At 68.5% G+C, this 54,446-nt stretch carries 62 protein-coding genes and 4 tRNA genes (2 of these 66 cut by a window edge); 60 read left to right on the top strand and 6 right to left on the bottom strand.

Going from position 1 to position 54,446, the window contains the following annotated elements; all coding sequences use genetic code 11:
• From AF335_RS35180 to AF335_RS22585, 9 genes are all read left to right on the top strand, one after another.
• Positions 1-308 carry the final stretch of a complex I subunit 1/NuoH family protein gene (locus tag AF335_RS35180; RefSeq protein ID WP_146045611.1) on the top strand. It extends 658 nt beyond the left edge of the window, so 308 of the gene's 966 nt are visible here — the last part of the coding sequence; its start codon lies off the left edge, out of view; it ends in the stop codon at positions 306-308.
• The gene (locus tag AF335_RS22550; protein ID WP_102920284.1) at positions 308-868 is read left to right on the top strand and encodes a NuoI/complex I 23 kDa subunit family protein; all 561 of its coding nucleotides are present in this window, start codon (positions 308-310) and stop codon (positions 866-868) included. The genes AF335_RS35180 and AF335_RS22550 overlap by 1 nt, the downstream gene beginning before the upstream one ends.
• Positions 865-1,470 (top strand): NADH-quinone oxidoreductase subunit J family protein, encoded by a 606-nt coding sequence (locus AF335_RS22555; protein ID WP_102920285.1) that lies wholly within the window; start codon positions 865-867, stop codon positions 1,468-1,470. Before AF335_RS22550 ends, AF335_RS22555 begins: the two co-directional genes overlap by 4 nt.
• On the top strand, positions 1,470-1,829 hold the full coding sequence (nuoK, locus tag AF335_RS22560; RefSeq protein ID WP_102920286.1) for an NADH-quinone oxidoreductase subunit NuoK: 360 nt from the start codon (positions 1,470-1,472) through the stop codon (positions 1,827-1,829). Before AF335_RS22555 ends, nuoK begins: the two co-directional genes overlap by 1 nt.
• A complete protein-coding gene (locus AF335_RS22565) occupies positions 1,826-3,826 on the top strand; it encodes an NADH-quinone oxidoreductase subunit 5 family protein (protein WP_102920287.1) in 2,001 nt (666 codons plus the stop codon). The genes nuoK and AF335_RS22565 overlap by 4 nt, the downstream gene beginning before the upstream one ends.
• Positions 3,827-3,843: 17 nt before the next feature.
• A complete protein-coding gene (locus tag AF335_RS22570) occupies positions 3,844-5,409 on the top strand; it encodes a complex I subunit 4 family protein (protein ID WP_102920498.1) in 1,566 nt (521 codons plus the stop codon).
• Positions 5,409-6,929, top strand: coding sequence for an NADH-quinone oxidoreductase subunit N (locus AF335_RS22575; protein ID WP_102920288.1), 1,521 nt, complete (start codon positions 5,409-5,411; stop codon positions 6,927-6,929). The genes AF335_RS22570 and AF335_RS22575 overlap by 1 nt, the downstream gene beginning before the upstream one ends.
• 150 nt (positions 6,930-7,079) lie before the next feature.
• Positions 7,080-7,943, top strand: a complete 864-nt coding sequence (gene htpX, locus AF335_RS22580; protein ID WP_102920289.1) for a zinc metalloprotease HtpX — start codon at positions 7,080-7,082, stop codon at positions 7,941-7,943.
• Between the two features lie 108 nt (positions 7,944-8,051).
• The gene (locus AF335_RS22585; RefSeq protein WP_102920290.1) at positions 8,052-8,444 is read left to right on the top strand and encodes a YccF domain-containing protein; all 393 of its coding nucleotides are present in this window, start codon (positions 8,052-8,054) and stop codon (positions 8,442-8,444) included.
• Positions 8,445-8,552: 108 nt separating this feature from the next.
• On the opposite strand, the gene AF335_RS22590 is transcribed toward AF335_RS22585, so the two are convergent.
• On the bottom strand, positions 8,553-9,041 hold the full coding sequence (locus AF335_RS22590; RefSeq protein WP_087927543.1) for a YajQ family cyclic di-GMP-binding protein: 489 nt from the start codon (positions 9,039-9,041) through the stop codon (positions 8,553-8,555).
• Between the two features lie 187 nt (positions 9,042-9,228).
• On the opposite strand from AF335_RS22590, the gene AF335_RS22595 reads away from it, so the two are divergent.
• A tRNA-Tyr gene (locus AF335_RS22595) sits at positions 9,229-9,310 on the top strand.
• 127 nt (positions 9,311-9,437) lie between these two features.
• Here AF335_RS22595 and AF335_RS22600 read toward each other — a convergent pair.
• Both AF335_RS22600 and AF335_RS22605 read right to left on the bottom strand, forming a co-directional pair.
• The gene (locus AF335_RS22600) at positions 9,438-10,094 is read right to left on the bottom strand and encodes an NAD(P)H-binding protein (RefSeq protein ID WP_102920499.1); all 657 of its coding nucleotides are present in this window, start codon (positions 10,092-10,094) and stop codon (positions 9,438-9,440) included.
• A 47-nt stretch (positions 10,095-10,141) separates the two neighbouring features.
• Positions 10,142-11,413 carry an amidohydrolase family protein gene (locus AF335_RS22605; RefSeq protein ID WP_102920291.1) on the bottom strand — a complete coding sequence of 424 codons (1,272 nt, stop codon included), beginning with the start codon at positions 11,411-11,413 and terminating at the stop codon, positions 10,142-10,144.
• Between the two features lie 194 nt (positions 11,414-11,607).
• Here AF335_RS22605 and AF335_RS22610 point away from each other — a divergent pair.
• The 6 genes from AF335_RS22610 (at position 11,608) to AF335_RS22635 (ending at position 14,378) form a co-directional block, all read left to right on the top strand.
• A tRNA-Thr gene (locus AF335_RS22610) sits at positions 11,608-11,680 on the top strand.
• 50 nt (positions 11,681-11,730) lie between these two features.
• Positions 11,731-11,803: transfer RNA gene (locus tag AF335_RS22615), tRNA-Met, on the top strand.
• An 84-nt stretch (positions 11,804-11,887) separates the two neighbouring features.
• Positions 11,888-12,052 carry a 50S ribosomal protein L33 gene (gene rpmG / locus AF335_RS22620; protein WP_087927546.1) on the top strand — a complete coding sequence of 55 codons (165 nt, stop codon included), beginning with the start codon at positions 11,888-11,890 and terminating at the stop codon, positions 12,050-12,052.
• Between the two features lie 99 nt (positions 12,053-12,151).
• A complete protein-coding gene (locus AF335_RS22625; RefSeq protein WP_102920292.1) occupies positions 12,152-12,604 on the top strand; it encodes a MaoC family dehydratase N-terminal domain-containing protein in 453 nt (150 codons plus the stop codon).
• Positions 12,604-13,035 (top strand): MaoC family dehydratase, encoded by a 432-nt coding sequence (locus AF335_RS22630; RefSeq protein WP_102920293.1) that lies wholly within the window; start codon positions 12,604-12,606, stop codon positions 13,033-13,035. The genes AF335_RS22625 and AF335_RS22630 overlap by 1 nt, the downstream gene beginning before the upstream one ends.
• Positions 13,036-13,322: 287 nt before the next feature.
• Entirely contained in the window at positions 13,323-14,378 is a 1,056-nt protein-coding gene (locus AF335_RS22635; protein ID WP_102920500.1) for a UDP-N-acetylmuramate dehydrogenase, read from the top strand.
• A 93-nt stretch (positions 14,379-14,471) separates the two neighbouring features.
• On the opposite strand, the gene AF335_RS22640 is transcribed toward AF335_RS22635, so the two are convergent.
• Together AF335_RS22640 and AF335_RS22645 are read right to left on the bottom strand one after the other, a co-directional pair.
• Positions 14,472-15,515, bottom strand: a complete 1,044-nt coding sequence (locus tag AF335_RS22640; protein WP_102920294.1) for an adenosine deaminase — start codon at positions 15,513-15,515, stop codon at positions 14,472-14,474.
• 135 nt (positions 15,516-15,650) lie between these two features.
• Entirely contained in the window at positions 15,651-16,898 is a 1,248-nt protein-coding gene (locus AF335_RS22645; protein WP_102920295.1) for a pyridoxal phosphate-dependent aminotransferase, read from the bottom strand.
• A gap of 195 nt (positions 16,899-17,093) precedes the next feature.
• Here AF335_RS22645 and AF335_RS22650 point away from each other — a divergent pair.
• The 13 genes from AF335_RS22650 (at position 17,094) to tuf (ending at position 34,647) form a co-directional block, all read left to right on the top strand.
• Positions 17,094-17,166: transfer RNA gene (locus AF335_RS22650), tRNA-Trp, on the top strand.
• 109 nt (positions 17,167-17,275) lie between these two features.
• The gene (gene secE, locus AF335_RS22655) at positions 17,276-17,566 is read left to right on the top strand and encodes a preprotein translocase subunit SecE (RefSeq protein WP_087927551.1); all 291 of its coding nucleotides are present in this window, start codon (positions 17,276-17,278) and stop codon (positions 17,564-17,566) included.
• 80 nt (positions 17,567-17,646) lie between these two features.
• Positions 17,647-18,528, top strand: coding sequence for a transcription termination/antitermination protein NusG (nusG, locus tag AF335_RS22660; protein ID WP_102920296.1), 882 nt, complete (start codon positions 17,647-17,649; stop codon positions 18,526-18,528).
• A gap of 161 nt (positions 18,529-18,689) precedes the next feature.
• Positions 18,690-19,124 (top strand): 50S ribosomal protein L11, encoded by a 435-nt coding sequence (rplK, locus tag AF335_RS22665; protein WP_087927553.1) that lies wholly within the window; start codon positions 18,690-18,692, stop codon positions 19,122-19,124.
• 77 nt (positions 19,125-19,201) lie between these two features.
• Positions 19,202-19,918, top strand: a complete 717-nt coding sequence (gene rplA, locus AF335_RS22670; protein WP_102920297.1) for a 50S ribosomal protein L1 — start codon at positions 19,202-19,204, stop codon at positions 19,916-19,918.
• 556 nt (positions 19,919-20,474) lie between these two features.
• Entirely contained in the window at positions 20,475-21,035 is a 561-nt protein-coding gene (rplJ, locus tag AF335_RS22675; RefSeq protein WP_102920298.1) for a 50S ribosomal protein L10, read from the top strand.
• A 111-nt stretch (positions 21,036-21,146) separates the two neighbouring features.
• Complete coding sequence (rplL, locus tag AF335_RS22680; RefSeq protein WP_102920299.1) at positions 21,147-21,530, top strand: 50S ribosomal protein L7/L12; 384 nt, start codon at positions 21,147-21,149, stop codon at positions 21,528-21,530.
• Between the two features lie 540 nt (positions 21,531-22,070).
• Positions 22,071-25,553 (top strand): DNA-directed RNA polymerase subunit beta, encoded by a 3,483-nt coding sequence (rpoB, locus tag AF335_RS22690; RefSeq protein ID WP_102920300.1) that lies wholly within the window; start codon positions 22,071-22,073, stop codon positions 25,551-25,553.
• A gap of 121 nt (positions 25,554-25,674) precedes the next feature.
• Positions 25,675-29,574, top strand: a complete 3,900-nt coding sequence (locus AF335_RS22695) for a DNA-directed RNA polymerase subunit beta' (RefSeq protein ID WP_102920301.1) — start codon at positions 25,675-25,677, stop codon at positions 29,572-29,574.
• Between the two features lie 699 nt (positions 29,575-30,273).
• Entirely contained in the window at positions 30,274-30,645 is a 372-nt protein-coding gene (gene rpsL, locus AF335_RS22700) for a 30S ribosomal protein S12 (RefSeq protein ID WP_003948652.1), read from the top strand.
• Positions 30,646-30,647: 2 nt separating this feature from the next.
• Positions 30,648-31,118 carry a 30S ribosomal protein S7 gene (gene rpsG / locus AF335_RS22705; RefSeq protein WP_030368420.1) on the top strand — a complete coding sequence of 157 codons (471 nt, stop codon included), beginning with the start codon at positions 30,648-30,650 and terminating at the stop codon, positions 31,116-31,118.
• Between the two features lie 39 nt (positions 31,119-31,157).
• The gene (fusA, locus tag AF335_RS22710) at positions 31,158-33,281 is read left to right on the top strand and encodes an elongation factor G (protein WP_102920302.1); all 2,124 of its coding nucleotides are present in this window, start codon (positions 31,158-31,160) and stop codon (positions 33,279-33,281) included.
• A 172-nt stretch (positions 33,282-33,453) separates the two neighbouring features.
• Positions 33,454-34,647 carry an elongation factor Tu gene (gene tuf / locus AF335_RS22715; RefSeq protein WP_087927560.1) on the top strand — a complete coding sequence of 398 codons (1,194 nt, stop codon included), beginning with the start codon at positions 33,454-33,456 and terminating at the stop codon, positions 34,645-34,647.
• An 89-nt stretch (positions 34,648-34,736) separates the two neighbouring features.
• Here tuf and AF335_RS22720 read toward each other — a convergent pair whose 3' ends face one another.
• On the bottom strand, positions 34,737-36,839 hold the full coding sequence (locus AF335_RS22720; RefSeq protein ID WP_102920303.1) for a PIG-L family deacetylase: 2,103 nt from the start codon (positions 36,837-36,839) through the stop codon (positions 34,737-34,739).
• 691 nt (positions 36,840-37,530) lie between these two features.
• Here AF335_RS22720 and rpsJ point away from each other — a divergent pair.
• The 31 genes from rpsJ to truA all read left to right on the top strand — a co-directional run.
• Positions 37,531-37,839 carry a 30S ribosomal protein S10 gene (rpsJ, locus tag AF335_RS22725; protein WP_003948644.1) on the top strand — a complete coding sequence of 103 codons (309 nt, stop codon included), beginning with the start codon at positions 37,531-37,533 and terminating at the stop codon, positions 37,837-37,839.
• A gap of 13 nt (positions 37,840-37,852) precedes the next feature.
• Positions 37,853-38,497, top strand: coding sequence for a 50S ribosomal protein L3 (gene rplC, locus AF335_RS22730; RefSeq protein ID WP_087930601.1), 645 nt, complete (start codon positions 37,853-37,855; stop codon positions 38,495-38,497).
• Between the two features lie 7 nt (positions 38,498-38,504).
• The gene (rplD, locus tag AF335_RS22735; RefSeq protein WP_102920304.1) at positions 38,505-39,155 is read left to right on the top strand and encodes a 50S ribosomal protein L4; all 651 of its coding nucleotides are present in this window, start codon (positions 38,505-38,507) and stop codon (positions 39,153-39,155) included.
• On the top strand, positions 39,155-39,478 hold the full coding sequence (gene rplW, locus AF335_RS22740) for a 50S ribosomal protein L23 (protein WP_058046827.1): 324 nt from the start codon (positions 39,155-39,157) through the stop codon (positions 39,476-39,478). Before rplD ends, rplW begins: the two co-directional genes overlap by 1 nt.
• A gap of 39 nt (positions 39,479-39,517) precedes the next feature.
• Complete coding sequence (rplB, locus tag AF335_RS22745) at positions 39,518-40,354, top strand: 50S ribosomal protein L2 (RefSeq protein WP_102920305.1); 837 nt, start codon at positions 39,518-39,520, stop codon at positions 40,352-40,354.
• Positions 40,355-40,366: 12 nt separating this feature from the next.
• On the top strand, positions 40,367-40,648 hold the full coding sequence (gene rpsS, locus AF335_RS22750) for a 30S ribosomal protein S19 (RefSeq protein WP_030368412.1): 282 nt from the start codon (positions 40,367-40,369) through the stop codon (positions 40,646-40,648).
• A 42-nt stretch (positions 40,649-40,690) separates the two neighbouring features.
• Positions 40,691-41,038, top strand: coding sequence for a 50S ribosomal protein L22 (rplV, locus tag AF335_RS22755; protein WP_009997296.1), 348 nt, complete (start codon positions 40,691-40,693; stop codon positions 41,036-41,038).
• A complete protein-coding gene (gene rpsC / locus AF335_RS22760) occupies positions 41,038-41,868 on the top strand; it encodes a 30S ribosomal protein S3 (RefSeq protein ID WP_095580665.1) in 831 nt (276 codons plus the stop codon). Before rplV ends, rpsC begins: the two co-directional genes overlap by 1 nt.
• 5 nt (positions 41,869-41,873) lie before the next feature.
• Complete coding sequence (gene rplP, locus AF335_RS22765; protein ID WP_087927565.1) at positions 41,874-42,293, top strand: 50S ribosomal protein L16; 420 nt, start codon at positions 41,874-41,876, stop codon at positions 42,291-42,293.
• Positions 42,293-42,517 carry a 50S ribosomal protein L29 gene (gene rpmC, locus AF335_RS22770; protein WP_030368408.1) on the top strand — a complete coding sequence of 75 codons (225 nt, stop codon included), beginning with the start codon at positions 42,293-42,295 and terminating at the stop codon, positions 42,515-42,517. The genes rplP and rpmC overlap by 1 nt, the downstream gene beginning before the upstream one ends.
• Entirely contained in the window at positions 42,517-42,798 is a 282-nt protein-coding gene (gene rpsQ, locus AF335_RS22775) for a 30S ribosomal protein S17 (protein WP_087927566.1), read from the top strand. The genes rpmC and rpsQ overlap by 1 nt, the downstream gene beginning before the upstream one ends.
• A gap of 103 nt (positions 42,799-42,901) precedes the next feature.
• Entirely contained in the window at positions 42,902-43,270 is a 369-nt protein-coding gene (rplN, locus tag AF335_RS22780; RefSeq protein ID WP_087927567.1) for a 50S ribosomal protein L14, read from the top strand.
• 3 nt (positions 43,271-43,273) lie between these two features.
• The gene (gene rplX, locus AF335_RS22785; RefSeq protein WP_095580667.1) at positions 43,274-43,597 is read left to right on the top strand and encodes a 50S ribosomal protein L24; all 324 of its coding nucleotides are present in this window, start codon (positions 43,274-43,276) and stop codon (positions 43,595-43,597) included.
• A complete protein-coding gene (rplE, locus tag AF335_RS22790) occupies positions 43,597-44,157 on the top strand; it encodes a 50S ribosomal protein L5 (protein ID WP_087927569.1) in 561 nt (186 codons plus the stop codon). The genes rplX and rplE overlap by 1 nt, the downstream gene beginning before the upstream one ends.
• A 5-nt stretch (positions 44,158-44,162) precedes the next feature.
• Positions 44,163-44,348 carry a type Z 30S ribosomal protein S14 gene (locus tag AF335_RS22795; protein ID WP_030368403.1) on the top strand — a complete coding sequence of 62 codons (186 nt, stop codon included), beginning with the start codon at positions 44,163-44,165 and terminating at the stop codon, positions 44,346-44,348.
• Between the two features lie 230 nt (positions 44,349-44,578).
• Positions 44,579-44,977, top strand: coding sequence for a 30S ribosomal protein S8 (gene rpsH, locus AF335_RS22805; protein ID WP_087927570.1), 399 nt, complete (start codon positions 44,579-44,581; stop codon positions 44,975-44,977).
• A 22-nt stretch (positions 44,978-44,999) separates the two neighbouring features.
• Complete coding sequence (gene rplF / locus AF335_RS22810; protein ID WP_095580669.1) at positions 45,000-45,539, top strand: 50S ribosomal protein L6; 540 nt, start codon at positions 45,000-45,002, stop codon at positions 45,537-45,539.
• 3 nt (positions 45,540-45,542) lie between these two features.
• Complete coding sequence (gene rplR, locus AF335_RS22815) at positions 45,543-45,926, top strand: 50S ribosomal protein L18 (RefSeq protein WP_087927572.1); 384 nt, start codon at positions 45,543-45,545, stop codon at positions 45,924-45,926.
• A 45-nt stretch (positions 45,927-45,971) separates the two neighbouring features.
• The gene (rpsE, locus tag AF335_RS22820; RefSeq protein ID WP_095580673.1) at positions 45,972-46,574 is read left to right on the top strand and encodes a 30S ribosomal protein S5; all 603 of its coding nucleotides are present in this window, start codon (positions 45,972-45,974) and stop codon (positions 46,572-46,574) included.
• On the top strand, positions 46,574-46,756 hold the full coding sequence (gene rpmD / locus AF335_RS22825) for a 50S ribosomal protein L30 (protein ID WP_087927574.1): 183 nt from the start codon (positions 46,574-46,576) through the stop codon (positions 46,754-46,756). Before rpsE ends, rpmD begins: the two co-directional genes overlap by 1 nt.
• Before the next feature lies 1 nt (position 46,757).
• Positions 46,758-47,213 carry a 50S ribosomal protein L15 gene (gene rplO, locus AF335_RS22830; protein ID WP_102920306.1) on the top strand — a complete coding sequence of 152 codons (456 nt, stop codon included), beginning with the start codon at positions 46,758-46,760 and terminating at the stop codon, positions 47,211-47,213.
• Between the two features lie 202 nt (positions 47,214-47,415).
• On the top strand, positions 47,416-48,729 hold the full coding sequence (gene secY / locus AF335_RS22835; protein WP_087927576.1) for a preprotein translocase subunit SecY: 1,314 nt from the start codon (positions 47,416-47,418) through the stop codon (positions 48,727-48,729).
• On the top strand, positions 48,729-49,388 hold the full coding sequence (locus tag AF335_RS22840; RefSeq protein ID WP_102920307.1) for an adenylate kinase: 660 nt from the start codon (positions 48,729-48,731) through the stop codon (positions 49,386-49,388). Before secY ends, AF335_RS22840 begins: the two co-directional genes overlap by 1 nt.
• A gap of 220 nt (positions 49,389-49,608) precedes the next feature.
• Positions 49,609-50,445, top strand: coding sequence for a type I methionyl aminopeptidase (gene map / locus AF335_RS22845; protein ID WP_102920308.1), 837 nt, complete (start codon positions 49,609-49,611; stop codon positions 50,443-50,445).
• A gap of 319 nt (positions 50,446-50,764) precedes the next feature.
• The gene (gene infA / locus AF335_RS22850) at positions 50,765-50,986 is read left to right on the top strand and encodes a translation initiation factor IF-1 (RefSeq protein WP_003956442.1); all 222 of its coding nucleotides are present in this window, start codon (positions 50,765-50,767) and stop codon (positions 50,984-50,986) included.
• 62 nt (positions 50,987-51,048) lie between these two features.
• Positions 51,049-51,162, top strand: a complete 114-nt coding sequence (rpmJ, locus tag AF335_RS22855) for a 50S ribosomal protein L36 (RefSeq protein WP_003956441.1) — start codon at positions 51,049-51,051, stop codon at positions 51,160-51,162.
• 174 nt (positions 51,163-51,336) lie between these two features.
• The gene (rpsM, locus tag AF335_RS22860; RefSeq protein ID WP_030368393.1) at positions 51,337-51,717 is read left to right on the top strand and encodes a 30S ribosomal protein S13; all 381 of its coding nucleotides are present in this window, start codon (positions 51,337-51,339) and stop codon (positions 51,715-51,717) included.
• 103 nt (positions 51,718-51,820) lie between these two features.
• Positions 51,821-52,225 carry a 30S ribosomal protein S11 gene (rpsK, locus tag AF335_RS22865; protein ID WP_003956432.1) on the top strand — a complete coding sequence of 135 codons (405 nt, stop codon included), beginning with the start codon at positions 51,821-51,823 and terminating at the stop codon, positions 52,223-52,225.
• 147 nt (positions 52,226-52,372) lie between these two features.
• On the top strand, positions 52,373-53,395 hold the full coding sequence (locus AF335_RS22870; RefSeq protein ID WP_004946635.1) for a DNA-directed RNA polymerase subunit alpha: 1,023 nt from the start codon (positions 52,373-52,375) through the stop codon (positions 53,393-53,395).
• Between the two features lie 164 nt (positions 53,396-53,559).
• Entirely contained in the window at positions 53,560-54,024 is a 465-nt protein-coding gene (rplQ, locus tag AF335_RS22875; RefSeq protein ID WP_030368392.1) for a 50S ribosomal protein L17, read from the top strand.
• 85 nt (positions 54,025-54,109) lie between these two features.
• On the top strand, positions 54,110-54,446 hold the beginning of the coding sequence (truA, locus tag AF335_RS22880; protein WP_102920309.1) for a tRNA pseudouridine(38-40) synthase TruA. It continues 518 nt past the right edge of the window; the window shows 337 of its 855 coding nt (coding positions 1-337); the start codon lies at positions 54,110-54,112; the stop codon falls past the right edge of the window.

Genomic DNA, 54,446 nt, shown 5'->3' on the forward strand with positions numbered 1-54,446 from the left:
ACACCGAGTACACCGGCCTCCGCTTCGCCCTCTTCCTGCTCTCCGAGTACGCGGGCATCGTCGTCCTGTGCGGCCTGACCACGGTCCTCTTCCTCGGCGGCTGGCACGGCCCGTTCGGCGCCGACGGCCTCGGCTGGCTGTGGACGCTGCTCAAGGCCGCCCTGCTCGCGTTCGTCGTCATCTGGCTCCGCGTGACCTATCCGCGGCTCCGCGAGGACCAGCTCCAGAAGCTGGCGTGGACCGTCCTCATCCCGCTCGCCCTCGCGCAGATCGCGCTCACCGGCGTCGTCAAGGTGGTGATCCAGTAGTGTCCCCGTTCCCCGGCTCCGGCCTGGCCAAGGGCCTCGCCGTCACCCTCCGGACGATGACGAGGCGCACGGTCACGGCCCAGTACCCGGACGTCCAGCCCGAGCTCCCGCCCCGCACCCGCGGCGTCATCGGCCTGTTCGAGGAGAACTGCACGGTCTGCATGCTGTGCGCCCGTGAGTGCCCCGACTGGTGCATCTACATCGACTCCCACAAGGAGACCGTGCCCCCGGCCGCCCCCGGCGGCCGCGAGCGCAGCCGGAACGTACTCGACCGCTTCGCGATCGACTTCTCGCTCTGCATGTACTGCGGCATCTGCATCGAGGTCTGCCCCTTCGACGCGCTCTTCTGGTCCCCCGAGTTCGAGTACGCCGAGACGGACATCCACGACCTCACCCACGAGCGCGACAAGCTCCGCGAGTGGATGTGGACGGTCCCGGAGCCGCCCGCGCTCGACCCCGCGGCCGAGGAGCCCAAGGAGATCGCCGCGGCCCGCAAGACCGCCGAGAAGCTGGCGGCCCAGGAAGCGGCCGCCGCCCAGGAGAAGGAGGGAGAAGCATGACCGGCACGGGCCTCACCGCGCTCGCCGCCCAGGCACCCGGCACCACCGCGCTCGCCGCGAAGGCGCACGGCTTCCTCTCCCCGGCCGGCGTCGAGATCGCCTTCCTCCTCGTCGGCCTCGTCACCCTCGGCGCCGCCCTCGTCACCGTCACCACCAAGCAGCTCGTGCACGCCGCCCTGTGGCTGGTCGTCACCCTCGGCGGCCTCGCCGTCGAGTACCTCCTGCTCACCGCCGAGTTCATCGCCTGGGTACAGGTGCTGATCTACGTCGGCTCCGTCGTCGTCCTGCTGCTCTTCGGACTGATGCTCACCAAGGCCCCCATCGGCCGCTCCCCGGACGCCGACTCCGGCAACCGATGGCCCGCCCTCGGCGTCGCCGTCGCCGCGGCCGCCGCCCTCGTCTGGGTGGTGACCGACGCCTTCCGCGCGACGTGGATCGACCTGGAGGGCGCCGCGGCCGCGGGGGAGGGCTCGACCAAGGTCACCGGAGAGTTCCTCTTCCGGCACTGGGTGCTGCCCTTCGAGGCGCTGTCCGTGCTGCTGCTGGCCGCGCTCGTCGGCGCGATCGTCCTCTCCCGCCGCAAGACCGGGGAGCAGCGCTGATGCATCTCGTCTACCCCGCCGTCCTCGCCGCGCTCCTCTTCTGCACCGGCCTCTACGGCGTCCTCGCCCGGCGCAACGCCATCCTGGTCCTGATGTCCGTCGAGCTGATGCTCAACGCCGTCAACCTCAACCTCGTCGCCTTCGACGTCTGGCTGCGCGATGAGCTCCACGCCGGACAGGCGCTCACCCTCTTCACCATCGCCATCGCCGCCGCCGAGATCGGCATCGGCCTGGCGATCGTGCTGCTCGTGTACCGCAACCGCGGCACCGCCGACGTCGACCGGCTCCGCGACCTCGCGGAGGACGGGCAGCACACCGAACCCGCCGACCGCGAGCACCAGGCGGAGGCCGCCGCATGACGACCACGACCACCGCCGTCCTCGTCCCGCTGCTGCCGTTCCTCGGCGCCGTCGCGGGGCTCCTGCTTGGCCGCCGCGCCCCCGGCTTCGTACGGCCCCTCGCCGTGCTGCCCACCGTCGCCGCGGCCGTCCTGGCCGTCGTCGTCGCCTGGCGGCAGGGCGGCGGCACCGGCCAGGAGGCGATCGACGCCGCCGTCGAACTCACCCCGACCGGCTCCGTCCCGATCGACCTCGCCCTGCACCTCGACGGGTTCGCCGTCCTCGTCGCCGTCCTCGTCGGCGTCGTCGCGTCCTGCGTCCAGCTGTACTCGACCGCCTATCTGCGCGACGACCCCCGCTACCCCTCCTACGCCGCCCTCGTCTCCCTCTTCACCTCCGCCATGCTCCTCGTCGTCTACTCCGGCGACCTGATGGTGCTGCTGGTCGGCTGGGAGATCATGGGCATCTGCTCGTACTTCCTGGTCGGCCACTACTGGGAGACCGAGGCCGCCCGCGCCGCCTCCCTCAAGGCGTTCCTGGTCACCAAGCTCGGCGACGTCCCCTTCCTGATCGGCATCCTCGCGCTGGCCGCCGACGCCGGAACGTTCCGGATCAACGGCATCCTCACCGCCGCCGTTTCAGGCGACCTCGCCCACCCCACGCTGATCGCGCTGCTGCTCCTCGCCGGCGTCGCGGGCAAGTCCGCGCAGTTCCCGCTGCACACCTGGCTGCCCGACGCGATGGCCGGCCCCACGCCCGTCTCCGCGCTGATCCACGCCGCGACGATGGTCGCCGCCGGCGTCTACTTCATCGCCCGGCTGCTGCCCGTCTTCGCCGCCTCCGCCGCGGCCCTGGTCGTGCTCGCCGTGATGGCCGCCGTCACCATGGTCGGCTCGGGCCTCGCCGCACTGGCCCAGGACGACATCAAGCGCGTCCTCGCCTACTCGACCGTCGGCCAGCTCGGCTATATGACCGGCGCCCTCGCCGTGGGCAACCGCGACGCGGCCGTCTTCCACCTCATCACCCACGGCGCGTTCAAGGCCCTCCTCTTCCTCGGGGCAGGCGTGATCATCCACGCGGCGGGGACGAACTCGCTGGCCGCGATGGCCCGGACCGGCGGGCTCGCCAAGCGCATCCCCGACGCCTGCTGGACGATGACCGTCGCCCTCCTCGCGCTCGCCGCGATCCCGCCCTTCAGCGGCTTCTTCTCCAAGGAGGCCGTCCTCGGCGCCGCCGAGCACGCGGCCGCCGGCGACGCCCACGGCATCCCGGGCGCGGCCGGCTGGACCGTCCTCGCCGCCGGGCTGCTCACCGCCCTCCTCACCGCGGCCTACGCCATGCGCCTGTGGCTGCTCGCCTTCCGCGGCAAGGGCCCCGAGGCCGCCGACCACGGCCGCGAACCGGCCGCCATGAACGCCGTCCTCTGGGTGCTGTGCGTCCCCGCCCTCGGGCTCGGCCTCGCCGCCTGGAAGCTCCCCGACTGGTTCGACGGGCGCTCCCTCACCCCGACCCTCACCACCTCCGTGCTCGGCACCGGTGCCGCCCTCGTCGGCGGCCTGCTCTCCTACGCGGCCTGGCGGCGCACCGCGGCACTCGCCGCCCGCACCCCCATGGGCGCCGTCGCCGCCGACCCCGGCGCCTCCCCGGCCGTCTCCGAGGAGGAGGCCATCGCCACCCACGAGGCCGTCTACGGCAGCATCGCCTCCGCGAAGGACCCGGCCGACCCCGGCCGTCTCCTCCTCGGCCCCCTGCACCGCCACGCCGCGGCGGGCTTCCACCTCGACGCCGTGTACGACGCCCTGTTCGTCCGGCCCGTGCGCGGTGCCGCCCGGCTCGCGCACTTCCTCGACCGCGAGGTCGTCGACGCCTACGTCCGTGGCGCGAGCACCGCCCCCGGCCTGCTCGGCGCGGCCGTCCGCAAGGCCCAGACCGGCAATGTGCAGACCTATCTGAGCGCCCTGCTCGCCGGCTCCGTGGTGCTGGCCGTCGCCGCCGTGCTCGTAGCCACCGGAGCCTGAACATGAGTCACACCGTCATGCAGTACCTCCTCGCCGCTACCCTCGTCCTCCCCCTGCTGGGCGCCGTCGGCGCCCTGCTCCCGGCCCCGCCCGGCCTCAAGGGCCGCAGCCCGGAGCAGGCCGTGCTGCGGCACGGCGTCACCGTCACAGGCGCCGTGCTCGCCCTCACCGTGGCGCTGGCCGCCGGCTTCGACCACGACCGCCCGGCCCGGATGCAGGGCACCACGGACCTCAGCTGGATCCCCGCCCTCGGCATCCGGATCCACCTCGGCGTGGACGGCGTCTCGCTCCCCCTCCTCGTCCTGACCGCGCTGCTGACCTTCCTCTGCGCGCTGTACAGCTATTTCAAAATGCCCGCGGGCCCGTCTCCCAAGGCATTCGTCGCGCTGATCCTCGTGCTGGAGTCCGGCACCCTCGCGAGCTTCGCCGTCCTCGACCTGATGCTGTTCTTCCTGGCGTTCGAGATGGTGCTCATCCCGATGTACTTCCTCATCGCCCGCTGGGGCGGTGACGGCCGTGAGCGCGCGGCCTGGCGGTTCATCCTCTACACCCTGCTCGGCTCCGTCGTGATGCTGCTCGGCCTCCTCCTCATCGGCATCAAGGGCGGCACATTCGACATGGTGGCACTGGCCACTGACAACGGCTCGAAGCTGAGCCGCACCACCCAGCTGATCGCCGTCCTCGCGATCGGCATCGGACTGGCCGTCAAGGCCCCCATGTGGCCCCTGCACAGCTGGCTGCCCGACGCCCACACCGCGGCCCCCACCGTCGGCTCGGTGCTCCTCGCGGGCGTCCTGCTGAAGATGGGCACCTACGGATTCGTCCGCATCGTGCTGCCCATCGCCCCGGACGGCGCCCACACCTTCGCGCCGTACCTCGCCGCCTTCGCGGTCGTCGGCATCCTCTACGGCTCCCTGGTCTGCCTGTCCCTGGCCCGCACCGGAGCCAAGGGCGACCTCAAGCGCCTCGTCGCCTACTCCTCCGTCGGCCACATGGGCTTCGTGCTGCTCGGCATCGCCACCATGACCCCGACCGGCGTCAACGGCGCGCTGTTCGCCAACATCGCCCACGGCCTCATCACCGGCCTGCTGTTCTTCCTCGTCGGCGCCGTCAAGGACCGCTACGGCACCAGCGACCTCGACGCCCTCTCCGGAGCCACCGGCGCCGCGCTCTACGGCAAGGCCCCGCGCCTGGGCGGGCTGCTCGCCTTCGGCGCCGTCGCCTCGCTCGGACTGCCCGGCCTGGCCGGCTTCTGGGGCGAGATGCTCGCGATGTTCGGCTCCTTCCGCCCCGCGGACGGCCTCAGCCGCCCCGCCTTCCTCACCTTTATGGCCCTGGCCGGCTTCGGCACCCTGCTCACCGCCGCGTACATGCTGATCGTCGTGCGCCGGGTGTGCATGGGCGGCGACGGCGAGGGCGGGCCCGCGCACGAGCTTGTGCCCGCGCCCGCCGACGTCCGGACGTACGAGTTCGCCGCCTGGACCCCCCTCGTCGTCCTCACCGTCCTCGCCGGACTCTGGCCCGCGGCCCTCCTCGGCCTCACCGACCCGGCCGTGTCGCAGCTCCTCCGAGGAGGCAACTGATGGGCTCCCTGGTCCAGTCCGTCGACTGGCTCGCCATCGCCCCGCCCACCATCACCGCGGTGGTGGCGCTCGTCGTCCTGGTCGCCGACCTCTTCCTGCCCGAAGGGAAGAAGCCCCTCCTGGGCGGCATCGCCCTCGCCGGCCTGGTGCTGGCCGGGCTCTCCCTGCTGCCGCTCCTCGACGGCGACCGCTCCACCTTCTGCCTGACGTCGTCCGGCACCCGGGCGTGCAGCTACACGGCGGACCACTTCACGCTCGTCATCCAGTTCCTGGTGCTGGGCGGCGCCCTGCTGACGGCCCTGCTGTCCGTCAGCGACCTGGTGGACTTCTCGCTCCCCTCGGGCGAGTACTGGTTCCTGCTGCTGTCCTCCGCCGCGGGCGCCGCGCTGCTGCCCGCCTCCCGGGACCTCGCGACCCTCGTCGTGGCCCTGGAAGTGGCCTCGCTGCCCGCCTTCGCCCTCGTCGGCATGCGCCGCGACGACCGCAAGTCGTCCGAGGCGGCCCTGAAGTTCTTCCTGTCGTCGGTCACCGCGACCGCCGTCATGCTGCTCGGCGTCAGCTTCGTCTACGCCGCCACCGGCAGCCTCCACCTCACCGAGGTCGCCGGGGGCCTCCCCGGGGAAGGCACCCGGCTCGGCGTCCTCGCCCAGACGGGCGTGGCCCTCACCCTCGTCGGCTTCGCCTTCAAGACGGCGGCCGTGCCCTTCCACTTCTGGGTGCCCGACACCTACGTGGGCGCACCGCTGCCCGTCGCGGCCTACCTCTCCGTCGTCGGCAAGGCCGTCGGCTTCACCGGCCTGATCCTGGTGACCGTCGTCGCCTTCCCGTCCTACGCCGACGTGTGGGGCCCGGCCCTCGCCGTGCTCGCCGCCCTCACCATGACCGCGGGCAACGTCGCCGCCCTGCGCCAGCGCGCCGACCGCGCGCACAGCGCCGTACGCCTGCTCGCCTGGTCCTCCGTCGGCCAGGCCGGCTATCTGCTGGTGCCCATCGCGGCCGCCGGATACACCGGCGACCCGGCGCACGCCATCGGCTCCACCGTCGCGTACGCCCTGATGTACGCGGCCGTGAACCTCGGCGCGTTCGCCGTCGCCGCGCTCGTCGCCCGGACCAGCCCGGCGCACCGCCTCGCCGACTACCGCGGCCTCTACGCCCGCCGCCCGCTCGCCGCCCTCGCCCTCGGCTTCTTCCTGCTCTGCCTGGCCGGGCTGCCGCCGGGCGTCATCGGGCTGTTCGCCAAGGTCACGGTCTTCTCGGCGGCCGTCGACGCGGGCCTGGGCTGGCTGGCGGTCGTCATGGCGGTGAACGTCGTGATCGCCCTGTACTACTACCTCCAGTGGACGGCGCTCCTCTTCCGCCCGGCGGCCGCGGAGCCCGCGGCGGCGGGGGAGGAGGAGCCGGCCCCCGCGCGCGTCCCGCTGCCCCTGGCGGCCGCGATGGCCCTCGCCGCGGCCCTCGGCATCGTCCTGTCGGGCGCCCCGCAGCTCGTGCTCCGCTTCGCCTCGGGGGCGCTGCTGTAGCCGGCGCCACCCTTACGGCCCAGCGCGCCCGCCCGTGCGCGAGGGAACCAGCCGTGCTCATCTGGCGTTGACCGATCGAGAAGGTTCCACTGGAAGGTGGAAGCGCCACAGCAAAAGGGTTCCCCTGCCGCACCATTTGGAGGGCGTACCGTGCACCGCCGGCACAACGGGCTCAGGACCGCAGTCCTCCTCGGGGGGCTGTCCGCGCTCATCATCGTCATCGGCAGCCTGTTCGGGCGTACGGGCCTGGTCGTCGCCGTCCTGGTGGCCCTCGGCACCAACGCCTACGCCTACTGGAACAGCGACAAGCTGGCCCTGCGGGCGATGCGCGCCCGGCCGGTCAGCGAGTTCGAGGCGCCCGCGCTCTACCGCATGGTGCGCGAGCTCTCCACGGCCGCGCGCCAGCCGATGCCCCGGCTGTACATCTCCCCGACCGAGGCGCCCAACGCCTTCGCCACCGGCCGCAATCCGCGCAACGCCGCGGTCTGCTGCACCGACGGCATCCTGCGCCTGCTCGACGAGCGGGAGCTGCGCGGTGTCATCGGCCACGAGCTCAGCCATGTCCACAACCGGGACATCCTCATCTCCTCGATCGCGGGCGCGCTCGCCTCGGTGGTGATGTTCCTGGTCAACTTCGCCTGGCTGATCCCCTTCGGCAGATCCGACGACGACGAGGGCCCCGGCATCCTCGGCATGATCATGATCATGCTGCTGGGCCCGGTCGCGGCCTCCCTCATCCAGCTCGCCGTCAGCCGCTCCCGGGAGTACGAGGCGGACGCCTCCGGCGCCCGCCTCACCGGCGACCCCCTGGCCCTGGCCTCGGCCCTGCGCAAGCTGGAGACGGGCACCCAGCGGCTCCCGCTGCCCCCCGAGCCCCGCCTGGAGACCGCGAGCCACATGATGATCGCGAACCCGTTCCGCACGGGCGAGGGCATGACCAAGCTCTTCTCGACCCACCCCCCGATGGCCGAGCGGGTCCGCCGCCTCGAAAGCATGGCGGGCCACCGCCCCTGAGGGCGGTGGCGTGCCCCTTCCGCAGGTCAGCCGAGGTCCCGGGAAACCACGGCGCCACCCCCGGTCGTCCCCCTCGCTAGGAGTTGTCTCGCGTGGGAGGCTGTTTTCATGAGGTTCATCCTTAACGTCGTCTGGCTGGTCCTCTGCGGCCTCTGGATGGCGCTCGGCTACGTCGTGGCCGGATTGATCTGCTGCGTTCTGATCATCACCATTCCGTTCGGCATCGCGTCCTTCCGCATCGCGGGCTTCGCCCTCTGGCCCTTCGGGCGGACGACGGTGGAGCGGCGGGACGCGGGTGCCGGGTCGCTGATCGGCAATGTCATCTGGTTCGTGTTCGCGGGCTGGTGGCTGGCGCTCGGGCACATCTTCACGGGCATCGCGCTGTGCCTGACGATCATCGGCATCCCGCTGGGCATCGCGAACTTCAAGCTGATCCCGATCTCCCTGATGCCGTTGGGCCGCGAGATCGTGCCGACGGACCGCCCCTTCGCCACCCGCTGACAACGGGGGCCGCGCGAGGGCCCCTTGAACGCCGCGAGGGCGCTCCGCCGGGCAACTGCCCGGTGAAACGCCCTCACTGCGCGCCTGGCCGCCTCGCGGCGCGGCGGACTAGCGGTAGTTGACGAACTGGATCGCGAAGTCCAGGTCCTTGCCCTTGAGGAGGGCCTGGACCGCCTGGAGGTCGTCACGGCTCTTGGAGCTGACGCGCAGCTCGTCGCCCTGGACCTGCGCCTTGACGCCCTTCGGGCCCTCATCGCGAATGATCTTGGCGACCTTCTTCGCGTTCTCCTGCGAGATCCCCTCCTCGATCGAGGCGAAGATCTTGTACTCCTTGCCGGAGGGCTGCGGCTCGCCGGCGTCCAGGGACTTCAGCGAGATGCCGCGCTTGACCAGCTTGGTCTCGAAGATGTCGAGAACGGCCTTCACGCGCTCCTCGGCGTTGGCCCGCATCTCGATCTTCTCGCCGGACCATGCGATCGAGGCGCCGACGCCCTTGAAGTCGTAGCGCTGCGAGATTTCCTTGGCGGCCTGGTTGAGGGCGTTGTCGACCTCCTGCCGCTCGACCTTCGAGACGATGTCGAAACTGGAGTCGGCCATATTGAGTTGGCTCCTCGTACGTAGATCCATCAGGGGTGCGGCCGGGGTGCCGCCCCGCCAGCCTAGCCACCCGGGGGGCCGGTGAGCGGTGAGGAATCGAGTGGCGGACCACCCCAGGTCATCGGGTATGGTTTACGTCGTTGCCACGGAGCACCACCGCAAGGCGGAATCCGGGGCGGCAACCCTTGGCGGTGTGCCCGAGTGGCCAAAGGGAGCAGACTGTAAATCTGCCGGCTCAGCCTACCCAGGTTCGAACCCTGGCGCCGCCACATGTGAAGGCCCTCTCCTTACGGAGAGGGCCTTCTGTGTTGTCCGGGGAGCCCCGGCTTCGAAGGATCATGTGATCTGCGGCACGCGCGGGCGGATCAAGCCACCGGATCCCGCGCCCGCCCGGCCCTACGTCAGCGACTTCACGGCTTCCGCCACCGGCGTGTCGCCCCCGATCAGCTCCAGGGTCCGCCCCGCGGTGCCCGGCTCGGCCAGCAGCGCCGCCAGGACGGCCGCGACGTCGTCACGGGTCACGTCGCCCCGGCCCGTGGACTCCGCCAGCCGCACCAGGCCCGTCCCGGGCCCGTCCGTGAGCCGGCCGGGCCGCAGGATCGTCCAGTCCAGACCGGCCCGGGAGCGTACGTCCGCGTCCGCGGCGCCCTTGGCCCGCAGATACGCGGCAAAGACCGGATCCGTACCCTCCGGAGGCTCGCGGTCGGCGCCCATGGACGAGACGACGACGAAGCGCCGGACCCCGGCCGCCTCCGCCGCGTCCGCGAAGAGCGCCGCCGCGCCCCGGTCCACGGAGTCCTTGCGGGCGACCCCGCTGCCCGGCCCGGCACCGGCCGCGAAGACGGCCGCGTCCGCGGACTCCAGGTGCCGTACGAGGTCGCCGACCGACGCCGACTCCAGGTCGCACACCACCGGTTCGGCACCCGCGGCGAGCACGTCGCCCGCCTGTGCGGCCCGGCGGACGACCCCCGCGACCTCGTCCCCGCGCCCGGCGAGCAACCGCTCCAGCCGCAGCGCGATCCGACCATGTCCACCCGCGATGACAATGCGCATGATCCGACCGTACGCGCTGTACCGCACACCGCCAGAGGGCCGCGCCCTCAGGACGGCTCGCCGCCGCGCGACGACTGCCGGGGCAGCTCCAGGGCCGCCGCGACCGAGGTGTCGCAGTACTCGCGCACCGCGCTCGTCCGGGCCACCACCCGCCCCCGGTGCACCACCAGCCGGCTGTACGCCAGCGAGAGCACCCCCTCGATCCGCTCGCCGCGCACGGCCAGCAGCTCCGCCGGGAAGCCCGCCTCCACCCGCACTTCCGGCAGCCCCATCGCCGCCCGGGCCCGCCCGCTCACCGCCTCGTACGCCTCGTCCGGGCGCAGCTCGCCGCGCGAGGCCAGCAGGAACGCGGCCTCCAGCGGGTCGCCCCGGCCCACGGGATTCGCCGCGTCGCGCAGCGCGCCGCTGCCCGCCGTCACCCGCACCCCGGCGGCGCGCAGCAGCCGTACCGGCGCGCAGGTGGACACCCGCGCTCCCCGCTGTTCGAGCGTGCCGCAGTCACCCTGCGGCAGGCAGGACACCGTCACCCCGGCGGCCGCGAGCCGCTCGGCGGCCCGCGCGGCCGGCTCGTACGGCATCCGGCCGAGGCCGCCGCAGGGGCCGAGGGTGACCCCGGGGCGCAGGCCGCCCGCCATCGCGGCGAGCCGGGCGAGCCGGGCCGGGTCGTCGGCGTCCGTGTGCAGGTCGACGGGGCAGCCGTGCTCGGCGGCCAGCCCGAGCGCGGCCTCGGCGTAGCCGATCGGGTCCGGGTCGAGGTCGGGGCAGCCGCCCACGGCCGCGCCCATCTTCACGGCGTCCCGCAGCATGGCCAGGCCGTCGGCCCCGGCGACGCCGGTCAGCAGCCTCGGCACGGCGACCGTGCCGAGGTCCGTGAGGCCGCGCAGCGCCCGCCGGGCCTGGAGCACGGCCTCCAGCGAGCGCAGGCCCTGGACGTCGCCGATCCGGACGTGCGCGCGCAGCGCCGTGGCGCCGTGGCCGAGCTGGAGCAGGGCGGCCTCGGTGGCCCGGCGCTGGACGTCCTGGGCGGCGTACGGGACGGGGCCGTCGGCGTCCGCGGTGAGCGCGGTGTCGGGGTGGGCGTGCGGCTCGGCGGGCGCGGGCAGCAGCAGATAGCCGCCGAGGTCCACCCGGGGGCCGGGGGCGAGGCTGCCCGCGGTGCCGACCGCCTCGATGCGCCCGTCGCTGAGGCGGACGTCCACGGTGCGGCCGTCGGCGAGCCGGGCGCCGCACAGCAGCAGGACGCCGTCGCCGGGCGGCGCGGCGGGCGGAGTGGCGTCTCCCCCGGGGTTTTTCGGGGGCTGCGGCTGGCTGTCGGGCATCGCGCTCCTCCGGGGGCCGGGGCGTGCATGATCACGCAGCGTGTTCCGAGCGTAGGGCGCGTTCGGATCGGCTTCGAGCAGGCGACGAATAGTCGTACCGGTGTGGTGCCGAAGGGCCGGGAAGGGGCCCGTGGGGCGGCCTCCGGATACGGATTTCACCTTCGGCGGCCAACCGTGTAATGTCTTCCTCGCTCGCCCCAATAGCTCAGTCGGCAGAGCGTCTCCATGGTAAGGAGAAGGTCTACGGTTCGATTCCGTATTGGGGCTCTGGTGTGTGGGTGTTCCTCATCTTCGGATGAGGAGCCCTCCCGCATCACAGCGGTGTAGCTCAGTCGGTAGAGCAAGCGGCTCATAATCGCTGTGTCACCGGTTCAAGTCCGGTCACCGCTACATGTAGTAGCCGATTGTGGGGTCGGTCCTCCGATCGGCTACTCTTGTCTGCGTTCATCCGTCCATCCGTCAAGGAGCACTCACGTGGCTGCCACCGACGTCCGCCCGAAGATCACGCTGGCCTGCGTGGAGTGCAAGGAGCGGAACTACATCACCAAGAAGAACCGGCGTAATGACCCGGACCGTCTTGAGATGAAGAAGCACTGCCCTCGCTGCAAGGCTCACACCGCGCACCGCGAGACGCGATAAAGACAGGCTAGCTCGTGAGGCCGTCCCCATCCTTGGGGGCGGCCTCGCGGCATATCTCCATCCTTTTCCACGCAAGTCCAGCCAGGAGGTAGCGAGCCCATGGCGCTCGACCAGTCCTTCGTCGGACGGACCTACCCGGCCACCGATCCGTACGAGGTCGGCCGGGAGAAGATCCGTGAATTCGCCGAGGCCGTGGGCGACGCCCACCCGGCGTACACCGACCCCGAGGCGGCCAAGGCGCTCGGTCACCCCGATGTGATCGCCCCGCCCACCTTTGTGTTCGCTATCACGTTCCGGGCCGCCGAGCGCGTCGTCCAGGACCCGCAGCTGGGCCTGGACTACAGCCGCGTGGTGCACGGCGACCAGAAGTTCGCCTACACCCGCCCGGTCCGCGCGGGCGACCGCCTGTCGGTCACCTCGACGATCGAGTCGATCAAGTCCATGGCGGGCAACGACCTGGTGTCGGTCCGCGGTGACGTCCACGACGAGCACGGCGAGCACGTCGTGACCGCGTACACGATGCTGGTGGCCCGCGCGGCCGAGGAGGCGTGATGGCTGCCCGGATTTCCTTCGACGACGTCGAGGTCGGCCAGGAGCTGCCGGCGCAGACCTTCCCGGTGACGCGCGCGGACCTCGTGCGCTACGCGGGCGCCTCCGGCGACTTCAACCCGATCCACTGGAACGAGAAGTTCGCCAAGGAGGTCGGGCTGCCGGACGTGATCGCGCACGGCATGTTCACCATGGCCGAGGCCGTCCGCGTGGCGACCGACTGGGCCGGTGACCCGGGCGCCCTGGTCGAGTACGGGGTGCGCTTCACCAAGCCGGTCGTCGTGCCGAACGACGACGAGGGCGCGGTCATCGAGGTCAGCGCCAAGATCGGCGCGAAGGACGACGAGGCCCGCACGGTCCGCGTCGACCTCCTGGCCAAGAGCGCAGGCCAGAAGGTACTGGGCATGTCCCGCGCAGTGGTCCGCCTGGCCTGATACCGGCCGACAAGCAAGCCGCCGTAAGGGGCGCCCGCAACGGCGGGCGCCCCTTACGCATGCCAGGACACCCGCCGCGGGCCCGGACGACGACGGAGGGTGACGGGGCCGCAGGGGGTGCCCCGGAATGCTGCCGGATATTTGCGGGCGGCGACGGTTCGGGGCACGCGTGACAGGAACGGCTCCCGCCCGTAAATATCCGATTCCGGGGCACCCCCGGAGGCCCCGGCGCCCGGCCCGCACCACGGCCCCGAACCCCCGCGGAGCGCCCCCGTACCCTTGTGCGCGTGCAGGAACTCCACGATGCCCCCCTCGCCCCCCTGACCACCTTCCGGCTCGGCGGCCCCGCCACCCGGCTCGTCACCGCGGTCACCGACGACGAGGTCGTCGCCGCTGTCCGCGAGGCCGACACGACCGGGACGCCGTTGCTGATCATCGGCGGCGGCAGCAACCTCGTCATCGCCGACAAGGGCTTCGACGGCACCGCCCTGCACATCGCCACCAGCGGCTTCACCCTCGACGGCACCGACCTCGAGCTCGCCGCCGGCGAGAACTGGTCCGACGCCGTGGCCCGCACCGTCGAGGCCGGCCTCGCGGGCATCGAGTGCCTCGCCGGCATCCCCGGCTCCGCGGGCGCCACGCCCGTCCAGAACGTCGGCGCGTACGGCCAGGAGGTCTCCCAGACCATCACCGAGGTCGTCGCCTACGACCGGCACGCCGACGAGACCGTCACCATCCCCGGCGCGGACTGCGACTTCTCCTACCGCCACAGCCGCTTCAAGCAGGACCCCGCGCGCTACGTCGTCCTCCGCGTCCGCTTCCGGCTGGAGGACGCGGACGGGCTGTCCGCGCCCCTGCGCTACCCCGAGACGGCCCGCGCCCTCGGCGTCGAGGCCGGCGACCGGGTGCCCGCCGCGACGGCCCGCGAGACGGTCCTGAAGCTGCGCGCCGGCAAGGGCATGGTGCTCGACCCCGAGGACCACGACACGTGGTCGGCCGGGTCGTTCTTCACCAACCCGATCCTCACGACGGCGGAGCACGAGGCGTTCCTGGCGAAGGCGGCCGAACGCCTCGGCGCCGACGTCATGCCGCCCGCCTTCCCGGCGGGGGAGGGGCTCGTCAAGCTCTCCGCCGCGTGGCTGATCGACAAGGGTGGCTTCACGAAGGGGTACGGGTCGGGCCCGGCGCGCATCAGCACGAAGCACACGCTGGCGCTGACGAACCGGGGCGAGGCCACCACGGAGGATCTCCTCGCCCTTGCCCGCGAGGTTCGCGACGGGGTCCGGTCGGCGTTCGGGGTGACGCTGGTGAACGAGCCGGTGACGGTCGGGGTGGCCCTGTAGCCGACGGTCGGGGTCTCGTCGCTGGGTGCGGCCCGGTGGGTGGGTTGTGCCCACCCGTTCCGCCCCAGCGGAACGACTGCCCACAACCGTCCGTCAGGGCGCGAGCCACTCGTCGACGCCGCGAAGCAGCCGCTCCCGGGTGGCGGGCGGCGCCGCCGACCCCCGGATCGACTGCCGGGCCAGTTCCGCCAGCTCCGGGTCCGTGAAGCCGTGGTGTTCGCGGGCCAGCTCGTACTGCGCGGCGAGCCGGGAGCCGAAGAGCAGGGGGTCGTCCGCGCCCAGCGCTATCGGCACACCGGCCTCGAAGAGCGTGCGCAGCGGGACGTCCGACGGCTTCTCGTAGACGCCCAGGGCCACATTGGACGCGGGGCAGACCTCGCAGGTCACCCCGCGCTCGGCGAGCTTCCGCAGCAGCCGGGGGTCCTCCGCGGCGCGCACCCCGTGGCCCACCCGGCCCGCGTGCAGGTCGTCCAGGCAGTCCCGGACGCTGCTCGGGCCCGACAGCTCGCCGCCGTGCGGCGCGGCCAGCAGACCGCCCTCGCGGGCGATCTCGAAGGCGCGGTCGAAGTCACGGGCGAGACCGCGCCGCTCGTCGTTGGAGAGCCCGAAGCCGACCACGCCCCGGTCCGCGTAGCGCACCGCGAGGCGGGCCAGCGTACGGGCGTCCAGGGGGTGCTTCATGCGGTTGGCGGCGACGAGGACGCGCATGCCCAGCCCGGTCTCCCGGGAGGCGCTGTCCACCGCGTCGAGGATGATCTCCAGCGCGGGGATCAGACCGCCCAGCCGAGGGGCGTACGAGGTGGGGTCGACCTGGATCTCCAGCCAGCCCGAGCCGTCGCGGACGTCCTCCTCGGCGGCCTCGCGGACCAGCCGCCGGATGTCCTCGGGAGAGCGCAGACAGGACCGCGCGATGTCGTACAGGCGCTGGAAGCGGAACCAGCCGCGCTCGTCCGTGGCGCGCAGCTGCGGAGGCTCGCCGCCGCTCAGCGCCTCGGGGAGGTGCACCCCGTACTTGTCGGCCAGCTCCAGCATGGTCGACGGGCGCATGGACCCCGTGAAGTGCAGGTGCAGATGGGCCTTCGGCAGCAGTCGAAGATTTCTTTCAGCGGCTCCGCCGCGGGCAGGGACACTCTCCATCCCAGGATCCTGCCGTACGAGCATGACAACCGGAAGGGACTTTCCTGGACCGGCCACCGAAACGGGAGCGGTCCGAAAAGACTTGCGGGCCCCCGGCGACAGCCGGGAGCCCGCGAGCGTGGGGGAGGGCAGGCGTTACGCCTTGGCCTCTCCCAGCAGCTTCTGGATCCGGGAGACGCCCTCGACGAGGTCCTCGTCACCCAGGGCGTAGGACAGCCGCAGGTAGCCCGGGGTGCCGAACGCCTCGCCCGGGACCACGGCGACCTCGACCTCGTCGAGGATCAGCGCGGCCAGCTCGACGGAGGTGGCGGGGCGCTTCCCGCGGATCTCCTTGCCGAGCAGCTCCTTCACGGACGGGTAGGCGTAGAACGCGCCCTCCGGCTCGGGGCAGAGCACGCCGTCGATCTCGTTCAGCATCCGCACGATGGTCCGGCGGCGGCGGTCGAAGGCGACGCGCATCTCGGCGACGGCGTCCAGGTCACCGGAGACGGCGGCCAGGGCGGCGATCTGTGCGACGTTCGACACGTTGGACGTGGCGTGCGACTGGAGGTTGGTCGCGGCCTTGACCACGTCCTTGGGGCCGATGACCCAGCCCACCCGCCAGCCCGTCATGGCGTAGGTCTTGGCGACGCCGTTGACCACGATGCACTTGTCGCGCAGCTCGGGGACGACCACCGGCAGGGAAGAGAACTCCGCGTCGCCGTAGACGAGGTGTTCGTAGATCTCGTCCGTGAGCACCCACAGGCCGTGCTCGGCGGCCCAGCGGCCGATCTCCTCGACCTGGTCGCGGGTGTACACCGCGCCGGTCGGGTTGGACGGGGAGACGAAGAGGACGACCTTGGTGCGCTCGGTGCGCGCGGCCTCCAGCTGCTCGACGGAGACCCGGTAGCCGGTGGTCTCGTCGGCGACGACCTCCACCGGGACACCGCCCGCGAGACGGATCGACTCGGGGTAGGTGGTCCAGTACGGGGCCGGGACGATGACCTCGTCACCCGGGTCGAGGATCGCGGCGAACGCCTCGTAGATGGCCTGCTTGCCGCCGTTGGTCACCAGGATCTGGGCGGGGTCGACCTCGTAGCCGGAGTCGCGGAGCGTCTTCTCCGCGATGGCCTTCTTCAGCTCGGGGAGCCCGCCGGCCGGGGTGTAGCGGTGGAAGCGCGGGTCGCGGCACGCCTCCACGGCGGCCTCGACGATGTAGCCGGGGGTGGGGAAGTCGGGCTCGCCGGCGCCGAAGCCGATCACCGGGCGCCCGGCGGCCTTGAGGGCCTTGGCCTTGGCGTCCACGGCGAGCGTCGCCGACTCGGAGATCGCCCCGATGCGGGCCGAGACCCGGCGCTCGGTGGCGGACTGTACGGGGGGCTGGGAGGGGGTCGCAGCGGTCATACCCCGCATCGTCGCAGACGGCGGCCGAAGGGGTCACGCGCCCGGTGGAACCGGCCTTCCCAGGGTGTCCCGGGCGAAGCTGTTCGACGGCGGCCGCCGGAACACGTACACTCATGGCTCGTTGGCCCCTCACAGGCGATCCGATCGACGCACAGCGTGCGTACGACCGGATGCTGTACGTTGAGGGAACCACAAAGGGTCGTAGCTCAATTGGTAGAGCACTGGTCTCCAAAACCAGCGGTTGGGGGTTCAAGTCCCTTCGGCCCTGCTACACGCATCTTCACCAGGTTGCGTGCTTGCGTAGGTAATGAAATGCACCGCCGTGCGGCTCAACCGGGCGCGGCACGGCTCACGACCCGGATTCAGGTGAGGACGTAGTGACGGAAGCCCTTGGCTCCACCGCGACGCCTGAGAGCGGTCGTCCCGAGGACGAGGTGGCCACCAAGAAGGGCCGCCGCGGTGGGAAGCGCGGGAAGAAGGGCCCCTTCGGCCGCCTCGCGCTCTTTTACCGTCAGATCGTCGCCGAACTTCGCAAGGTCGTCTGGCCCACGCGCGGCCAGCTCTCGACTTACACCACCGTGGTGATCGTCTTTGTCGTCATCGTCATCGGCCTTGTCACCGTGATTGACTATGGGTTCTCCAACGCCGTCAAGTACGTCTTCGGCTGAACCCGCGCGTAGGGCGGCTGCTTCCAGGAGAGCCGCCCCTTCGCACGTTCCACCCCTTGAAGCCAGGAAGAAGCAGCCACGTGTCTGACCCGAACCTGAACGACGCCGTCGACTCCGTCGAGGCGGCAGAGGCCGACGTCGACGCGGCTACGGCCGAGGTCGAGGGCGACGACACCGCTCAGGAGATCGTCGAGAACGCCGACGGCATCGACGAGCTCGATGCCGAGGACGCCGCGCTGGGCGAGCCGGCCGAGCAGGCCGCCATCCACGTCGAGGGCGACGCCGAGTCCGAGGCCGCCGCCGCGGTCGAGGCCGACGAGGAGCCCGCCGAGGAGCAGGCCCCGGTCGACCCGGTCGCCGCGCTCCGCGACGAGCTGCGTGGTCTGCCCGGCGAGTGGTACGTCATCCACACCTACGCGGGCTACGAGAACCGCGTGAAGACCAACCTCGAGCAGCGCGCCGTCTCGCTCAATGTCGAAGACTTCATCTTCCAGGCCGAGGTGCCGCAGGAAGAGGTCGCGCAGATCAAGAACGGCGAGCGCAAGACGGTCCGCCAGAACAAGCTCCCGGGCTACGTCCTGGTGCGCATGGACCTGACGAACGAGTCCTGGGGCGTCGTCCGCAACACCCCGGGTGTCACCGGCTTCGTCGGCAACGCCTACGACCCGTACCCGCTGACCCTGGACGAGATCGTCAAGATGCTCGCCCCGGAGGCCGAGGAGAAGGCCGCCCGCGAGGCCGCCGAGGCCGAGGGCAAGCCGGCGCCGTCCCGCAAGGTCGAGGTCCAGGTCCTGGACTTCGAGGTGGGCGACTCGGTCACCGTCACGGACGGCCCCTTCGCGACGCTGCAGGCGACGATCAACGAGATCAACGCCGACTCGAAGAAGGTCAAGGGCCTCGTCGAGATCTTCGGTCGCGAGACCCCGGTCGAGCTCAGCTTCGACCAGATCCAGAAGAACTAGTTCCTTCTGGACGAACGCTTCCGAACAGGTCAGATCAGCTGCTCGCAGCCGGTCTGACCTGCTCGGTTTTTGGCCGCAGCATGTTACCCGTTATCGTGGTGCGGTATGCCTGCGCGCACTGTGCGCGGGCAAAAAACTCTCACTAGGACCCGGAGAGAGCAATGCCTCCCAAGAAGAAGAAGATCACGGGGCTTATCAAGCTCCAGATCAGCGCCGGTGCCGCCAACCCGGCCCCGCCGGTCGGCCCCGCGCTGGGTCAGCACGGCGTCAACATCATGGAGTTCTGCAAGGCCTACAACGCCGCGACCGAGTCGCAGCGTGGCATGGTCGTGCCGGTGGAGATCACGGTCTACGAAGACCGTTCCTTCACCTTCGTGACCAAGACTCCGCCGGCCGCGAAGCTGATCCTCAAGGCCGCGGGCGTGGAGAAGGGCTCCGGCGAGCCCCACACCAAGAAGGTCGCGAAGATCACCCGCGACCAGGTCCGGGACATCGCCACCACCAAGATGCCCGACCTGAACGCCAACGACCTCGACGCCGCCGAGAAGATCATCGCGGGCACCGCCCGTTCGATGGGCGTCACGGTCGAGGGCTGATCAAGCCACCCCAAGCGGTACCCGTGGAAGGGCCGGCGCGGTCCGCACCACGACTCCATAACCACTGAGGAGAAGCAGTGAAGCGCAGCAAGACTCTCCGCGCTGCGGACGCCAAGATCGAGGCGGAGCGCCTGTACGCCCCCCTCGAGGCCGTCCGTCTCGCGAAGGAGACCTCCGCCACCAAGTTCGACGCGACCGTCGAGGTTGCCATGCGTCTGGGCGTCGACCCGCGCAAGGCCGACCAGATGGTCCGCGGCACCGTGAACCTTCCGCACGGCACCGGTAAGACCGCCCGGGTCCTGGTCTTCGCGACCGGTGACCGTGCTGCGGCCGCGGAGGCCGCCGGCGCCGACATCGTCGGCTCCGACGAACTGATCGACGAGGTCGCGAAGGGCCGTCTGGACTTCGACGCCGTCGTCGCCACCCCGGACCTCATGGGCAAGGTCGGCCGCCTCGGCCGCGTGCTCGGCCCGCGTGGTCTGATGCCGAACCCGAAGACCGGTACGGTCACCCCGGACGTGGCGAAGGCTGTCACGGACATCAAGGGCGGCAAGATCGAGTTCCGCGTCGACAAGCACTCGAACCTGCACTTCATCATCGGCAAGGTGTCGTTCGATGAGGCCAAGCTGGTCGAGAACTACGCTGCGGCGCTGGAGGAGATCACCCGTCTCAAGCCCTCCGCCGCGAAGGGTCGCTACATCAAGAAGGCGGCCATGACCACGACGATGGGCCCCAGCATCCCGCTGGACTCCAACCGCACCCGCAACCTCCTCGCGGAGGACGAGACCGTCTGAGACGCGTCTCGTAGCGTGTGACACACGTTGTGGGCCGGGCCCGCACCCCTCGGGGGTGCGGGCCCGGCCTTTTGTGTACGGCCGTGGGCGGGCCCCGCACGCGCCCGCCGGGGCCCGCGCGGCTCTGGACGGCCCGCACGGGGCCTCAAGCGGCCTTGGCACCCCCGCGGCCCGCGTCCGGCGCCGCCGGGGCGGTCGGGCCCGCCGCCCGCCCCGTTCCGGGCCGCCGGTGCCCGCGTCCCCGGCCCGGCGGCCGGTGCCGCTGTGGCCTCGGTCTCCTTCCCCCGGGTCGATTTGCCTGTGGGCGAGCCGTTCGCGTACCTTGATGCGGAAGCCAAAGACCGCTGGTCGTTGCTGTGCCTTCGCAAGAAGGCGTGGTGGCCGAAGGATCCGCTAGCTGCGGGCGACCTGCGCAGGTGATTTGAGGATGAACTCCCGTGAGGACCCCTGGTCCGAATGGTCGAGTGCACGCCCCGAGCGCCTGCGCCGGGGCGTTTCGTTTTGCCCAGGTCCCTTCGCGTAGCGGTCCGAATCACCCGGAAGGAGGCCGAGGCTCATGGCGAGGCCCGACAAGTCTGCTGCGGTTGCCGAGCTGACGGACAAGTTCCGCAGCTCGAACGCCGCCGTTCTGACTGAGTACCGCGGTCTCACCGTGGCGCAGCTCAAGACGCTGCGTCGTTCGCTCGGTGAGAACGCCCAGTACGCCGTGGTGAAGAACACGCTGACCAAGATCGCGGCTGGCAACGCCGGGATCACGCTGGAGGACGAGCTTTTCGCTGGTCCGACGGCTGTCGCCTTCGTCACCGGTGACCCGGTGGAGTCGGCGAAGGGTCTTCGTGACTTCGCCAAGGAGAACCCCAACCTGATCATCAAGGGCGGTGTCCTTGATGGCAAGGCGCTGTCCGCCGATGAGATCAAGAAGCTTGCGGACCTCGAGTCCCGCGAGGTTCTGCTCGCCAAGCTGGCGGGTGCCATGAAGGGCAAGCAGTCCCAGGCTGCCGCGCTCTTCCAGGCCCTGCCCTCGAAGCTGGTCCGCACCGTGGACGCGCTTCGCGACAAGGTCGAGCAGGGCGGTGCCGGTACGCCGGCTCCCGTCGAGGCCGAGGCTGCCGAGTAATTCGGGCTCACGCCTGAATCACTCGCGTCCGTCACGGTCGCAGCGGGCCCTACGTACGCCCGCCGAAATGTACATCCGGCACCTGCCGAATTAGTGGAAGGATCGCCCATCATGGCGAAGCTCACCCAGGACGAGCTGCTCGCGCAGTTCGAGGACATGACCCTCATCGACCTCGCCGCGTTCGTGAAGGCGTTCGAGGAGAAGTTCGACGTCACCGCCGCTGCCCCGGTCGCCGTCGCCGCTGCCGGTGGCGCCGCTGCCGCCGCCGAGGCCGTTGAGGAGCAGGACGAGTTCGACGTCATCCTCACCGCCGCCGGTGACAAGAAGATCCAGGTCATCAAGGTCGTGCGCGAGCTGACCTCCCTGGGTCTGAAGGAGGCCAAGGACCTCGTCGACGGCACCCCGAAGCCGGTCCTCGAGAAGGTCGCGAAGGACGCTGCGGAGAAGGCCGCCGAGGCCCTCAAGGGCGCCGGCGCCTCCGTCGAGGTCAAGTGACCCACGGAGTCTCCTGACTCCTTGTTTCACGTATCAAGGGCGATCACCCATGCGGGTGGTCGCCCTTGGGCGTTCCCGCGACGGCTTGTTGCCCTGAGGCCAGGGGCGAGTATGGTGATCATCGGTGTCTGCCGAGCGGGCAGCCGCTCGGGCGCCACGGGAGGCACCCGGAGGCCGAGGGGCCTTGACGAACGGCACGCCGCGCGCGATTCTCAGGGGCGCGTCGCCACATCGATCCAGGGCCCCAGGCATGGATCGCAGGCGAAGAGGGAAGCCTTGCTCCAGGCATGAGGAACAACAGGATCCCGGAGGGAGAGATTGGTATCGCACCGGTCTCCGGAAATCCGCTCTGGACATCAGTGGGCCAAGTGGCTACACTGACCCTTTGCGCTGCCTGTTAGCTGCTCCCTGCCCGTCACCAGGGGCATGCCCACTGTCGAGCCATGCTGATGGAAACCCGCTGAGCTGGGATTTCTCTCGTATGCACGGAGTGGGGCCGGTACGCGCGTAGTGAGTCCGAGCCCTCGGAAGGACCCCCTCTTGGCCGCCTCGCGCAACGCCTCGACTGCCAATACGAACAACGGCGCCAGCACCGCCCCGCTGCGCATCTCTTTTGCGAAGATCAAGGAGCCCCTCGAGGTTCCGAACCTCCTTGCGCTGCAGACCGAGAGCTTCGACTGGCTGCTCGGCAACGCCGCCTGGAAGGCTCGCGTCGAGGCTGCGCTGGACAGTGGACAGGACGTCCCCACCAAGTCCGGTCTGGAGGAGATCTTCGAAGAGATCTCCCCGATCGAGGACTTCTCCGGGTCGATGTCGCTGACCTTCCGCGACCACCGCTTCGAGCCGCCGAAGAACTCCATCGACGAGTGCAAGGAGCGCGACTTCACGTACGCGGCCCCGCTCTTCGTCACCGCCGAGTTCACCAACAACGAGACCGGCGAGATCAAGTCCCAGACGGTCTTCATGGGCGACTTCCCGCTCATGACCAACAAGGGCACCTTCTGCATCAACGGCACCGAGCGTGTCGTCGTCTCGCAGCTGGTCCGCTCGCCGGGTGTCTACTTCGACTCCTCCATCGACAAGACGTCCGACAAGGACATCTTCACGGCCAAGATCATCCCGTCCCGGGGTGCCTGGCTCGAGATGGAGGTCGACAAGCGCGACATGGTCGGTGTCCGCATCGACCGTAAGCGCAAGCAGTCCGTGACCGTCCTCCTCAAGGCCCTCGGTTGGACGACCGAGCAGATCCTCGAGGAGTTCGGCGAGTACGAGTCGATGCGCGCCACCCTGGAGAAGGACCACACCCAGGGCCAGGACGACGCGCTCCTCGACATCTACCGCAAGCTGCGTCCGGGCGAGCCGCCGACCCGCGAGGCCGCGCAGACGCTGCTCGAGAACCTCTACTTCAACCCGAAGCGCTACGACCTCGCGAAGGTCGGCCGCTACAAGGTGAACAAGAAGCTCGGCGCGGACGCCCCCCTCGACGCCGGTGTGCTCACGGTCGACGACGTCATCGCGACGATCAAGTACCTGGTCAAGCTGCACGCGGGCGAGCAGGACACGGTCGGCGAGAACGGCACCTCGATCGTCGTCGAGACCGACGACATCGACCACTTCGGCAACCGTCGTCTGCGCAACGTCGGCGAGCTCATCCAGAACCAGGTCCGCACGGGTCTGGCTCGTATGGAGCGCGTCGTCCGCGAGCGGATGACCACCCAGGACGTCGAGGCGATCACGCCGCAGACCCTGATCAACATCCGGCCGGTCGTCGCCTCCATCAAGGAGTTCTTCGGCACCAGCCAGCTGTCCCAGTTCATGGACCAGACGAACCCGCTGTCGGGCCTGACCCACAAGCGTCGTCTGTCCGCGCTGGGCCCGGGTGGTCTGTCGCGTGAGCGGGCCGGCTTCGAGGTCCGAGACGTCCACCCGTCGCACTACGGCCGCATGTGCCCGATCGAGACGCCCGAAGGCCCGAACATCGGTCTGATCGGCTCCCTCGCCTCGTACGGCCGCGTCAACGCGTTCGGTTTCGTCGAGACCCCGTACCGCAAGGTCGTCGAGGGCCAGGTCACCGACGAGGTCGACTACCTGACTGCCGACGAGGAAGACCGCTTCGTCATCGCCCAGGCGAACGCCGCCCTCAACGAGGACATGCGCTTCGCCGAGGCCCGCGTCCTGGTCCGCCGTCGTGGCGGCGAGATCGACTACATCGCCGGCGACGACGTCGACTACATGGACGTCTCCCCGCGCCAGATGGTGTCGGTCGCGACCGCGATGATCCCGTTCCTCGAGCACGACGACGCCAACCGCGCGCTCATGGGATCGAACATGATGCGCCAGGCCGTTCCGCTGATCAAGGCGGAGGCCCCGCTGGTCGGCACCGGCATGGAGTACCGCTGCGCGGTCGACGCCGGTGACGTCATCAAGGCCGAGAAGGACGGTGTGGTCCAGGAGGTCTCCGCGGACTACGTCACCGTCGCCAACGACGACGGCACGTACAACACGTACCGGGTCGCCAAGTTCTCCCGCTCGAACCAGGGCACGTCCTTCAACCAGAAGGTCGTCGTGGACGAGGGCGCCCGTGTGACCGCCGGTCAGGTGCTCGCCGACGGCCCGTCCACGGACGAGGGCGAGATGGCGCTGGGCAAGAACCTGCTCGTGGCGTTCATGCCGTGGGAGGGTCACAACTACGAGGACGCGATCATCCTGTCGCAGCGCCTCGTGCAGGACGACGTCCTCTCCTCGATCCACATCGAGGAGCACGAGGTCGACGCCCGTGACACCAAGCTCGGCCCGGAGGAGATCACCCGGGACATCCCGAACGTCTCCGAGGAGGTCCTCGCCGACCTCGACGAGCGCGGCATCATCCGCATCGGTGCCGAGGTCGTCGCCGGCGACATCCTCGTCGGCAAGGTCACCCCGAAGGGTGAGACCGAGCTGACCCCCGAGGAGCGCCTGCTCCGCGCGATCTTCGGTGAGAAGGCCCGTGAGGTCCGTGACACCTCGCTGAAGGTCCCGCACGGTGAGATCGGCAAGGTCATCGGCGTCCGCGTCTTCGACCGCGAAGAGGGCGACGAGCTCCCGCCGGGCGTGAACCAGCTGGTCCGCGTGTACGTGGCCCAGAAGCGCAAGATCACCGATGGTGACAAGCTCGCCGGCCGTCACGGCAACAAGGGTGTCATCTCCAAGATCCTTCCGGTCGAGGACATGCCGTTCCTCGAGGACGGCACCCCGGTCGACATCATCCTCAACCCGCTGGGTGTCCCGTCCCGAATGAACCCGGGACAGGTCCTCGAGATCCACCTCGGCTGGCTCGCCAGCCGCGGCTGGAAGGTCGAGGGCGACGAGGACTGGATGAAGCGTCTGCAGGCGATCGGCGCCGACGACGTCGCCGCCGGCACCAACGTCGCGACCCCGGTCTTCGACGGCGCCCGCGAGGACGAGATCGCCGGTCTCTTCGAGTCGACGATCCCCAACCGCGACGGTGACCGTCTGGTCCTGCCCTCGGGCAAGGCCCGGATGTTCGACGGCCGCTCCGGCGAGCCGTTCCCGGACCCGATCTCGGTCGGGTACATGTACATCCTCAAGCTGCACCACCTGGTCGACGACAAGCTGCACGCCCGTTCGACCGGTCCGTACTCCATGATCACCCAGCAGCCGCTGGGTGGTAAGGCTCAGTTCGGTGGCCAGCGCTTCGGTGAGATGGAGGTGTGGGCGCTGGAGGCATACGGCGCCGCGTACGCCCTCCAGGAGCTGCTGACCATCAAGTCCGACGACGTCACCGGCCGAGTGAAGGTCTACGAGGCGATCGTCAAGGGCGAGAACATCCCCGAGCCCGGCATCCCCGAGTCCTTCAAGGTGCTCATCAAGGAGATGCAGTCCCTCTGCCTCAACGTGGAGGTGCTGTCCTCGGACGGCATGTCCATCGAGATGCGGGACACCGACGAGGACGTCTTCCGCGCGGCGGAGGAGCTCGGTATCGACCTGTCCCGGCGCGAGCCGAGCAGCGTCGAAGAGGTCTGACGGGTCTGGTGGGGGCCCCGCAAGAGGCCCCCACCGTCCCCGGACCCCCAGACCACTGATGTAGAGCCCATACCTCGCTAGCGCGAGAGGGCACGACCCCTGAAAGAGGGATTGACGACAAGTGCTCGACGTCAACTTCTTCGACGAGCTGCGGATCGGCCTGGCGACCGCGGACGACATCCGAACCTGGTCCCACGGCGAGGTCAAGAAGCCGGAGACCATCAACTACCGCACCCTGAAGCCCGAAAAGGACGGACTCTTCTGCGAGAAGATCTTCGGTCCGACCCGGGACTGGGAGTGCTACTGCGGCAAGTACAAGCGTGTCCGCTTCAAGGGCATCATCTGTGAGCGCTGTGGCGTCGAGGTCACTCGCGCCAAGGTGCGCCGTGAGCGGATGGGCCACATCGAGCTCGCCGCCCCCGTCACCCACATCTGGTACTTCAAGGGCGTTCCGTCGCGGCTGGGCTACCTGCTCGACCTCGCCCCGAAGGACCTTGAGAAGGTCATCTACTTCGCCGCCTACATGATCACGTGGGTGGACGAGGAGCGCCGCACGCGCGACCTGCCCTCGCTGGAGGCGCACGTCTCCGTCGAGCGTCAGCAGATCGAGCAGCGCCGCGACGCCGACCTCGAGGCCCGCGCCAAGAAGCTCGAGTCCGACCTGGCCGAGCTCGAGGCCGAGGGCGCCAAGGCCGATGTGCGCCGCAAGGTGCGCGAGGGCGCCGAGCGTGAGATGAAGCAGCTCCGCGACCGCGCGCAGCGCGAGATCGACCGCCTCGACGAGGTGTGGAGCCGCTTCAAGAACCTCAAGGTCCAGGACCTCGAGGGCGACGAGCTGCTCTACCGCGAGCTGCGCGACCGCTTCGGCACCTACTTCATGGGTGCGATGGGCGCCGCCGCGCTGCAGAAGCGCCTGGAGTCCTTCGACCTCGACGAGGAGGCCGAGCGCCTCCGCGAGATCATCCGGACCGGCAAGGGCCAGAAGAAGACCCGTGCGCTCAAGCGCCTCAAGGTCGTCTCCGCCTTCCTGCAGACCCGCAACAGCCCCAGCGGCATGGTGCTCGACTGCATCCCCGTGATCCCGCCGGACCTGCGTCCGATGGTGCAGCTGGACGGTGGCCGCTTCGCGACCTCCGACCTGAACGACCTGTACCGCCGTGTGATCAACCGCAACAACCGTCTGAAGCGTCTGCTCGACCTCGGTGCCCCCGAGATCATCGTGAACAACGAGAAGCGGATGCTCCAGGAGGCGGTCGACGCCCTCTTCGACAACGGCCGTCGTGGTCGCCCGGTCACGGGCCCCGGCAACCGTCCGCTGAAGTCCCTCAGCGACATGCTGAAGGGTAAGCAGGGTCGATTCCGTCAGAACCTGCTCGGTAAGCGTGTCGACTACTCGGCCCGTTCCGTCATCGTCGTCGGTCCGCAGCTGAAGCTGCACCAGTGTGGTCTGCCCAAGGCCATGGCGCTGGAGCTCTTCAAGCCGTTCGTGATGAAGCGCCTGGTCGACCTGAACCACGCGCAGAACATCAAGTCGGCCAAGCGCATGGTCGAGCGCGGCCGCACCGTGGTGTACGACGTCCTCGAAGAGGTCATCGCCGAGCACCCGGTGCTGCTGAACCGTGCGCCCACGCTGCACCGCCTCGGCATCCAGGCGTTCGAGCCGCAGCTGGTCGAGGGCAAGGCCATCCAGATCCACCCGCTCGTCTGCACCGCGTTCAACGCGGACTTCGACGGTGACCAGATGGCCGTCCACCTGCCGCTCTCCGCGGAGGCGCAGGCCGAGGCCCGCATCCTGATGCTGTCCTCGAACAACATCCTCAAGCCGGCCGACGGCCGTCCGGTCACCATGCCGACCCAGGACATGGTGCTGGGCCTGTTCTTCCTCACCACCGACGAGGCGGAGCGCAAGGTCATCGGCGAGGGCCGGTCCTTCGGCTCCACCGCCGAGGCGATCATGGCCTTCGACGCCCGGGAGCTCTCGCTCCAGGCGAAGGTCGACATCCGCTTCCCGATCGGCACCGTCCCGCCGCGTGGCTGGACCCCGCCGGTCGCCGAGGAGGGTGAGCCGGAGTGGCAGCAGGGTGACACCTTCCGCCTGCGGACGACCCTGGGCCGCGCGCTCTTCAACGAGCTGCTGCCCGAGGACTACCCGTTCGTCGACTACTCGGTCGGCAAGAAGCAGCTCTCCGAGATCGTCAACGACCTCGCCGAGCGCTACCCCAAGGTCATCGTGGCGGCGACGCTCGACAACCTGAAGGCGGCCGGCTTCCACTGGGCGACCCGTTCCGGCGTCACCGTGGCCATCTCCGACGTCGTCGTTCCCGAGGCGAAGAAGGAGATCGTCAAGGGCTACGAGGCGCAGGACGAGAAGGTCCAGAAGCAGTACGAGCGCGGTCTGATCACCAAGGACGAGCGCACTCAGGAGCTCATCGCGATCTGGACCAAGGCGACCAACGAGGTTGCCGAGGCGATGAACGCGAACTTCCCCAAGACGAACCCCATCTTCATGATGGTTGACTCGGGTGCCCGAGGAAACATGATGCAGATGCGTCAGATCGCCGGTATGCGTGGTCTGGTGTCGAACGCGAAGAACGAGACCATCCCGCGACCCATTAAGGCGTCGTTCCGTGAGGGTCTCACCGTGCTGGAGTACTTCATCTCCACCCACGGTGCCCGTAAGGGTCTCGCGGACACCGCCCTCCGTACCGCCGACTCGGGTTACCTGACCCGTCGTCTGGTGGACGTCTCGCAGGACGTGATCATCCGCGAGGAGGACTGCGGCACCGAGCGCGGCCTCAAGCTGGCGATCGCGGTCAAGGGCGCCGACGGCGTCCTGCGCAAGACCGACGACGTCGAGACGAGCGTCTACGCCCGCATGCTGGCCGAGGACGTCGTCGTCGACGGCAAGGTCATCGCGCCGGCCAACGTCGACCTCGGTGACGTGCTCATCGAGCAGCTCGTCGCGCACGGCGTCGAGACGGTCAAGACCCGCTCGGTCCTCACCTGCGAGTCCGCGGTCGGCACCTGTGCCTTCTGCTACGGCCGCTCGCTGGCGACCGGCAAGCTGGTGGACATCGGTGAGGCGGTCGGCATCATCGCCGCCCAGTCCATCGGTGAGCCCGGTACCCAGCTGACGATGCGTACCTTCCACACCGGTGGTGTGGCCGGTGACGACATCACCCAGGGTCTGCCCCGTGTCGTCGAGCTCTTCGAGGCCCGTACGCCCAAGGGTGTCGCCCCGATCTCCGAGGCCGCCGGCCGCGTGCGGATCGAGGAGACCGAGAAGACCAAGAAGATCGTCGTCACCCCGGACGACGGCTCCGAGGAGACCGCCTTCGGCATCTCCAAGCGTGCCCGTCTGCTGGTCAGCGAGGGCGAGCACGTCGAGGTGGGCCAGAAGCTCACCGTGGGTGCCACCAACCCGCACGACGTCCTGCGCATTCTGGGCCAGCGCGCCGTCCAGGTTCACCTGGTCGGCGAGGTTCAGAAGGTCTACAACTCGCAGGGTGTGTCGATCCACGACAAGCACATCGAGATCATCATCCGGCAGATGCTCCGCCGCGTGACGATCATCGAGTCCGGCGACGCCGAGCTGCTGCCGGGCGAGCTCGTGGAGCGCTCGCGCTTCGAGGGCGAGAACCGTCGTGTGGTCACCGAGGGCGGTCACCCCGCCTCCGGCCGTCCGCAGCTGATGGGTATCACCAAGGCGTCGCTGGCCACCGAGTCGTGGCTGTCGGCGGCGTCCTTCCAGGAGACGACCCGGGTTCTGACCGACGCGGCGATCAACGCCAAGTCGGACTCCCTGATCGGCCTCAAGGAGAACGTCATCATCGGTAAGCTCATCCCGGCCGGTACGGGTCTGTCCCGCTACCGCAACATCCGGGTGGAGCCCACCGAGGAGGCCAAGGCCGCGATGTACTCGGCCGTCGGCTACGACGACATCGACTACTCGCCCTTCGGCACCGGCTCCGGCCAGGCGGTTCCGCTGGAGGACTACGACTACGGTCCGTACAACCAGTAGGACGCGAGCGGTACGTCACGCAGGGCGGTCATTCCTTCGGGGGTGGCCGCCCTGCGGCGTTCCCTCCGGGGCGCGGGTGCCGCTGCGCGGGGCTTTGTCCCCTACCCGCCCCTTCCCGTAACCGGGGCTGGCGCCCCGGGCCCCCGTTCCGCGCTGACGCGCGGTGGCCTCAAACGCCGGCCGGGCTGGATTTTCGCCCGGTTCCGGGCAACAACTCAGCCCGTCCGGCGTTTGAGGACCGGGGTTCGGGGCGGAGCCCCGTTCGGGAAGGGGCGGGGTGGGGAAAAAGCCCCGCGCAGCGGGCCGCGCACCCTCACCACCCCGCCGTGACTCATCGCACAACCCGGGATCGATCTCCCGAAACCGGGCGGTAGTCACCCGTTCGGCGGAACCGGGTACCCATAATTGCGACATACGACGCACATCGGGTCGTCCACCGCGTGTGCATTTGTTTTGACCGCAGCCCATGCGGTAGGTACGCTCTGACCTTGTGCCTGGGGTGTCCCTGGGCTCTCGTGCGTGCCTTCAAACCGCGCGAGGGACCCGGTGCCGAGCGGTTTCGACCGGCTCGGAGACACCGAAATCTGTGCCCATCCGCCTCCGGCGGGGGTCTGCAGCTTCGACACACCCGACCGCGTGGGTCGGTGTTTGCTCCCAGGTTAGTTTTATCGTGATCGGCACACAGAAACCGGAGAAACGGTGCCTACGATCCAGCAGCTGGTCCGAAAGGGCCGGCAGGACAAGGTCGAGAAGAACAAGACGCCCGCGCTCGAGGGTTCGCCCCAGCGTCGTGGCGTCTGCACGCGTGTTTTCACGACCACCCCGAAGAAGCCGAACTCGGCGCTCCGTAAGGTCGCGCGTGTGCGTCTGACCTCCGGCATCGAGGTCACCGCTTACATTCCGGGTGAGGGCCACAACCTGCAGGAGCACTCGATCGTGCTCGTGCGCGGTGGCCGTGTGAAGGACCTGCCGGGTGTTCGCTACAAGATCATCCGCGGCTCCCTCGACACGCAGGGCGTCAAGAACCGTAAGCAGGCTCGCAGCCGCTACGGCGCCAAGAAGGAGAAGTAAGAATGCCTCGTAAGGGCCCCGCCCCGAAGCGCCCGGTCATCATCGACCCGGTTTACGGCTCCCCCCTGGTGACGTCGCTCATCAACAAGATCCTCCTGCACGGCAAGCGCTCCACCGCCGAGCGCATCGTGTACGGCGCCATGGAGGGTCTGCGCGAGAAGACCGGTAACGACCCGGTCATCACCCTCAAGCGCGCCCTCGAGAACGTCAAGCCGGCTCTCGAGGTCAAGTCCCGCCGCGTCGGTGGCGCCACCTACCAGGTGCCGGTCGAGGTCCGTCCGGGCCGCGCCTCCACCCTGGCGCTCCGCTGGGTCGTGGGTTACTCCCGCGCCCGTCGCGAGAAGACCATGACCGAGCGCCTCATGAACGAGCTCCTGGACGCCTCCAACGGTCTGGGCGCTGCGGTCAAGAAGCGCGAGGACACCCACAAGATGGCCGAGTCCAACAAGGCCTTCGCGCACTACCGCTGGTAGTCGCTACCCCCATCGAGATCCGAGAGAAGACTGAGCCATATGGCCACCACTTCGCTTGACCTGGCCAAGGTCCGCAACATCGGGATCATGGCCCACATCGACGCGGGCAAGACGACCACCACCGAGCGGATCCTGTTCTACACCGGTGTTTCGTACAAGATCGGTGAGGTCCACGATGGCGCTGCCACCATGGACTGGATGGAGCAGGAGCAGGAGCGCGGCATCACGATCACGTCTGCCGCGACGACCTGCCACTGGCCGCTGAACGACGTCGACCACACGATCAACATCATCGACACGCCGGGCCACGTCGACTTCACCGTCGAGGTGGAGCGTTCGCTGCGCGTCCTCGACGGTGCCGTGACGGTGTTCGACGGCGTCGCCGGTGTTGAGCCGCAGTCCGAGACCGTTTGGCGCCAGGCGGACCGCTACGGCGTGCCGCGCATCTGCTTCGTCAACAAGCTCGACCGCACCGGCGCCGAGTTCCACCGCTGCGTCGACATGATCGTCGACCGCCTCGGTGCGGTGCCGCTGGTCATGCAGCTGCCGATCGGTGCCGAGGCCGACTTCAAGGGCGTGGTCGACCTCGTCCAGATGAAGGCGCTGGTCTGGTCCGCCGAGGCCGCCAAGGGCGAGATGTACGACGTCGTCGACATCCCGGCCACGCACACCGAGGCCGCCGAGGAATGGCGCGGCAAGCTCCTCGAGGGCGTCGCCGAGCACGACGACGCCATGATGGAGCTCTTCCTCGAGGGCCAGGAGCCCACCGAGGAGCAGCTGATGGCGGCCATCCGCCGTATCACGCTGGCCTCCCGCGGCAGCGCCGAGTCCGTCACGGTCACCCCGGTGTTCTGTGGCACCGCGTTCAAGAACAAGGGCGTCCAGCCCCTGCTCGACGCGGTCGTGCGCTACCTGCCGTCGCCGCTCGACATCGAGGCCGTTGAGGGTCACGCCGTCAACGACCCCGAGCAGGTCGTGCTGCGCAAGCCTTCCGACGACGAGCCGTTCGCCGGTCTTGCCTTCAAGATCATGAGCGACCCGCACCTCGGCAAGCTCACCTTCGTCCGGGTTTACTCGGGCCGCATGGAGACCGGCACCCAGGTGCAGAACTCCGTGAAGGGCAAGAAGGAGCGCATCGGCAAGATCTACCGCATGCACGCGAACAAGCGTGAGGAGATCGAGTCGGTGGGTGCCGGTGACATCGTCGCCGTCATGGGTCTGAAGCAGACCACCACCGGTGAGACCCTCTGTGACGCGGGCAAGCCGGTCATCCTCGAGTCCATGGACTTCCCGGCCCCGGTGATCCAGGTCGCCATCGAGCCGAAGTCCAAGGGCGACCAGGAGAAGCTGGGTGTCGCCATCCAGCGTCTCGCCGAGGAGGACCCGTCCTTCCAGGTCCACACGGACGAGGAGACGGGCCAGACCATCATCGCGGGTATGGGCGAGCTGCACCTCGACGTGCTGGTCGACCGTATGCGCCGTGAGTTCCGCGTCGAGGCGAACGTCGGCAAGCCCCAGGTCGCGTACCGCGAGACGATCCGCAAGGCCGTCGAGCGTATCGACTACACGCACAAGAAGCAGACTGGTGGTTCCGGCCAGTTCGCCAAGGTGCAGATGGCCATCGAGCCCCTCGAGGGCGATGGCTACGAGTTCGAGAACAAGGTCACCGGTGGCCGTATCCCGCGGGAGTACATCCCGTCCGTGGACGCGGGTTGCCAGGAGGCCATGGAGTTCGGCGTGCTGGCCGGCTACCCGCTGACCGGCGTGAAGGTGACGCTGCTCGACGGCGCCTACCACGACGTCGACTCGTCCGAACTCGCCTTCAAGATCGCCGGTTCCATGGCGTTCAAGGAGGGTGCTCGCAAGGCGTCCCCGGCTCTTCTCGAGCCGATGATGTCCGTCGAGGTCACCACCCCCGAGGACTACATGGGCGATGTGATCGGTGACATCAACTCCCGCCGTGGCCAGATCCAGGCCATGGAGGACCGTCACGGCGCCAAGCTCGTCAAGGGCCTGGTCCCGCTGTCGGAGATGTTCGGCTACGTCGGCGACCTCCGCAGCAAGACCTCGGGTCGCGCAAGCTACTCGATGCAGTTCGACTCCTACGCCGAGGTTCCCCGGAACGTCGCCGAGGAGATCATCGCGAAGGCCAAGGGCGAGTAATCCAGCTCTCGTCTCCACAGACGAAGCTCACGCTTTAGGCTTGACACCGACTGTCGGGGCATACCGCCGCAAACCGTAAGGTTTGTGTCGGGTGCCCCGGCGGACGGCACCCCAGAAGATCACCTGGCGCCGATGAAGTAAGGCGTACAGAACCACTCCGTAGGAGGACCCAGTGGCGAAGGCGAAGTTCGAGCGGACTAAGCCGCACGTCAACATCGGCACCATCGGTCACGTCGACCACGGTAAGACCACTCTTACCGCGGCGATCACCAAGGTGCTGCACGACGCGTACCCGGACCTGAACCCCTTCACGCCGTTCGACGAGATCGACAAGGCGCCGGAAGAGCGTCAGCGCGGTATCACGATCTCGATCGCTCACGTTGAGTACCAGACCGAGTCGCGTCACTACGCCCACGTCGACTGCCCGGGTCACGCGGACTACATCAAGAACATGATCACCGGTGCCGCCCAGATGGACGGCGCGATCCTCGTGGTCGCCGCGACCGACGGTCCGATGCCGCAGACCAAGGAGCACGTGCTCCTGGCCCGCCAGTCCGGCGTTCCGTACATCGTTGTCGCCCTGAACAAGGCCGACATGGTGGACGACGAGGAGATCCTGGAGCTCGTCGAGCTCGAGGTCCGTGAGCTCCTCTCCGAGTACGAGTTCGACGGCGACAACGCTCCCGTCGTCCAGGTCTCGGCGCTCAAGGCGCTCGAGGGCGACAAGGAGTGGGGCGAGAAGCTCCTCGGCCTGATGAAGGCCGTCGACGAGAACATCCCGCAGCCCGAGCGTGACGTCGACAAGCCGTTCCTGATGCCGATCGAGGACGTCTTCACGATCACCGGTCGTGGCACCGTCGTCACCGGTCGTATCGAGCGTGGTGTCCTCAAGGTCAACGAGACCGTCGACATCATCGGCATCAAGACCGAGAAGACCACCACCACGGTCACCGGCATCGAGATGTTCCGCAAGCTGCTCGACGAGGGCCAGGCCGGTGAGAACGTCGGTCTGCTCCTCCGTGGCATCAAGCGCGAGGACGTCGAGCGCGGCCAGTGCATCATCAAGCCGGGTTCGGTCACCCCGCACACCGAGTTCGAGGCCACGGCCTACATCCTGTCGAAGGACGAGGGTGGCCGCCACACCCCGTTCTTCAACAACTACCGTCCGCAGTTCTACTTCCGTACGACTGACGTGACCGGTGTCGTGACCCTCAAGGAGGGCACGGAGATGGTCATGCCCGGCGACAACGCCGAGATGACCGTCAACCTGATCCAGCCCGTCGCGATGGAGGAGGGCCTGCGCTTCACCATCCGTGAGGGCGGCCGCACCGTCGGCGCCGGCCAGGTCACCAAGATCAACAAGTAAGTCTTCTTACTTGAAGGTCTGAAAGGGCCCGCACATCCTCGGATGTGCGGGCCCTTTCGCTTGCCCCGGCGGCGCCGCCGGCCGCGGGCTCAGCCGTGCGGGGTCTCCGGGCGCCACAGCCAGGGGCTCGCGTCCGGGCTCATCCCCGTCACACAGAGCCGGTGCTCCGCGTCCACGGCCATCGCGGCGGTGCCCACGGGCACCAGCTTCGCGTCCGCGCGGACGGTCTCGGAGTCGCCGGAGGCGTCCGTGAGCTGTATCTCGCCGTTCACCGCCCGCCCCAGCACCAGCACGGTGTCCCCGCTCCCGCGCACGGGCAGCGGGAGAGCGTCGAGCGGTCCGTAGCCGGCGAAGTCGTGCAGCTCGGTGCTCGCGGGCGACTCCGAGCCCGGGGTGAGGCGGTACACGGTCGGCTGCTCGGCCGCCGGGCCGCGGTAGACGAGCACCAGCTCCCCGTCGCCCCCGAGGGCCGCGCCGGGCAGCCCACCGGGCTGGGGGAGGCCCTTGAGCGGCTGGTACCGGACCGGCTGTCCCGGGGCGTCCTGGGTCCAGTGGTGGACCGTGTCGCGCCCCGTGCCGAAGACGTGGACGCGCCGCTCGGCGTCCAGCACCGCGGTGAGGCCGTCCTGGATCTCCTGGCCGTGCAGGCTCTGCCACTTCCCCCAGGTGCCGTCGGCCTCCCTGACCCGGCCGGAGACGCCCTTGCCGGCGTTGCGGACGAAGAGGTGCACCCGCCCGTCGGGGGCGGCGACGGCGGCCGGCATGCCCACCCGGCGGCCGCGGTCGGGCCGGTGCTCGGGGTTGCCGAGGCCCTGCCACGCCTTGAAGGGCCCGTCCGGGGAGCGCTGCTCCAGCACCACGATCTCGCGGGTGTCGGGGCGCCCTCGGCCCTCCAGCGCGGAGAACCGCAGGGCGAACAGGAGCCGGCGCCCCTCGGAGTCCCGCACGGAGGCCAGCGCGGGGGCCAGGGGGCCGCCGCCGAGGTTCTGCGGCTCGCCCCAGCGGCCGCTGCCGGCGGAGGTCTCCGCCCAGCGCACGGCCTGGGTGCCGAGCACGCCGTACGCCTCCAGGCGGCCGGCCTTGTCGGTGCCGGGGGCCGCGGTGGGGCCCCCGTAGCGGTAGTGGGTGGAGCGGATCCAGCCCTTGCGGTTCTTCAGGGGGCGGTCGCCGCCCTGGCCGTAGTCGCCGCAGCCCGCGGGGTTGCCGCAGTCCCAGGACGGGTCGCCGCCGTACGCCTCCACCAGGCGGTGCTTCTGCTCCACGACCTCGGGCGGCAGATTGTGCGGCCAGCGCTGGTTGTAGTAGCCGCGGAAGGCCGTGGTGACGAAGCGGGGCGGGTGGCCGTCGCGCTTGGTGCTGTCGGCCACCCACTGCGAGAGCGCCTTCCAGGTGAAGAGCGCGGTCGGGGTGTGGTCGCGGTGGTCGGAGCAGGCCCCGTAGTCGTTGTCCTTGGGGTGGGTGGCGTCGTGGACCTGGTAATCGGGGTCCGGATCCATGGTGTGGATCACCGTCGGCTTGAACCGGTCCAGCAGCGTCGCCAGGGTGTCCACCAGGGTGTCGTGGTGGTAGGTGCTGCTGGTGGTGCAGGGCGAGCCGGTGGCGACCAGGGACTGCATGGCGCCCTCGGGGCGCTCCCAGAGCAGCGGCAGCCGCATGTCGCCGGCCGAGAGCATGGCGATGTTGAGGAACACCAGCTGGGCCCTGCGATCGCCGTTGACCAGCTCGTTCGTCTCGGCTCTCACCCCGCCGCCCAGGTCCAGGACGGACTTCTTCCAGGACGCGAACCGGTCCAGGCCCAGCATCTCGGCGTACGCCTGGCGCAGGCCCTGGTGGCGCGCCGAGGAGTAGGCCGCCTTGTCGGGCTTGCTCTTGGGCATGCCCTCGATCCAGTTCTGGCCCACGGCCTCGCCGGCCGTGACATAGACGGACACGACCGGCACCCCGGCCCGCACGATGTGCTCCGCGTCGGGGTTCATGAAGTACAGGTCGTCGTCCGGGTGGGCCATCACCTGGAGCAGCAGGGACGCCTTGGCGTTGTTGAACGACTGAGTCGCATGGGGGTCCACGGCCCTTATGGGAACGCTGGGGGAGGGCTTGGGCTTACCGGGGCCGCCCCCGCCCGTACAGCCCGCGGCCAGGGCCGCCGAGCCCGCGGCGAGACCCGCGAGCGCGGTCCGGCGGGATATCACCATGCGCTGTGAGATGTTCAACTACATGACTCCGTCCCGTTGTGCACAGGCAGTCCCCGGCTGTCCCGGCGTGATAGGGGACGACGAGGGCCGCGCGTCGGTTGCCCAAGACCACGGCAAACCCCGGCAAGGGTGGGTAAGGACCGCCGGGTGCTGAGCGACCCGGGCGACCTAGGAGGATAGAGCGACGGACGAGGCGCAGGACAACTGGAGCTGGCTGGTGTAACGGTGCGGGCTGCTGTGCAGCGTGGATCTCTGCGACCATAGTGTCCTGTATGTCGGCGGGGTGGTTTGACAACTGAGCCGGTCGGGGTACCTTCTTCGGCCACGATTGGCGCCTCTTCGGGCACGTATGGCACACTGTTCAGGTTGCTCGGTTGAGTGCCGATGCTGCGCGCCTCCCGCCGGGAGGACTGGAAGCGAGTCCCGCAGTACTCGTCACCCTTCGCGCTCCTCAGAAATGAGGGGCCAGGGGTGGAAGTACGGGAATCTTCCGGGAAGTGTCAGCGGGGCCCCTTCCAGGCACTCGGTGGGTGTCCTTCCCCCACAGCCCTCATCAGGGACTTTCCTTCGGGAAATTTGCTGGAGCGGGTGCGACACGCCCGACCGCGTGGGTCGGAGAAGGACGGCGCTTCGCAAGAGGCGCGACACACCGAGTCCCAGAGCGTACGAGAGACAGGACTACGAAGTAGCCATGGCGGGACAGAAGATCCGCATCCGGCTCAAGGCCTACGACCACGAGGTCATCGACTCCTCGGCGAAGAAGATCGTCGAGACGGTGACCCGCACTGGTGCGTCGGTCGCAGGCCCGGTGCCGCTGCCCACTGAGAAGAACGTGTACTGCGTCATCAAGTCGCCGCACAAGTACAAGGACTCGCGCGAGCACTTCGAGATGCGCACGCACAAGCGCCTCATCGACATCCTCGACCCCACGCCGAAGACGGTTGACTCGCTCATGCGCCTCGACCTGCCGGCGGGCGTCGACATCGAGATCAAGCTCTGAGGTGACGACCAAGATGACGAAGAACATCAAGGGCGTCCTGGGCGAGAAGCTCGGCATGACCCAGGTCTGGGACGAGAACAACCGGGTCGTCCCGGTGACCGTCGTCAAGGCCGGTCCGTGCGTCGTGACGCAGGTGCGCACGAACGACGTCGACGGTTACGAGTCGGTCCAGATCGCCTTCGGCGAGATCGACCCGCGCAAGGTGAACAAGCCCCTCAAGGGTCACTTCGCCAAGGCCGACGTCACCCCCCGCCGTCACCTGGTGGAGCTCCGCACCCCTGACGCCAGCGAGTACACGCTGGGCCAGGAGATCACCGCGGCCGTGTTCGAGTCCGGCGTCAAGGTTGACGTCACGGGCAAGAGCAAGGGCAAGGGCTTCGCCGGTGTCATGAAGCGTCACAACTTCAAGGGCCTCGGCGCCGGTCACGGCACCCAGCGCAAGCACCGCTCGCCCGGTTCCATCGGTGGCTGCGCCACCCCGGGCCGCGTGTTCAAGGGCCTCCGCATGGCGGGCCGCATGGGCAACGAGCGGGTCACCACCCAGAACCTGACCGTCCACGCCGTTGACGCGGAGAAGGGCCTGCTCCTGATCAAGGGCGCGGTTCCTGGTCCGAACGGCGGCCTCGTCCTGGTCCGTACCGCGGCCAAGGGGGCCTGAGGTAACGATGAGCACCATTGACATCCTTTCGCCGGCAGGCGACAAGGCCGGGACCGTCGAGCTCCCCACGGAGATCTTCGACGCGAAGGTCAGCGTTCCGCTGATCCACCAGGTCGTCGTCGCGCAGCTGGCCGCTGCCCGTCAGGGCACGCACAAGACCAAGACCCGTGGCGAGGTCCGCGGCGGTGGCAAGAAGCCTTACCGCCAGAAGGGCACCGGTCGCGCCCGTCAGGGTTCGACCCGCGCGCCGCAGTTCGCCGGTGGTGGCGTCGTGCACGGTCCCGTGCCGCGTGACTACTCGCAGCGCACCCCGAAGAAGATGAAGGCCGCCGCCCTCCGTGGCGCCCTCTCGGACCGCGCGCGTCACTCCCGCATCCACGTCGTCACCGACGTGGTCGAGGGTGCGGTCTCCACCAAGGCCGCGAAGGGCCTGTTCGGCAAGATCTCCGAGCGCAAGAACGTGCTCCTGGTCGTCGAGCGCTCCAACGAGGCCGCGTGGCTGTCCGCCCGCAACCTGCCCCAGGTGCACATCCTGGAGCCGGGCCAGCTGAACACGTACGACGTGCTCGTCTCGGACGACGTGGTCTTCACCCAGGCCGCCTTCGAGTCCTTCGTGTCTGGCCCCAAGGCCGTTGAGACCGAAGGGAGCGAGGCCTGATGACTGAGGCCGTCGTCACCAGCAAGACCTTCTCGGACCCGCGTGACCTCCTGGTCAAGCCGGTCGTCTCCGAGAAGAGCTACGCGCTGCTGGACGAGAACAAGTACACGTTCATCGTCGACCCGCGCGCCAACAAGACCCAGATCAAGCAGGCCGTCGAGGCGGTCTTCTCGGTCAAGGTCACCGGGGTCAACACGATCAACCGTCAGGGTAAGCGCAAGCGCACCAAGACCGGTTTCGGCAAGCGCGCCAACACCAAGCGCGCCATCGTGACCCTCGCCGAGGGCGACCGTATCGACATCTTCGGCGGCCCGGTCTCCTAACGGAGTCCGAGTCGTCCGGAATCGGACGAGGACTGAGAAATGGGTATCCGCAAGTACAAGCCGACGACCCCGGGCCGTCGTGGCTCCAGCGTCGCCGACTTTGTCGAGATCACGCGGTCCACGCCGGAGAAGTCGCTGGTCCGCCCGCTGCACAGCAAGGGCGGCCGTAACAACGCCGGTCGTGTGACCGTTCGCCACCAGGGTGGTGGCCACAAGCGCGCCTACCGCGTGATCGACTTCCGTCGTCACGACAAGGACGGCGTGCCGGCCAAGGTCGCTCACATCGAGTACGACCCGAACCGCACCGCGCGCATCGCGCTTCTGCACTACGCAGACGGCGAGAAGCGCTACATCATCGCCCCGGCCAAGCTGAGCCAGGGTGACCGGATTGAGAACGGCCCCGCGGCCGACATCAAGCCGGGCAACAACCTCCCGCTCCGCAACATCCCGGTCGGTACCACGATCCACGCGATCGAGCTCCGTCCCGGTGGTGGCGCCAAGTTCGCCCGCTCCGCCGGTTCGTCCGTGCAGCTGCTGGCGAAGGAGGGCCAGTACGCCCACCTGCGCATGCCGTCCGGCGAGGTCCGCCTGGTCGACGTCCGCTGCCGCGCCACGGTCGGCGAGGTCGGCAACGCCGAGCAGTCGAACATCAACTGGGGCAAGGCCGGCCGTATGCGCTGGAAGGGCGTTCGCCCGACCGTCCGCGGTGTCGCGATGAACCCGGTCGACCACCCGCACGGTGGTGGTGAGGGTAAGACCTCCGGTGGTCGCCACCCGGTCTCCCCGTGGGGTCAGAAGGAGGGTCGTACTCGTTCTCCCAAGAAGGCGAGCAACAAGTACATCGTCCGCCGCCGCAAGACGAACAAGAAGCGCTAGGAGCGGGTTTAGATGCCGCGTAGTCTCAAGAAGGGGCCCTTCGTCGACGACCACCTCATCAAGAAGGTGGACGCCCAGAACGAAGCCGGCACCAAGAACGTCATCAAGACCTGGTCCCGTCGCTCCATGATCGTGCCGGCCATGCTCGGCCACACGCTCGCGGTGCACAACGGCAAGACGCACGTCCCGGTGTTCGTCACCGAGTCGATGGTCGGCCACAAGCTCGGCGAGTTCTCGCCGACCCGCACCTTCCGCGGCCACGTCAAGGACGACCGCAAGTCGAAGCGCCGCTAAGGCGGGGTGTGAACGACTATGACTGACACCGAAGGGACAACCATGGAAGCCAGGGCCCAGGCGCGGTACATCCGCGTCACGCCCATGAAGGCCCGCCGCGTGGTGGACCTCATCCGTGGCATGGATGCCACGGAGGCTCAGGCGGTCCTGCGTTTCGCCCCGCAGGCCGCGAGCGTGCCGGTTGGCAAGGTGCTTGACAGCGCCATCGCCAACGCTGCACACAACTACGACCACACCGACGCCTCCACGCTGGTCATCAGCGAGGCGTACGTGGACGAGGGCCCGACCCTGAAGCGGTTCCGTCCGCGTGCCCAGGGCCGTGCCTACCGGATCCGTAAGCGGACCAGCCACATCACCGTGGTCGTCAGCAGCAAGGAAGGAACCCGGTAATGGGCCAGAAGGTTAACCCGCACGGGTTCCGGCTCGGCATCACCACCGACTTCAAGTCGCGCTGGTACGCCGACAAGCTGTACAAGGACTACGTCAAGGAAGACGTTGCCATTCGTCGCATGATGACGAAGGGCATGGAGCGCGCCGGTATCTCGAAGGTTGAGATCGAGCGCACCCGCGACCGCGTCCGCGTCGACATCCACACCGCTCGTCCGGGCATCGTCATCGGTCGCCGCGGCGCCGAGGCCGACCGCATCCGCGGCGAGCTGGAGAAGCTGACCGGCAAGCAGGTTCAGCTGAACATCCTCGAGGTCAAGAACCCCGAGGTGGACGCTCAGCTGGTGGCCCAGGCCGTCGCCGAGCAGCTGTCCTCCCGCGTCTCCTTCCGTCGCGCCATGCGTAAGAGCATGCAGTCGACGATGAAGGCCGGCGCCAAGGGCATCAAGATCCAGTGTGGTGGTCGTCTCGGCGGTGCCGAGATGTCCCGCTCTGAGTTCTACCGCGAGGGCCGTGTGCCCCTGCACACGCTGCGCGCCAACGTCGACTACGGCTTCTTCGAGGCCAAGACGACCTTCGGTCGCATCGGCGTCAAGGTGTGGATCTACAAGGGCGACGTCAAGAACATCGCCGAGGTCCGCGCCGAGAACGCCGCCGCCCGTGCGGGCAACCGCCCGTCGCGTGGTGGCGCCCAGGACCGCCCGGCCCGTGGCGGTCGTGGTGGCGAGCGTGGCGGCCGCGGCCGCAAGCCGCAGCAGAACGCCGCTGCCGAGGCCCCCAAGGCCGAGGCCGCTGCCGCTGCTCCGGCTGAGTCCACCGGAACGGAGGCCTGACCGACATGCTGATCCCTCGCAGGGTCAAGCACCGCAAGCAGCACCACCCCAAGCGCTCTGGCATGGCCAAGGGTGGCACCGAGCTCGCTTTCGGTGAGTACGGCATCCAGGCCCTGACCCCGGCCTACGTGACGAACCGGCAGATCGAGTCCGCTCGTATCGCCATGACCCGTCACATCAAGCGTGGCGGCAAGGTCTGGATCAACATCTACCCGGACCGTCCGCTCACGAAGAAGCCGGCCGAGACCCGCATGGGTTCCGGTAAGGGTTCCCCCGAGTGGTGGATCGCGAACGTCAAGCCCGGTCGGGTGATGTTCGAGCTGTCCTTCCCGAACGAAAAGGTTGCTCGTGAGGCGCTGACCCGCGCCGCGCACAAGCTTCCGATGAAGTGCCGCATTGTTCGGCGCGAGGCAGGTGAGTCGTGATGGCCGCTGGTATCAAGGCGACCGAGCTGCGTGAGCTGAACGACGAGGACCTCGTCGCGAAGCTCCGTGAGGCCAAGGAAGAGCTGTTCAACCTCCGTTTCCAGGCGGCGACCGGACAGCTCGAGAACCACGGTCGGCTCAAGTCCGTCCGTAAGGACATCGCCCGGATCTACACCCTGATGCGTGAGCGCGAGCTCGGCATCGAGACGGTGGAGAGCGCCTGATGAGCGAGAAGAATGTGACTGAGACGAACGAGCGCGGCTTCCGCAAGACCCGTGAGGGTCTCGTCGTCAGCGACAAGATGGACAAGACCGTCGTCGTCGCCGTCGAGGACCGTGTCAAGCACGCGCTGTACGGCAAGGTCATCCGCCGTACGAACAAGCTCAAGGCGCACGACGAGCAGAACGCTGCCGGCGTCGGCGACCGCGTCCTCATCATGGAGACGCGTCCGCTGTCGTCCAGCAAGCGCTGGCGCATCGTCGAGATCCTCGAGAAGGCCAAGTAATTTCTGAGGGGGTTTCCCCTCAGATAAGTTCCGCCAGGCTCGGCGTGGGGCTTCGGGCGACCGAAGCCCCCGCCGGGAACCGGCAGACGATCAGGAGATAGACGTGATCCAGCAGGAGTCGCGACTTCGGGTCGCCGACAACACTGGTGCCAAGGAGATCCTTTGCATCCGTGTTCTCGGTGGTTCGGGTCGCCGCTACGCGGGCATCGGTGACGTCATCGTCGCCACCGTCAAGGATGCGATCCCCGGTGGCAACGTGAAGAAGGGTGACGTCGTCAAGGCCGTCATCGTTCGCACCGTCAAGGAGCGCCGCCGTCCCGACGGCTCGTACATCCGCTTCGACGAGAACGCGGCCGTCATCCTCAAGAACGACGGTGACCCCCGCGGCACCCGTATCTTCGGCCCCGTGGGCCGAGAGCTGCGCGAGAAGAAGTTCATGAAGATCGTCTCGCTCGCGCCGGAGGTGCTGTAACCGATGAAGATCAAGAAGGGCGACCTGGTTCAGGTCATCACCGGTAAGGACAAGGGCAAGCAGGGCAAGGTCATCGTGGCCTACCCGGCTCAGGACCGTGTCCTCGTCGAGGGTGTCAACCGGGTCAAGAAGCACACCAAGGCCGGTCAGACGGCTCGTGGTTCCAAGACCGGCGGCATCGTCACGACCGAGGCCCCCATCCACGTCAGCAACGTTCAGCTGGTTGTGGAGAAGGACGGCAACAAGGTTGTCACTCGTGTCGGTTACCGCTTCGACGACGAGGGCAACAAGATCCGCGTTGCCAAGCGCACCGGTGAGGACATCTGATGACTGCCACCACCAACGCGCCGCGTCTCAAGCTGCGCTACCGCGAAGAGATCATCGGCAAGCTGCGTGAGGAGTTCTCCTACGAGAACATCATGCAGGTGCCCGGTCTGACCAAGATCGTGGTCAACATGGGTGTGGGCGACGCCGCCCGCGACTCCAAGCTGATCGAGGGCGCCATCCGCGACCTCACCACGATCACGGGCCAGAAGCCCGCCGTCACCAAGGCTCGCAAGTCCATCGCGCAGTTCAAGCTGCGTGAGGGCCAGCCGATCGGCGCCCACGTCACCCTCCGTGGTGACCGCATGTGGGAGTTCCTGGACCGCACCCTGTCGCTCGCGCTGCCGCGCATCCGCGACTTCCGTGGTCTGTCCCCGAAGCAGTTCGACGGTCGGGGCAACTACACCTTCGGTCTCACGGAGCAGGTCATGTTCCACGAGATCGACCAGGACAAGATCGACCGCGTCCGGGGTATGGACATCACCGTGGTCACCACGGCGACCAACGACGACGAGGGCCGCGCCCTCCTTCGTCACCTCGGCTTCCCCTTCAAGGAGGCGTAACCGAGATGGCGAAGAAGTCTCTGATCGCTAAGGCTGCCCGCAAGCCCAAGTTCGGTGTGCGTGCGTACACCCGCTGCCAGCGCTGCGGCCGCCCGCACTCCGTCTACCGCAAGTTCGGCCTGTGCCGCGTGTGCCTTCGTGAGATGGCTCACCGTGGCGAGCTGCCGGGCGTGACCAAGAGCTCCTGGTAACAACCCACTTGGGTTGACCAGGGCTCTCGGTAAGCATCCTGGACGGCGGTCGCCCGACCCCGGTCTCCACGCGTGGCGTTCGCGCTCGCGTAGAGTGGAAGGGTTGGGCGCCCGCCGCCCATGACCGTCTTACTACGCCGTAGGTCCCCGCGCCGCACCCGCTCCGACACAGCTCGGGGAGAGGGATGGCGCAGATAGGAAACCACGGCGAGAGAGGCCGAAGGCCAAACATGACCATGACCGATCCGATCGCAGACATGCTGACGCGTCTGCGAAACGCTAACTCGGCATACCACGACTCCGTGTCGATGCCGCACAGCAAGATCAAGTCGCACATCGCGGAGATCCTCCAGCAGGAGGGCTACATCACCGGCTGGAAGGTCGAGGACGCCGAGGTCGGCAAGTCCCTGACCCTCGAGCTGAAGTTCGGCCCGAACCGCGAGCGCTCGATCGCCGGCATCAAGCGTATTTCGAAGCCGGGCCTGCGGGTCTACGCAAAGTCCACCAACCTGCCGAAGGTCCTCGGCGGCCTGGGCGTGGCGATCATCTCCACGTCCCACGGTCTCCTGACCGGCCAGCAGGCCAGCAAGAAGGGCGTGGGTGGGGAAGTCCTCGCCTACGTCTGGTAACCAGGGAACGGAGGAATAGCCAATGTCGCGTATTGGACGGCTGCCCATCCAGGTTCCCGCTGGTGTGGACGTCACCATCGATGGCCGTACGGTGCACGTGAAGGGTCCCAAGGGCTCCCTCACGCACGCCGTTGCCGCGCCCATCGAGATCGCTAAGGCCGAGGACGGCACCCTTGTCGTCACTCGTCCGAACGACGAGCGTCAGAACAAGGCCCTGCACGGCCTGTCCCGCACGCTGGTGGCGAACATGATCACCGGCGTGACCGCGGGCTACAGCAAGGCTCTTGAGATCAGCGGTGTCGGTTACCGCGTCCAGGCGAAGGGCTCCAACCTGGAGTTCGCCCTGGGCTACAGCCACCCGATCCTGATCGAGGCCCCCGAGGGCATCACCTTCAAGGTGGAGTCCCCGACGAAGCTCAGCGTCGAGGGCATCGACAAGCAGAAGGTCGGCGAGGTCGCCGCCAACATCCGCAAGCTTCGCAAGCCCGACCCCTACAAGGCCAAGGGCGTGAAGTACGCGGGTGAGGTCATCCGCCGCAAGGTCGGAAAGGCGGGTAAGTAAGCCATGGCATACGGTGTAAAGATCGCCAAGGGTGACGCGTACAAGCGCGCCGCCAAGCAGCGTCGCCACATCCGCATCCGCAAGAACGTGTCGGGTACGGCGGAGCGTCCGCGCCTCGTCGTGACGCGTTCGAACCGCAACATCGTTGCTCAGGTCATCGACGACCTCAAGGGTCACACCCTTGCGTCGGCGTCGACCCTGGACACCTCGATCCGCGGTGGCGAGGGCGACAAGTCCGCGCAGGCCAAGCAGGTCGGCGCGCTCGTCGCCGAGCGGGCGAAGGCTGCCGGCGTCGAGGCCGTCGTGTTCGACCGCGGTGGCAACCAGTACGCCGGGCGCATTGCCGCTCTGGCGGACGCCGCCCGCGAAGCCGGGCTGAAGTTCTAAGCCCCGGTTCCGGAGCTAGCGGACGTAACAGAGAGAGGTAATCCAATGGCTGGACCCCAGCGCCGCGGAAGCGGTGCCGGTGGCGGCGAGCGGCGGGACCGGAAGGGTCGCGACGGTGGCGCTGCCGCCGAGAAGACCGCGTACGTTGAGCGCGTTGTCGCGATCAACCGCGTCGCCAAGGTTGTCAAGGGTGGTCGTCGTTTCAGCTTCACCGCGCTGGTCGTGGTGGGCGACGGTGACGGCACCGTAGGTGTCGGTTACGGCAAGGCCAAGGAAGTTCCCGCGGCCATCGCCAAGGGCGTCGAAGAGGCCAAGAAGAGCTTCTTCAAGGTCCCGCGTATCCAGGGCACCATCCCCCACCCGATCCAGGGTGAGGAAGCGGCGGGCGTCGTCCTGCTCAAGCCCGCGTCCCCCGGTACCGGTGTTATCGCCGGTGGCCCGGTCCGCGCGGTCCTCGAGTGCGCCGGCGTTCACGACATCCTGTCGAAGTCGCTCGGTTCGTCGAACCCGATCAACATCGTGCACGCCACGGTGGCAGCGCTCAAGGGGCTTCAGCGTCCCGAGGAGATCGCCGCCCGTCGTGGTCTGCCGCTGGAGGACGTCGCCCCCGCCGCTCTGCTGCGGGCGCGTGCAGGGGCGGGTGCGTAATGGCTCGCCTCAAGGTCACGCAGGTCAAGTCCTACATCGGTAGCAAGCAGAACCACCGCGACACCCTGCGTTCGCTCGGGCTCAAGCGCCTGAACGACGTGGTTGTCAAGGAGGACCGTCCCGAGATCCGCGGCATGGTGCAGACCGTCCGCCACCTCGTGACGGTTGAGGAGGTCGACTGACATGGCGGAGCAGAACCCGCTGAAGGTCCACAACCTCCGGCCCGCCCCGGGCGCCAAGACCGCCAAGACCCGTGTGGGTCGTGGTGAGGCGTCCAAGGGTAAGACCGCCGGTCGTGGTACCAAGGGCACCAAGGCCCGTTACCAGGTTCCGGAGCGCTTCGAGGGTGGGCAGATGCCCCTCCACATGCGTCTCCCGAAGCTCAAGGGCTTCAAGAACCCGTTCCGTACCGAGTTCCAGGTTGTGAACCTGGACAAGCTGGCCGCGCTCTACCCGCAGGGTGGCGAGGTCACGGTGGCCGACCTGGTCGCCAAGGGTGCGGTTCGTAAGAACCAGCTCGTCAAGGTCCTGGGCCAGGGCGAGATCTCCGTGGCGCTGCAGGTTTCGGTTGACGCCGTCTCCGGCTCCGCCAAGGAGAAGATCGTTGCCGCTGGCGGCACGGTCACCGAGCTCGTCTGAGCTCTTTGAACCGACGACCGGGGATGTCCCAAAAGGGGCATCCCCGGTTGGTCGTTCCTAGGGGGGCACGGTCGCCGGTAAGGTGGCGTGCACTGTTAACCTCCGCACGGGCCCTGTCCGTGCGGATTTTGACTGATATGTATTCGTCGATCCTCAAGACCGTCACCTCTCGCGTCTCTGCGTGAGAGGCGCAGGAGGCACCGTGCTCACCGCGTTCGCCCGAGCGTTCAAGACGCCCGACCTGCGCAAGAAGCTGCTGTTCACGCTCGGCATCATGGTGCTCTTCCGGCTCGGTGCTCATGTACCGGTCCCGGGTGTTGACTACCAGAACGTCCAGACGTGCATGGATCAGGCCAAGAGTGGTCTGGGCCTCTTCGGCCTCGTGAACATGTTCAGCGGCGGTGCGCTGCTGCAGATCACGATCTTCGCGCTCGGGATCATGCCCTACATCACGGCGAGCATCATCCTCCAGCTGCTCACCGTCGTCATCCCACGGCTGGAAGCCCTCAAGAAGGAGGGACAGTCGGGCCAGGCGAAGATCACGCAGTACACGCGTTATCTGACCGTCGCGCTCGCCATCCTCCAGGGCACCGGCCTGGTGGCCACCGCCCGTAGCGGCGCCCTCTTCGGCAACTGCACGGTCGGCAACCAGATCGTCCCCAACCAGTCGATCTTCACCACCGCCACCATGGTCATCACGATGACCGCGGGTACCGCGCTGATCATGTGGCTCGGTGAGCTCATCACCGACCGCGGCATCGGCAACGGCATGTCGATCCTGATGTTCACGTCCATCGCCGCGGGCTTCCCCAGCGGCCTGTGGGGCATCAAGCTCCAGGGCAAGCTGATGGGCGGCTGGCTGGAGTTCGCGCTGGTCATCATCTGCGGTCTGGCCATGGTCGCGCTGGTGGTCTTCGTGGAGCAGGCCCAGCGGCGGATCCCGGTGCAGTACGCCAAGCGCATGATCGGCCGCCGTTCCTACGGCGGTACGTCGACCTACATCCCGCTCAAGGTCAACCAGGCGGGCGTGATCCCGGTCATCTTCGCCTCGTCGCTGCTCTACATCCCGGCGCTGCTCGTCCAGTTCACCGGCTCCAAGGCCGGCTGGGCGAACTGGGTCAACGCCAACCTCGTCAAGGGTGACCACCCGATCTACATGGTCACCTACTTCCTGCTGATCGTCTTCTTCGCCTTCTTCTATGTCGCCATCTCCTTCAACCCCGAAGAAGTTGCCGACAACATGAAGAAGTATGGTGGGTTCATTCCGGGCATCCGGGCCGGTCGTCCCACCGCGGAGTACCTGAGCTACGTGCTGAACCGCATCACGTGGCCGGGGTCTCTCTACCTGGGGCTGATCGCCCTGGTGCCCACCGTGGCACTGGTCACACTCAACGCGAACCAGAACTTCCCGTTCGGGGGAACCAGCATCCTGATCATCGTGGGTGTCGGTCTGGAGACTGTGAAGCAGATCGAGAGCCAGCTTCAGCAGCGCAACTACGAAGGGTTCCTCCGCTGATGCGAATCGTCCTCGTCGGACCTCCCGGCGCCGGCAAGGGTACGCAGGCCGCGTACCTCGCCAAGAACCTCGCGATCCCGCACATCTCGACGGGCGACCTCTTCCGGGCGAACATCAGCCAGGGCACGCCGCTCGGTCAGAAGGCGCAGGAGTACATGCGCGCCGGTCAGCTGGTGCCGGACGAGGTCACCATCGGCATGGCCAAGGACCGCATGCAGCAGGAGGACGCCGCCGGCGGCTTCCTGCTGGACGGCTTCCCGCGCAACCTGGCCCAGGCCGAGGCGCTGGACGCGATCCTCAAGGCCGACGGCCAGCGCCTCGACGGCGTCCTGGACCTGGAGGTCCCGGAGGACGAGGTGGTCAAGCGGATCGCCGGTCGCCGGATGTGCCGCAAGGACAGCGGCCACATCTTCCACGTGATCTACAACCCGCCGAAGACCGAGGGCGTCTGCGACGCCTGCGGCGGCGAGCTGTACCAGCGCGAGGACGACAGCGAGGACACCGTCCGCAAGCGCCTCGAGGTCTACCACAGCGAGACCGAGCCGATCATCGACTACTACAAGGCCCAGGGCCTCGTGGTGACGATCTCCGCGCTCGGCAAGGTCGGCGAGGTCACGGAGCGCGCGATGGCCGCGCTGGAGCGCGAGAGCGCCTCCTGACCGCCTGATCGACGGCTTCTCCACGGCCGCGGTGCCCCTCGGGGTACCGCGGCCGTAGTGTTGGTGGTCGAACAGCAAGCAGCGGCAGCGGCAGCGCCACCTGGGGCCGGAGCGGCCCGGGCGGGCCGGAGCGGCCACCGCGGTCACAGGGGCCGCAGGGGCCGCCGCGGTACGAAGCGGACGCGCGCGGCACCGTCGCGATACCAAGGAAGGCGCCCATATGGTCGAGATCAAGACCCCGGACCAGATCGCGAAGATGCGCGAGGCGGGGCTGGTCGTCGCCGCCATCCACGCGGCCACCCGTGCGGCGGCCGTGCCGGGGGCCACCACCAAGGATCTGGACGAGGTCGCCCGCAAGGTGCTGGCCGAGCACGGCGCGAAGTCGAACTTCCTCGGGTACGGCGGCTTCCCCGCCACGATCTGCACCTCGGTGAACGAGGTCGTGGTCCACGGCATCCCGGACACCAGGACCGTCCTCAAGGACGGCGACATCATCTCCATCGACGCCGGCGCGATCGTGGACGGCTGGCACGGCGACGCGGCCTTCACGGCCTTCGTGGGCACCGGTCACGCCCCGGAGCTGATCGAGCTCTCCCGGGTGACCGAGGAGTCGATGTGGGCCGGCATCGCCGCCGTGAAGAACGGCAACCGCCTGGTGGACATCTCCAAGGCCATCGAGGGCTACATCCGCCGCCAGCCCCGCCCGGCGTCGGGGAAGTACGGGATCATCGAGGACTACGGCGGGCACGGCATCGGCTCCGAGATGCACATGGACCCGCACCTGCTGAACTACGTCTCGCGCAAGCGCGGCAAGGGCCCCAAGCTGATCCCCGGCTTCTGCATCGCGATCGAGCCCATGGTCAGCCTCGGCACGGCGCGCACGCATGTGCTGGCCGACGACTGGACGGTCCTCACGGACGACAAGACCTGGTCCTCGCACTGGGAGCACTCGGTCGCCCTGACCGAGGAGGGCCCGCTGGTCCTGACCGCGGTGGACGGCGGCAAGGCGAAGCTGGCCGAGTACGGCGTGACGGCGGCGCCGGACCCGCTGGCCTGATCCTCGGCCCAGCCCCCGGGCCCGGTCCCAGGCCCTGGCCGCCGACCCGCCGGACGGAGTCCGGCGCAGCCGGCCGAAGCTTGTGAGGCGCCCCGGCGCCGAGCCCGCGAGGGTGGTGTCGGGGGGAGCGGCCCGCTGGCGTAAGGATCAACGCGGCTGGGCAGTCACCCCTGGATTAGTCTTTCGGGTTGCCCTGACGTAGACTGACGCGTCGGCTCTCGTGTATCCGCATGCCCGCTTGTCAGCAGCTTTACAGCAGCTTGTCAGTGGGCCGCACAGCACGAGAGTTGATCAAGGTAGCCGATTCGAAAGGCGAAGCGTGGCCAAGAAGCAAGGTGCCATCGAGATCGAGGGCACCGTGATCGAGTCTCTGCCGAACGCAATGTTCAAGGTGGAGCTCCAGAACGGTCACAAGGTCCTCGCGCACATCAGCGGCAAGATGCGGATGCACTACATCCGCATCCTCCCGGATGACCGGGTCGTCGTGGAGCTGTCTCCCTACGACCTGACGCGTGGCCGGATCGTCTACCGCTACAAGTAGATCTTGTCGACGCCCCTCGTTCCCGTGGGGTGACGGCACTGACCCGGAGAACCTGACATCCCATGAAGGTCAAGCCGAGCGTCAAGAAGATCTGCGACAAGTGCAAGGTGATCCGCCGTCACGGCCGGGTCATGGTCATCTGCGACAACCTGCGCCACAAGCAGCGCCAGGGCTGACGCAGGACCTGCACTCCGCAGTTCTTCGCGCGACGCGAGCAAAACGTACATACGCAGAACCCGTCCAGTCTCACTGGCGATACCTCCGGCGGGGGCCGGGGACCCGGAACGTACCTAGTACGGCGGCCGGGAAAGGTTCTGTGTCAGACCCCCGAGAACATCTGGAGCCATTGAATGGCACGCGTTTCCGGTGTTGACATCCCGCGCGACAAGCGTGTGGAGGTTGCACTCACCTACGTCTTCGGTATCGGCCGCACCCAGTCGCAGGCGACTCTCGCCGCCACCGGTGTGAACCCGAACACCCGCGTTCGTGACCTTCCCGAAGAGGACCTGGTCAAGATCCGCGAGTACGTGGACGCCAACCTCAAGACCGAGGGTGACCTCCGTCGCGAGATCCAGGCCGACATCCGCCGCAAGGTCGAGATCGGCTGCTACCAGGGTCTGCGTCACCGTCGTGGCCTGCCGGTCCACGGTCAGCGCACCAGCACGAACGCTCGTACCCGCAAGGGCCCGCGTCGCGCCATCGCCGGCAAGAAGAAGCCGGGCAAGAAGTAGTCCTCAGCGGACGCTGCGGTGAACCGGGGGGCGACCCCCGAGGCCCGCATTCCAGCGGTCTTCGCTGTAGGACCGACCACCTCCCTCCATTCAGGAGTCAGACATGCCCCCCAAGGGACGTCAGGGCGCTGCCAAGAAGGTGCGCCGCAAGGAAAAGAAGAACGTCGCCCACGGGCACGCTCACATCAAGAGCACGTTCAACAACACCATCGTTTCGATCACGGACCCGTCCGGCAACGTGATCTCCTGGGCCTCCGCCGGCCACGTCGGCTTCAAGGGCTCGCGCAAGTCCACCCCCTTCGCCGCGCAGATGGCCGCCGAGTCGGCTGCCCGTCGCGCGCAGGAGCACGGCATGCGCAAGGTCGACGTCTTCGTCAAGGGTCCGGGTTCCGGTCGTGAGACCGCCATCCGTTCGCTGCAGGCGACCGGCCTCGAGGTTGGCTCCATCCAGGACGTCACCCCGACCCCGCACAACGGCTGCCGTCCCCCGAAGCGCCGCCGCGTCTGATCCGTCGGGCCGCGAGGCCCGCTGATCATCTTCGCGCCGCTTCGTACGGCACACGGGCGGTACGGCTCCTCGGGGCCGTATCGCCCGTACCCTTGTAGTACCTCAGGGCATCAAATAGTGGGTGTCCATGACTGAAGGATTCATCGCATGCTGATCGCTCAGCGTCCCTCGCTGACCGAAGAGGTCGTCGACGAGTTCCGCTCCCGGTTCGTGATCGAGCCGCTGGAGCCGGGCTTCGGCTACACCCTCGGCAACTCCCTGCGTCGTACGCTCCTCTCCTCGATCCCGGGTGCGGCTGTCACGTCCATCCGCATCGACGGTGTCCTGCACGAGTTCACCACCGTGCCGGGCGTCAAGGAGGACGTCACCGACCTCATCCTGAACATCAAGCAGCTGGTCGTCTCCTCGGAGCACGACGAGCCGGTCGTGATGTACCTGCGCAAGCAGGGCCCGGGTCTGGTCACCGCCGCCGACATCGCCCCGCCGGCCGGCGTCGAGGTGCACAACCCCGACCTGGTCCTGGCGACCCTGAACGCCAAGGGCAAGCTGGAGATGGAGCTGACCGTCGAGCGCGGTCGCGGCTACGTCTCCGCCGTCCAGAACAAGCAGGTGGGCCAGGAGATCGGCCGTATCCCGGTCGACTCCATCTACTCGCCGGTTCTCAAGGTCACCTACAAGGTCGAGGCGACCCGAGTCGAGCAGCGCACCGACTTCGACAAGCTGATCGTCGACGTCGAGACCAAGCAGGCCATGCGCCCGCGCGACGCCATGGCGTCCGCCGGTAAGACCCTGGTCGAGCTGTTCGGTCTGGCCCGCGAGCTCAACATCGACGCCGAGGGCATCGACATGGGCCCGTCCCCGACGGACGCCGCCCTGGCCGCCGACCTGGCGCTGCCGATCGAGGAGCTCGAGCTCACCGTTCGGTCGTACAACTGCCTCAAGCGCGAGGGCATCCACTCCGTGGGTGAGCTCGTCGCCCGCTCCGAGGCCGACCTGCTCGACATCCGCAACTTCGGTGCGAAGTCGATCGACGAGGTCAAGGCGAAGCTGGCCGGCATGGGCCTGGCCCTCAAGGACAGCCCGCCCGGATTCGACCCGACCGCCGCCGCGGACGCCTTTGGCGCCGACGACGACGCGGACGCGGGTTTTGTGGAGACCGAGCAGTACTAAGAGCTCGGGCCGTTACGGCCTGATCTTGGCTGCGGGTCCGGCTTCGGCTGGTCGCGCAGTTCCCCGCGCCCCTCACGGGGCGTGGGTCTTCGACGGGCAACCGCCCGCTCGGATACTGACTCCGGTACCTGATACGGCCGGGGCAGACACCTAGGAGAAACACCATGCCGCGTCCCACCAAGGGTGCCCGTCTGGGCGGCGGTGCCGCGCACGAGAAGCTGATGCTGGCGAACCTCGCCAAGTCGCTCTTCGAGCACGGCCGCATCACGACCACCGAGGCCAAGGCCCGTCGCCTTCGTCCGGTCGCCGAGCGTCTGATCACCAAGGCGAAGAAGGGCGACATCCACAACCGTCGCCAGGTGCTGCAGACGATCACGGACAAGGGCATCGTTCACGTGCTCTTCACCGAGATCGCCCCGCGCTTCGCCGAGCGTCCGGGTGGCTACACCCGTATCACCAAGATCGGCAACCGTCGTGGCGACAACGCCCCGATGGCCGTGATCGAGCTCGTCGAGGGCGAGATCGCCAAGAAGGCGACCGTCGCCGAGGCCGAGGCCGCCACCAAGCGTGCGGTCAAGGAGTCCGAGGCTGCCGCCGAGGCTCCGGCCGAGGAGTCCAAGGACGCCTGACGCATCTGATGCGTGCAGTGGACGGGCCCGTTCCCTCATCGGGGGAGCGGGCCCGTCCCGCATTTTCTGAAAGAGGGAAAACGCGGTGAGTGACGAAGTTGAGCCCGGCTTTGTGCGGGTGCGGCTGGATCTGTCGTACGACGGCAAGGACTTCTCCGGCTGGGCCAAGCAGCGCTCGGGCCTGCGCACGGTGCAGGGCGAGATCGAGTCCGCCCTCCGTACGGTGACGCGGTCGTCCGAGACCTATGAGCTGACGGTCGCCGGCCGTACGGACTCCGGGGTGCACGCCCGGGGCCAGGTCGCGCACGTCGACCTGCCGGCCGAGGTGTGGGCCGAGCACGAGGAGAAGCTGCTGCGCCGGCTGGCCGGCCGGCTGTCGCACGATGTGCGGGTGTGGAAGATCTCCGAGGCGCCGGCCGGAT

It is taken from the genome of Streptomyces eurocidicus (assembly GCF_002891295.1).
Taxonomy (GTDB): Bacteria; Actinomycetota; Actinomycetes; order Streptomycetales; family Streptomycetaceae; genus Streptomyces; species Streptomyces eurocidicus.

Excerpts from the sequence above, each read along its gene's own strand:
- rplP (WP_087927565.1), top strand. The coding sequence starts at position 41,874 with ATGCTGATCCCTCGCAGGGTCAAGCACCGCAAGCAGCACCACCCCAAG.
- rplJ (WP_102920298.1), top strand. The coding sequence starts at position 20,475 with ATGGCGAGGCCCGACAAGTCTGCTGCGGTTGCCGAGCTGACGGACAAG.
- rpsJ (WP_003948644.1), top strand. The coding sequence starts at position 37,531 with ATGGCGGGACAGAAGATCCGCATCCGGCTCAAGGCCTACGACCACGAG.
- AF335_RS22555 (WP_102920285.1), top strand. The coding sequence starts at position 865 with ATGACCGGCACGGGCCTCACCGCGCTCGCCGCCCAGGCACCCGGCACC.
- rpsQ (WP_087927566.1), top strand. The coding sequence starts at position 42,517 with ATGAGCGAGAAGAATGTGACTGAGACGAACGAGCGCGGCTTCCGCAAG.
- AF335_RS22720 (WP_102920303.1), bottom strand. The coding sequence starts at position 36,839 with ATGGTGATATCCCGCCGGACCGCGCTCGCGGGTCTCGCCGCGGGCTCG.
- AF335_RS22605 (WP_102920291.1), bottom strand. The coding sequence starts at position 11,413 with ATGCCCGACAGCCAGCCGCAGCCCCCGAAAAACCCCGGGGGAGACGCC.
- AF335_RS22870 (WP_004946635.1), top strand. The coding sequence starts at position 52,373 with ATGCTGATCGCTCAGCGTCCCTCGCTGACCGAAGAGGTCGTCGACGAG.
- rpsH (WP_087927570.1), top strand. The coding sequence starts at position 44,579 with ATGACCATGACCGATCCGATCGCAGACATGCTGACGCGTCTGCGAAAC.
- AF335_RS22645 (WP_102920295.1), bottom strand. The coding sequence starts at position 16,898 with ATGACCGCTGCGACCCCCTCCCAGCCCCCCGTACAGTCCGCCACCGAG.
- rplV (WP_009997296.1), top strand. The coding sequence starts at position 40,691 with ATGGAAGCCAGGGCCCAGGCGCGGTACATCCGCGTCACGCCCATGAAG.
- rplK (WP_087927553.1), top strand. The coding sequence starts at position 18,690 with ATGCCTCCCAAGAAGAAGAAGATCACGGGGCTTATCAAGCTCCAGATC.
- rplL (WP_102920299.1), top strand. The coding sequence starts at position 21,147 with ATGGCGAAGCTCACCCAGGACGAGCTGCTCGCGCAGTTCGAGGACATG.
- rplB (WP_102920305.1), top strand. The coding sequence starts at position 39,518 with ATGGGTATCCGCAAGTACAAGCCGACGACCCCGGGCCGTCGTGGCTCC.
- AF335_RS22575 (WP_102920288.1), top strand. The coding sequence starts at position 5,409 with ATGGGCTCCCTGGTCCAGTCCGTCGACTGGCTCGCCATCGCCCCGCCC.
- rplX (WP_095580667.1), top strand. The coding sequence starts at position 43,274 with ATGAAGATCAAGAAGGGCGACCTGGTTCAGGTCATCACCGGTAAGGAC.
- map (WP_102920308.1), top strand. The coding sequence starts at position 49,609 with ATGGTCGAGATCAAGACCCCGGACCAGATCGCGAAGATGCGCGAGGCG.
- AF335_RS22795 (WP_030368403.1), top strand. The coding sequence starts at position 44,163 with ATGGCGAAGAAGTCTCTGATCGCTAAGGCTGCCCGCAAGCCCAAGTTC.
- AF335_RS22600 (WP_102920499.1), bottom strand. The coding sequence starts at position 10,094 with ATGCGCATTGTCATCGCGGGTGGACATGGTCGGATCGCGCTGCGGCTG.
- AF335_RS22640 (WP_102920294.1), bottom strand. The coding sequence starts at position 15,515 with ATGGAGAGTGTCCCTGCCCGCGGCGGAGCCGCTGAAAGAAATCTTCGA.
- rpmJ (WP_003956441.1), top strand. The coding sequence starts at position 51,049 with ATGAAGGTCAAGCCGAGCGTCAAGAAGATCTGCGACAAGTGCAAGGTG.
- rpmD (WP_087927574.1), top strand. The coding sequence starts at position 46,574 with ATGGCTCGCCTCAAGGTCACGCAGGTCAAGTCCTACATCGGTAGCAAG.
- rplC (WP_087930601.1), top strand. The coding sequence starts at position 37,853 with ATGACGAAGAACATCAAGGGCGTCCTGGGCGAGAAGCTCGGCATGACC.
- AF335_RS22840 (WP_102920307.1), top strand. The coding sequence starts at position 48,729 with ATGCGAATCGTCCTCGTCGGACCTCCCGGCGCCGGCAAGGGTACGCAG.
- AF335_RS22565 (WP_102920287.1), top strand. The coding sequence starts at position 1,826 with ATGACGACCACGACCACCGCCGTCCTCGTCCCGCTGCTGCCGTTCCTC.
- rpsG (WP_030368420.1), top strand. The coding sequence starts at position 30,648 with ATGCCTCGTAAGGGCCCCGCCCCGAAGCGCCCGGTCATCATCGACCCG.
- rplO (WP_102920306.1), top strand. The coding sequence starts at position 46,758 with ATGGCGGAGCAGAACCCGCTGAAGGTCCACAACCTCCGGCCCGCCCCG.
- rpsK (WP_003956432.1), top strand. The coding sequence starts at position 51,821 with ATGCCCCCCAAGGGACGTCAGGGCGCTGCCAAGAAGGTGCGCCGCAAG.
- rplD (WP_102920304.1), top strand. The coding sequence starts at position 38,505 with ATGAGCACCATTGACATCCTTTCGCCGGCAGGCGACAAGGCCGGGACC.
- AF335_RS22585 (WP_102920290.1), top strand. The coding sequence starts at position 8,052 with ATGAGGTTCATCCTTAACGTCGTCTGGCTGGTCCTCTGCGGCCTCTGG.
- AF335_RS22630 (WP_102920293.1), top strand. The coding sequence starts at position 12,604 with ATGGCTGCCCGGATTTCCTTCGACGACGTCGAGGTCGGCCAGGAGCTG.
- rpsM (WP_030368393.1), top strand. The coding sequence starts at position 51,337 with ATGGCACGCGTTTCCGGTGTTGACATCCCGCGCGACAAGCGTGTGGAG.
- rplQ (WP_030368392.1), top strand. The coding sequence starts at position 53,560 with ATGCCGCGTCCCACCAAGGGTGCCCGTCTGGGCGGCGGTGCCGCGCAC.
- rplW (WP_058046827.1), top strand. The coding sequence starts at position 39,155 with ATGACTGAGGCCGTCGTCACCAGCAAGACCTTCTCGGACCCGCGTGAC.
- fusA (WP_102920302.1), top strand. The coding sequence starts at position 31,158 with ATGGCCACCACTTCGCTTGACCTGGCCAAGGTCCGCAACATCGGGATC.
- rplR (WP_087927572.1), top strand. The coding sequence starts at position 45,543 with ATGGCATACGGTGTAAAGATCGCCAAGGGTGACGCGTACAAGCGCGCC.
- AF335_RS22570 (WP_102920498.1), top strand. The coding sequence starts at position 3,844 with ATGCAGTACCTCCTCGCCGCTACCCTCGTCCTCCCCCTGCTGGGCGCC.
- rpsS (WP_030368412.1), top strand. The coding sequence starts at position 40,367 with ATGCCGCGTAGTCTCAAGAAGGGGCCCTTCGTCGACGACCACCTCATC.
- AF335_RS22625 (WP_102920292.1), top strand. The coding sequence starts at position 12,152 with ATGGCGCTCGACCAGTCCTTCGTCGGACGGACCTACCCGGCCACCGAT.
- rpmC (WP_030368408.1), top strand. The coding sequence starts at position 42,293 with ATGGCCGCTGGTATCAAGGCGACCGAGCTGCGTGAGCTGAACGACGAG.
- rpsC (WP_095580665.1), top strand. The coding sequence starts at position 41,038 with ATGGGCCAGAAGGTTAACCCGCACGGGTTCCGGCTCGGCATCACCACC.
- nuoK (WP_102920286.1), top strand. The coding sequence starts at position 1,470 with ATGCATCTCGTCTACCCCGCCGTCCTCGCCGCGCTCCTCTTCTGCACC.
- AF335_RS22590 (WP_087927543.1), bottom strand. The coding sequence starts at position 9,041 with ATGGCCGACTCCAGTTTCGACATCGTCTCGAAGGTCGAGCGGCAGGAG.
- rplF (WP_095580669.1), top strand. The coding sequence starts at position 45,000 with ATGTCGCGTATTGGACGGCTGCCCATCCAGGTTCCCGCTGGTGTGGAC.
- rpsE (WP_095580673.1), top strand. The coding sequence starts at position 45,972 with ATGGCTGGACCCCAGCGCCGCGGAAGCGGTGCCGGTGGCGGCGAGCGG.
- rplE (WP_087927569.1), top strand. The coding sequence starts at position 43,597 with ATGACTGCCACCACCAACGCGCCGCGTCTCAAGCTGCGCTACCGCGAA.